This is a genomic window from Sphingorhabdus sp. EL138 (genome assembly GCF_945882965.1).
In the GTDB taxonomy this organism is placed as follows: Bacteria; Pseudomonadota; Alphaproteobacteria; order Sphingomonadales; family Sphingomonadaceae; genus Sphingorhabdus_B.
The window spans coordinates 1-55,538 of the sequence record NZ_CAMCWY010000012.1; the positions used below are offsets into that span (position 1 = coordinate 1).

At 56.3% G+C, this 55,538-nt stretch carries 61 protein-coding genes and 1 rRNA gene (1 of these 62 running past the window's edge); 30 read left to right on the forward strand and 32 right to left on the reverse strand.

Annotated features, from left to right (window positions below; genetic code table 11):
- Both Q0N43_RS06640 and Q0N43_RS06645 read right to left on the reverse strand, forming a co-directional pair.
- Nucleotides 1–403, reverse strand: a 16S ribosomal RNA gene (locus Q0N43_RS06640); the annotation flags it as partial.
- Between the two features lie 635 nt (nt 404–1,038).
- On the reverse strand, nt 1,039–1,968 hold the full coding sequence (locus tag Q0N43_RS06645) for a 2OG-Fe(II) oxygenase family protein (RefSeq protein ID WP_295444286.1): 930 nt from the start codon (nt 1,966–1,968) through the stop codon (nt 1,039–1,041).
- Nucleotides 1,969–2,021: 53 nt separating this feature from the next.
- On the opposite strand from Q0N43_RS06645, the gene Q0N43_RS06650 reads away from it, so the two are divergent.
- From Q0N43_RS06650 to Q0N43_RS06660, 3 genes are all read left to right on the forward strand, one after another.
- Nucleotides 2,022–2,435, forward strand: coding sequence for an EVE domain-containing protein (locus Q0N43_RS06650; RefSeq protein WP_295444289.1), 414 nt, complete (start codon nt 2,022–2,024; stop codon nt 2,433–2,435).
- Nucleotides 2,402–3,292, forward strand: a complete 891-nt coding sequence (locus Q0N43_RS06655) for a hypothetical protein (RefSeq protein ID WP_295444292.1) — start codon at nt 2,402–2,404, stop codon at nt 3,290–3,292. The genes Q0N43_RS06650 and Q0N43_RS06655 overlap by 34 nt, the downstream gene beginning before the upstream one ends.
- 99 nt (nt 3,293–3,391) lie before the next feature.
- On the forward strand, nt 3,392–3,574 hold the full coding sequence (locus Q0N43_RS06660; protein ID WP_295444295.1) for a CsbD family protein: 183 nt from the start codon (nt 3,392–3,394) through the stop codon (nt 3,572–3,574).
- Nucleotides 3,575–3,635: 61 nt separating this feature from the next.
- Here Q0N43_RS06660 and Q0N43_RS06665 read toward each other — a convergent pair whose 3' ends face one another.
- The 9 genes from Q0N43_RS06665 to Q0N43_RS06705 all read right to left on the reverse strand — a co-directional run bounded on the left by Q0N43_RS06665 (nt 3,636) and on the right by Q0N43_RS06705 (nt 10,227).
- Entirely contained in the window at nt 3,636–4,322 is a 687-nt protein-coding gene (locus tag Q0N43_RS06665) for a glutathione S-transferase family protein (RefSeq protein ID WP_295444297.1), read from the reverse strand.
- A gap of 51 nt (nt 4,323–4,373) precedes the next feature.
- On the reverse strand, nt 4,374–5,531 hold the full coding sequence (locus Q0N43_RS06670; protein ID WP_295444300.1) for a serine hydrolase domain-containing protein: 1,158 nt from the start codon (nt 5,529–5,531) through the stop codon (nt 4,374–4,376).
- Between the two features lie 71 nt (nt 5,532–5,602).
- Nucleotides 5,603–6,244, reverse strand: coding sequence for a 3-oxoacid CoA-transferase subunit B (locus tag Q0N43_RS06675; RefSeq protein WP_295444303.1), 642 nt, complete (start codon nt 6,242–6,244; stop codon nt 5,603–5,605).
- Nucleotides 6,241–6,567, reverse strand: coding sequence for a DUF5076 domain-containing protein (locus Q0N43_RS06680; protein ID WP_295444306.1), 327 nt, complete (start codon nt 6,565–6,567; stop codon nt 6,241–6,243). The genes Q0N43_RS06675 and Q0N43_RS06680 overlap by 4 nt, the downstream gene beginning before the upstream one ends.
- Entirely contained in the window at nt 6,567–7,277 is a 711-nt protein-coding gene (locus Q0N43_RS06685) for a CoA transferase subunit A (RefSeq protein ID WP_295444309.1), read from the reverse strand. Before Q0N43_RS06685 ends, Q0N43_RS06680 begins: the two co-directional genes overlap by 1 nt.
- Nucleotides 7,278–7,318: 41 nt before the next feature.
- Entirely contained in the window at nt 7,319–7,978 is a 660-nt protein-coding gene (locus tag Q0N43_RS06690) for an HAD-IA family hydrolase (RefSeq protein ID WP_295444311.1), read from the reverse strand.
- Between the two features lie 8 nt (nt 7,979–7,986).
- Entirely contained in the window at nt 7,987–8,682 is a 696-nt protein-coding gene (locus tag Q0N43_RS06695; protein WP_295444313.1) for a VIT family protein, read from the reverse strand.
- A gap of 16 nt (nt 8,683–8,698) precedes the next feature.
- Nucleotides 8,699–9,619 (reverse strand): SMP-30/gluconolactonase/LRE family protein, encoded by a 921-nt coding sequence (locus tag Q0N43_RS06700; protein ID WP_295444316.1) that lies wholly within the window; start codon nt 9,617–9,619, stop codon nt 8,699–8,701.
- 50 nt (nt 9,620–9,669) lie between these two features.
- Nucleotides 9,670–10,227 (reverse strand): GNAT family N-acetyltransferase, encoded by a 558-nt coding sequence (locus Q0N43_RS06705; protein WP_295444319.1) that lies wholly within the window; start codon nt 10,225–10,227, stop codon nt 9,670–9,672.
- Between the two features lie 142 nt (nt 10,228–10,369).
- On the opposite strand from Q0N43_RS06705, the gene Q0N43_RS06710 reads away from it, so the two are divergent.
- The 4 genes from Q0N43_RS06710 (at nt 10,370) to Q0N43_RS06725 (ending at nt 14,378) form a co-directional block, all read left to right on the forward strand.
- Complete coding sequence (locus Q0N43_RS06710) at nt 10,370–11,164, forward strand: universal stress protein (RefSeq protein WP_295444321.1); 795 nt, start codon at nt 10,370–10,372, stop codon at nt 11,162–11,164.
- Nucleotides 11,165–11,235: 71 nt separating this feature from the next.
- Nucleotides 11,236–12,558 (forward strand): amino acid permease, encoded by a 1,323-nt coding sequence (locus Q0N43_RS06715; RefSeq protein ID WP_295444323.1) that lies wholly within the window; start codon nt 11,236–11,238, stop codon nt 12,556–12,558.
- A gap of 39 nt (nt 12,559–12,597) precedes the next feature.
- A complete protein-coding gene (locus Q0N43_RS06720; protein WP_295444325.1) occupies nt 12,598–14,025 on the forward strand; it encodes an NAD-dependent succinate-semialdehyde dehydrogenase in 1,428 nt (475 codons plus the stop codon).
- Nucleotides 14,025–14,378, forward strand: coding sequence for a YbaN family protein (locus Q0N43_RS06725; protein WP_295444537.1), 354 nt, complete (start codon nt 14,025–14,027; stop codon nt 14,376–14,378). The genes Q0N43_RS06720 and Q0N43_RS06725 overlap by 1 nt, the downstream gene beginning before the upstream one ends.
- Before the next feature lie 9 nt (nt 14,379–14,387).
- Here Q0N43_RS06725 and Q0N43_RS06730 read toward each other — a convergent pair whose 3' ends face one another.
- Nucleotides 14,388–14,903 carry a sterol desaturase family protein gene (locus Q0N43_RS06730; protein WP_295444328.1) on the reverse strand — a complete coding sequence of 172 codons (516 nt, stop codon included), beginning with the start codon at nt 14,901–14,903 and terminating at the stop codon, nt 14,388–14,390.
- 94 nt (nt 14,904–14,997) lie between these two features.
- Here Q0N43_RS06730 and leuC point away from each other — a divergent pair, with 94 nt between their 5' ends.
- The 7 genes from leuC to grxD all read left to right on the forward strand — a co-directional run bounded on the left by leuC (nt 14,998) and on the right by grxD (nt 19,324).
- Nucleotides 14,998–16,428 carry a 3-isopropylmalate dehydratase large subunit gene (gene leuC, locus Q0N43_RS06735; RefSeq protein ID WP_295444539.1) on the forward strand — a complete coding sequence of 477 codons (1,431 nt, stop codon included), beginning with the start codon at nt 14,998–15,000 and terminating at the stop codon, nt 16,426–16,428.
- Nucleotides 16,429–16,540: 112 nt separating this feature from the next.
- The gene (locus Q0N43_RS06740) at nt 16,541–16,747 is read left to right on the forward strand and encodes an isopropylmalate isomerase (protein WP_295444330.1); all 207 of its coding nucleotides are present in this window, start codon (nt 16,541–16,543) and stop codon (nt 16,745–16,747) included.
- A 4-nt stretch (nt 16,748–16,751) separates the two neighbouring features.
- Nucleotides 16,752–17,345: a 3-isopropylmalate dehydratase small subunit gene (gene leuD / locus Q0N43_RS06745; RefSeq protein WP_295444333.1), complete on the forward strand. Its 594-nt coding sequence runs from the start codon at nt 16,752–16,754 to the stop codon at nt 17,343–17,345.
- 9 nt (nt 17,346–17,354) lie between these two features.
- Nucleotides 17,355–18,350 (forward strand): NADPH:quinone oxidoreductase family protein, encoded by a 996-nt coding sequence (locus Q0N43_RS06750; protein WP_295444336.1) that lies wholly within the window; start codon nt 17,355–17,357, stop codon nt 18,348–18,350.
- A gap of 68 nt (nt 18,351–18,418) precedes the next feature.
- Nucleotides 18,419–18,742, forward strand: a complete 324-nt coding sequence (locus Q0N43_RS06755; RefSeq protein WP_295444338.1) for a DUF1476 domain-containing protein — start codon at nt 18,419–18,421, stop codon at nt 18,740–18,742.
- On the forward strand, nt 18,742–18,978 hold the full coding sequence (locus Q0N43_RS06760; RefSeq protein WP_295444341.1) for a BolA family protein: 237 nt from the start codon (nt 18,742–18,744) through the stop codon (nt 18,976–18,978). Before Q0N43_RS06755 ends, Q0N43_RS06760 begins: the two co-directional genes overlap by 1 nt.
- A gap of 19 nt (nt 18,979–18,997) precedes the next feature.
- Nucleotides 18,998–19,324 carry a Grx4 family monothiol glutaredoxin gene (gene grxD, locus Q0N43_RS06765; protein ID WP_295444344.1) on the forward strand — a complete coding sequence of 109 codons (327 nt, stop codon included), beginning with the start codon at nt 18,998–19,000 and terminating at the stop codon, nt 19,322–19,324.
- 49 nt (nt 19,325–19,373) lie between these two features.
- Here grxD and Q0N43_RS06770 read toward each other — a convergent pair whose 3' ends face one another.
- Nucleotides 19,374–20,621 (reverse strand): MFS transporter, encoded by a 1,248-nt coding sequence (locus Q0N43_RS06770; RefSeq protein WP_295444347.1) that lies wholly within the window; start codon nt 20,619–20,621, stop codon nt 19,374–19,376.
- A gap of 95 nt (nt 20,622–20,716) precedes the next feature.
- Between Q0N43_RS06770 and Q0N43_RS06775 the strand changes: the two genes are divergently transcribed.
- From Q0N43_RS06775 to Q0N43_RS06820, 10 genes are all read left to right on the forward strand, one after another.
- Nucleotides 20,717–21,790 (forward strand): putative sulfate exporter family transporter, encoded by a 1,074-nt coding sequence (locus tag Q0N43_RS06775; protein ID WP_295444350.1) that lies wholly within the window; start codon nt 20,717–20,719, stop codon nt 21,788–21,790.
- Nucleotides 21,787–23,289 (forward strand): glycerol-3-phosphate dehydrogenase, encoded by a 1,503-nt coding sequence (locus Q0N43_RS06780; protein WP_295444353.1) that lies wholly within the window; start codon nt 21,787–21,789, stop codon nt 23,287–23,289. The genes Q0N43_RS06775 and Q0N43_RS06780 overlap by 4 nt, the downstream gene beginning before the upstream one ends.
- 166 nt (nt 23,290–23,455) lie before the next feature.
- Nucleotides 23,456–23,869, forward strand: a complete 414-nt coding sequence (locus tag Q0N43_RS06785; protein WP_295444356.1) for an SUF system Fe-S cluster assembly regulator — start codon at nt 23,456–23,458, stop codon at nt 23,867–23,869.
- Nucleotides 23,866–25,347: a Fe-S cluster assembly protein SufB gene (gene sufB, locus Q0N43_RS06790; RefSeq protein WP_295444359.1), complete on the forward strand. Its 1,482-nt coding sequence runs from the start codon at nt 23,866–23,868 to the stop codon at nt 25,345–25,347. The genes Q0N43_RS06785 and sufB overlap by 4 nt, the downstream gene beginning before the upstream one ends.
- A gap of 50 nt (nt 25,348–25,397) precedes the next feature.
- Nucleotides 25,398–26,237, forward strand: coding sequence for a Fe-S cluster assembly ATPase SufC (sufC, locus tag Q0N43_RS06795; RefSeq protein WP_295444361.1), 840 nt, complete (start codon nt 25,398–25,400; stop codon nt 26,235–26,237).
- The gene (locus tag Q0N43_RS06800) at nt 26,234–26,773 is read left to right on the forward strand and encodes a GNAT family N-acetyltransferase (protein WP_295444364.1); all 540 of its coding nucleotides are present in this window, start codon (nt 26,234–26,236) and stop codon (nt 26,771–26,773) included. The genes sufC and Q0N43_RS06800 overlap by 4 nt, the downstream gene beginning before the upstream one ends.
- The gene (locus Q0N43_RS06805) at nt 26,773–27,504 is read left to right on the forward strand and encodes a SufD family Fe-S cluster assembly protein (protein WP_295444366.1); all 732 of its coding nucleotides are present in this window, start codon (nt 26,773–26,775) and stop codon (nt 27,502–27,504) included. The genes Q0N43_RS06800 and Q0N43_RS06805 overlap by 1 nt, the downstream gene beginning before the upstream one ends.
- Before the next feature lie 5 nt (nt 27,505–27,509).
- Nucleotides 27,510–28,727 (forward strand): cysteine desulfurase, encoded by a 1,218-nt coding sequence (locus Q0N43_RS06810; RefSeq protein WP_295444541.1) that lies wholly within the window; start codon nt 27,510–27,512, stop codon nt 28,725–28,727.
- On the forward strand, nt 28,724–29,179 hold the full coding sequence (locus Q0N43_RS06815) for an SUF system Fe-S cluster assembly protein (protein ID WP_295444369.1): 456 nt from the start codon (nt 28,724–28,726) through the stop codon (nt 29,177–29,179). Before Q0N43_RS06810 ends, Q0N43_RS06815 begins: the two co-directional genes overlap by 4 nt.
- Nucleotides 29,176–29,532 (forward strand): iron-sulfur cluster assembly accessory protein, encoded by a 357-nt coding sequence (locus Q0N43_RS06820; protein WP_295444372.1) that lies wholly within the window; start codon nt 29,176–29,178, stop codon nt 29,530–29,532. Before Q0N43_RS06815 ends, Q0N43_RS06820 begins: the two co-directional genes overlap by 4 nt.
- Here the strand turns inward: Q0N43_RS06820 and Q0N43_RS06825 are convergent.
- Nucleotides 29,529–31,922 carry a S8 family peptidase gene (locus tag Q0N43_RS06825; RefSeq protein WP_295444375.1) on the reverse strand — a complete coding sequence of 798 codons (2,394 nt, stop codon included), beginning with the start codon at nt 31,920–31,922 and terminating at the stop codon, nt 29,529–29,531. The genes Q0N43_RS06820 and Q0N43_RS06825 overlap by 4 nt on opposite strands.
- Nucleotides 31,923–32,026: 104 nt before the next feature.
- Between Q0N43_RS06825 and Q0N43_RS06830 the strand changes: the two genes are divergently transcribed.
- The 4 genes from Q0N43_RS06830 to Q0N43_RS06845 all read left to right on the forward strand — a co-directional run bounded on the left by Q0N43_RS06830 (nt 32,027) and on the right by Q0N43_RS06845 (nt 35,030).
- On the forward strand, nt 32,027–32,701 hold the full coding sequence (locus Q0N43_RS06830; protein ID WP_295444378.1) for a pyrimidine 5'-nucleotidase: 675 nt from the start codon (nt 32,027–32,029) through the stop codon (nt 32,699–32,701).
- Entirely contained in the window at nt 32,698–33,537 is an 840-nt protein-coding gene (dapD, locus tag Q0N43_RS06835) for a 2,3,4,5-tetrahydropyridine-2,6-dicarboxylate N-succinyltransferase (RefSeq protein WP_295444381.1), read from the forward strand. Before Q0N43_RS06830 ends, dapD begins: the two co-directional genes overlap by 4 nt.
- Before the next feature lie 235 nt (nt 33,538–33,772).
- Nucleotides 33,773–33,967, forward strand: coding sequence for a DUF465 domain-containing protein (locus Q0N43_RS06840; RefSeq protein WP_295444383.1), 195 nt, complete (start codon nt 33,773–33,775; stop codon nt 33,965–33,967).
- Nucleotides 33,968–34,040: 73 nt separating this feature from the next.
- A complete protein-coding gene (locus Q0N43_RS06845) occupies nt 34,041–35,030 on the forward strand; it encodes a TerC family protein (RefSeq protein WP_295444386.1) in 990 nt (329 codons plus the stop codon).
- Here the strand turns inward: Q0N43_RS06845 and Q0N43_RS06850 are convergent, their stop codons facing one another.
- From Q0N43_RS06850 to Q0N43_RS06870, 5 genes are read right to left on the reverse strand one after another with little or no spacing between them, the layout of a single operon-like run.
- Nucleotides 35,031–35,351, reverse strand: a complete 321-nt coding sequence (locus Q0N43_RS06850) for an HNH endonuclease (protein ID WP_295444389.1) — start codon at nt 35,349–35,351, stop codon at nt 35,031–35,033. It abuts the gene before it with no gap.
- A gap of 34 nt (nt 35,352–35,385) precedes the next feature.
- A complete protein-coding gene (locus tag Q0N43_RS06855) occupies nt 35,386–36,720 on the reverse strand; it encodes an amidohydrolase (RefSeq protein ID WP_295444392.1) in 1,335 nt (444 codons plus the stop codon).
- A gap of 49 nt (nt 36,721–36,769) precedes the next feature.
- Nucleotides 36,770–37,072 (reverse strand): hypothetical protein, encoded by a 303-nt coding sequence (locus Q0N43_RS06860; RefSeq protein WP_295444395.1) that lies wholly within the window; start codon nt 37,070–37,072, stop codon nt 36,770–36,772.
- Nucleotides 37,018–37,689 carry a serine hydrolase domain-containing protein gene (locus Q0N43_RS06865; protein WP_295444398.1) on the reverse strand — a complete coding sequence of 224 codons (672 nt, stop codon included), beginning with the start codon at nt 37,687–37,689 and terminating at the stop codon, nt 37,018–37,020. Before Q0N43_RS06865 ends, Q0N43_RS06860 begins: the two co-directional genes overlap by 55 nt.
- Complete coding sequence (locus Q0N43_RS06870; RefSeq protein ID WP_295444401.1) at nt 37,686–38,243, reverse strand: DUF3617 domain-containing protein; 558 nt, start codon at nt 38,241–38,243, stop codon at nt 37,686–37,688. Before Q0N43_RS06870 ends, Q0N43_RS06865 begins: the two co-directional genes overlap by 4 nt.
- 393 nt (nt 38,244–38,636) lie before the next feature.
- Here Q0N43_RS06870 and uvrB point away from each other — a divergent pair, with 393 nt between their 5' ends.
- Nucleotides 38,637–40,823, forward strand: coding sequence for an excinuclease ABC subunit UvrB (uvrB, locus tag Q0N43_RS06875; RefSeq protein ID WP_295444405.1), 2,187 nt, complete (start codon nt 38,637–38,639; stop codon nt 40,821–40,823).
- Nucleotides 40,824–40,826: 3 nt separating this feature from the next.
- Here the strand turns inward: uvrB and Q0N43_RS06880 are convergent, their stop codons facing one another.
- From Q0N43_RS06880 to Q0N43_RS06900, 5 genes are all read right to left on the reverse strand, one after another.
- A complete protein-coding gene (locus Q0N43_RS06880) occupies nt 40,827–41,525 on the reverse strand; it encodes a sulfite exporter TauE/SafE family protein (RefSeq protein WP_295444408.1) in 699 nt (232 codons plus the stop codon).
- A 53-nt stretch (nt 41,526–41,578) separates the two neighbouring features.
- Nucleotides 41,579–41,995: a DUF305 domain-containing protein gene (locus tag Q0N43_RS06885; protein WP_295444412.1), complete on the reverse strand. Its 417-nt coding sequence runs from the start codon at nt 41,993–41,995 to the stop codon at nt 41,579–41,581.
- 10 nt (nt 41,996–42,005) lie between these two features.
- Complete coding sequence (thrS, locus tag Q0N43_RS06890) at nt 42,006–44,015, reverse strand: threonine--tRNA ligase (protein WP_295444415.1); 2,010 nt, start codon at nt 44,013–44,015, stop codon at nt 42,006–42,008.
- A 114-nt stretch (nt 44,016–44,129) separates the two neighbouring features.
- The gene (locus tag Q0N43_RS06895; RefSeq protein WP_295444418.1) at nt 44,130–44,555 is read right to left on the reverse strand and encodes a hypothetical protein; all 426 of its coding nucleotides are present in this window, start codon (nt 44,553–44,555) and stop codon (nt 44,130–44,132) included.
- 57 nt (nt 44,556–44,612) lie between these two features.
- Nucleotides 44,613–46,106, reverse strand: a complete 1,494-nt coding sequence (locus Q0N43_RS06900; RefSeq protein WP_295444420.1) for a hypothetical protein — start codon at nt 46,104–46,106, stop codon at nt 44,613–44,615.
- A gap of 75 nt (nt 46,107–46,181) precedes the next feature.
- Here Q0N43_RS06900 and Q0N43_RS06905 point away from each other — a divergent pair, with 75 nt between their 5' ends.
- Complete coding sequence (locus Q0N43_RS06905; protein ID WP_295444422.1) at nt 46,182–47,375, forward strand: CoA transferase; 1,194 nt, start codon at nt 46,182–46,184, stop codon at nt 47,373–47,375.
- 28 nt (nt 47,376–47,403) lie between these two features.
- Here Q0N43_RS06905 and Q0N43_RS06910 read toward each other — a convergent pair whose 3' ends face one another.
- From Q0N43_RS06910 to Q0N43_RS06945, 8 genes are all read right to left on the reverse strand, one after another.
- The gene (locus tag Q0N43_RS06910) at nt 47,404–48,042 is read right to left on the reverse strand and encodes a TetR family transcriptional regulator (protein ID WP_295444425.1); all 639 of its coding nucleotides are present in this window, start codon (nt 48,040–48,042) and stop codon (nt 47,404–47,406) included.
- A 26-nt stretch (nt 48,043–48,068) separates the two neighbouring features.
- Nucleotides 48,069–48,941 carry a crotonase/enoyl-CoA hydratase family protein gene (locus Q0N43_RS06915; RefSeq protein ID WP_295444428.1) on the reverse strand — a complete coding sequence of 291 codons (873 nt, stop codon included), beginning with the start codon at nt 48,939–48,941 and terminating at the stop codon, nt 48,069–48,071.
- A gap of 4 nt (nt 48,942–48,945) precedes the next feature.
- The gene (locus Q0N43_RS06920; protein WP_295444431.1) at nt 48,946–49,728 is read right to left on the reverse strand and encodes an SDR family NAD(P)-dependent oxidoreductase; all 783 of its coding nucleotides are present in this window, start codon (nt 49,726–49,728) and stop codon (nt 48,946–48,948) included.
- A 131-nt stretch (nt 49,729–49,859) separates the two neighbouring features.
- The gene (locus Q0N43_RS06925; protein ID WP_295444434.1) at nt 49,860–51,029 is read right to left on the reverse strand and encodes an acetyl-CoA C-acetyltransferase; all 1,170 of its coding nucleotides are present in this window, start codon (nt 51,027–51,029) and stop codon (nt 49,860–49,862) included.
- Between the two features lie 214 nt (nt 51,030–51,243).
- The gene (locus Q0N43_RS06930; RefSeq protein ID WP_295444437.1) at nt 51,244–52,665 is read right to left on the reverse strand and encodes an aldehyde dehydrogenase family protein; all 1,422 of its coding nucleotides are present in this window, start codon (nt 52,663–52,665) and stop codon (nt 51,244–51,246) included.
- 35 nt (nt 52,666–52,700) lie between these two features.
- Nucleotides 52,701–54,236 carry an acyl-CoA synthetase gene (locus Q0N43_RS06935; protein WP_295444440.1) on the reverse strand — a complete coding sequence of 512 codons (1,536 nt, stop codon included), beginning with the start codon at nt 54,234–54,236 and terminating at the stop codon, nt 52,701–52,703.
- A gap of 1 nt (nt 54,237) precedes the next feature.
- On the reverse strand, nt 54,238–54,996 hold the full coding sequence (locus tag Q0N43_RS06940) for a crotonase/enoyl-CoA hydratase family protein (RefSeq protein WP_295444442.1): 759 nt from the start codon (nt 54,994–54,996) through the stop codon (nt 54,238–54,240).
- A 122-nt stretch (nt 54,997–55,118) separates the two neighbouring features.
- On the reverse strand, nt 55,119–55,538 hold the 3' portion of the coding sequence (locus Q0N43_RS06945; RefSeq protein WP_295444445.1) for an acyl-CoA dehydrogenase family protein. Its footprint extends 792 nt past the window's final position; the window shows 420 of its 1,212 coding nt (coding positions 793–1,212); its start codon lies beyond the right edge, outside the window — the gene reads right to left on this strand; the stop codon is at nt 55,119–55,121.

A 55,538-nucleotide genomic window follows, 5' to 3' on the forward strand; every position in this document is an offset into this window, starting at 1 on the left:
AGCTTTACAACCCTAAGGCCTTCATCACTCACGCGGCATTGCTGGATCAGGCTTTCGCCCATTGTCCAATATTCCCCACTGCTGCCTCCCGTAGGAGTCTGGGCCGTGTCTCAGTCCCAGTGTGGCTGATCATCCTCTCAGACCAGCTAAAGATCGTCGCCTTGGTAAGCTTTTACCTCACCAACAAGCTAATCTTACGCGGGCTCATCCTTAGGCGATAAATCTTTGGTCTTTCGACATCATACGGTATTAGCACAAATTTCTCTGAGTTATTCCGTACCTAAGGGCAGATTCCCACGCGTTACGCACCCGTGCGCCACTAGACCCGAAGGTCTCGTTCGACTTGCATGTGTTAAGCATGCCGCCAGCGTTCGTTCTGAGCCAGGATCAAACTCTCAAGTTTGATTCAAAAACCAGACTGGCACGGATAAATCCGCAAACCAGCAAGGCTCGAACTTTCAGGCGTTGTTCCTGCACAAATTACTATACATGGTGTATAGGACATTATGTGCGAACAGCTAATTTTTAACCAAGCACCCGGGGCCTAAAAACCCCCGGACCTGGCGCCGTCGCCCACATGTCCCTTCATCTAAATATCACAATGTCAAAGAGCCGAACTGGTTTTACACAGTTACCACCGACAAAAAAGCGGACACCTATGGTTCCCTGATATTGCTACCAGAGGAGTAGGTGACCCGTATGTTGGCGACCGAACCGCGGAAACGCTTGCTTCCCGTCCGGTGAGAGGGCCTCTAAAGTGACTTCAGGATTCGGTCAACCGCCATTTGCAATTTTATTACAAAAAAAATGCACTATTGTCGTAAATTGACGGTTTTCTGGGGTTTTTAGCCAATCGGGCGGCTTGCGATATCGTAGCGTGGTGTAAGGAATATGCCCATGGAATGTTCCACATCCGGCTAATAATGGCTGTTTTCAGCTAGTTTGTGCGGTCGAGTCTCGGCCAATCCAATATTTGAGATAAGAATCGCTCCATCAACCCAAATCTCTAAAGTAAGGCTGGGTTCTCCAGCCCCCATATTATGCCTTTAGCAAGCCAATCTCTATCAACCGTTCACGCAGATAGTCATCGGCCAGAATCGGGTCGGGGTAACGATTGGGGTTTTGCGCGCTTACACATTGCGGCAAGGTCGCAATTGGAAAGTCCGACCGCAAATGCAAGAAGAAGGGCATTGAGTAGCGGCTAAACCGCGACCGCGCGCCTGTCGGGTTCGCCACACGGTGCGTCGTCGATGGCAGCATATGGTTGGTCAACCGCTGCAACATATCGCCTACATTGACCGCCAAGCCCCCTGGCGGCGGGGAGACGTCCATCCAGCTGCCATCGGGGCGAAAAATCTGCAGACCTGCCTCCTCTGCCCCCAGCAGCAGGGTGATGAGGTTAATGTCCTCATGCGCGCCTGCCCGGATGCAGCCTTCGGCATCGCCAGCTATGGGGGGATAATGCAATAGGCGTAAAATAGAGTTCCCGTCCGCTATCGCTGGATCAAACCAGTTCGCGGGTAAATCAAGATAGCGGGCAATCGAAGACAAGATCCGCGCGCCGACCTTATCCATCTCTGCAAAGAGCAGTTGAAATGTCTCCTTAAACTCAGGGACGTCCGGCCAGATGTTGGGCAGCATTGATCCGGCAAGCGGGCTGTCCGGTGCAACGTCGCGACCGACATGCCAAAATTCCTTCAGGTCATGAAAGTCCGCGCCCTTGGCAATTTCGGTTTTGAACGGTGTGTAACCGCGCTGGCCAGCGATGGCGGCGTCAAAACCCGCTCGCTTTTGCGATTCAGCTTGTTCGAACAACGCCTTCGTCAGCGCCCAAGCCTTTGCAACCAATGCGGGATCAAGGCCATGATCCACCACGGTTGCAAAACCATATGTTTGAAACGAGCTACCAAGCTGTTGTCCAAGGGCATCGGCATCGCCGATGAGTGAAATTACGGGCATAACTGTCATGGACAGCGCAATACTGCCTGCCTTAAAGGCTTGCCAGCGAAAAGGAGTGACAGGTGGTAAAACAATTTTGGCTAATGAAGTCGGAACCCGACGTTTACAGCTATGACGATCTGGTGGCTGAGGGCGAAGGTACATGGGACGGCGTGCGCAATTATAGCGCCGCGAATAACTTACGTACGATGAAGGTCGGCGATGAAGCCTTTTTCTACCACAGCAATATCGGGCTTGAGATTGTTGCCATCATCACGATCAGCCACGCGCATTTCATTGACCCCACCGATGAAAAGGCGCGCTTTGTTGCGGTGAAGGTCAAACCGTCGCGCAAATTGAAGCAACCGGTCACGTTGAAAGCTATTAAAGCGAACCCCAGCCTGGCCGAGATGGAAATGCTTCGGCAGTCACGGCTATCGGTTGCGCCGGTTCGTGCGACCGAATGGAAAGAGATATTGCAGATGGCTGGCGAATGAGCGCGCTTCGAATCGCAATATTGAGCCCAACGCCAGAATATGAAGAAAACTGGTCCCATATAAAGGCAGACTATACCCAGCTGCTCGGCGACAGTGCCAGTTTCATTGATTGGACCAAGGCGGACGACTTTAGCGGCTTTGACCTTGTCACGCCCCTGCTCGCTTGGGGCTATCCGCGTGACTGCCCGCGTTGGTTTGCTTTGCTTGACCGGTTGGAGGCGAAAAAGATCCGGGTGAGCAATCCGGTCAGCATATTGAGATGGAACAGCGATAAGGCCTATCTGGCCGAATTAGACGCGGCCGGCATTCCTTCCGTCCCAACAATATGTAGCGCCCTACTCGACAGGGTCGCACTTGAAGAAGCGCGGAAAACCTTCAACGTCGAAACCTTAATCGTCAAGCCCCCCATATCGGGCGGAGCAGACGGAACTTTCCGATTGGAACGCGACGATGCGGTGCCGGATTCGGTCGCTGGCCAGCGCATGATGATCCAACCTTATCTGCCCAACATTACCGAAGAGGGCGAATATTCGCTCTTTTATTTCGCAGGTGTCCTCAGCCATTCCATCCTCAAACGTCCCGCCAAAGGCGACTTTCGCGTTCAGGAACAATATGGTGGTCAAGAAGAGGCCGTCACTGCGCCTGAAGGCGCGCTGACACTGGCGCAGCGCGCATTTACGGCCACGGCTAAGATAACCAAGACCCAAACATTGGCCTATGCGCGTGTCGATATATTGCGCGATGGTGACGGCGTTTTCCGCCTGATGGAACTGGAACTTATAGAGCCATCTTTGTTCCTGCGCTTTGCGCCCGATGCAGGCGCGGCTTTTGCCAAAGCGTTAGTTACGGGGGTTTAACCGCTGCATCAGCCGGAACCAACGGCCACCCGCGTGGTTCCCTTGTCGTACCCGCCCGCAGTTCCCGCGAGGCCGGATAACACCGAAAGGACGTGCTTTATGGGCGAGTTAACAGACAAGGCAAAGGGTCTCGGCAACGAAATCATAGGAAACATCAAGCAAGCTGCGGGTAAGGCATCGGGCAATGAGCGCCTGCAAGCCGAAGGTATGGCGCAAGAACTAAAAGGCGAAGGCCAGAATTTTAGGGGCAAAGTAAAGGGCGTGATCGGCGACAAAGTCTAAGTCCCGTTCATTCCCAAGAAAGGGCCGCCCGCAAGGCGGCCTTTTTCATGTCCGGCCTGCTTCAGACCTGACGATAATCGGCGGTTATCACGCCGCAATCGCGCAGCTCCGCCTCATGGCCCGCTTCGCGCCAGCTCTCCGTCAAGGCGTCTTTTTCCCACGCCAGCATCGGTGCGAGGCCAAGCATATGGTCTGCCCATTCTTTGCCCGCATGGCCCACATCCAATCCATATGTGCGCACCCGAAATGCCACAGGCGCGAAAAAGGCATCCACCGCAGTAAAGTGGCGCCCGGCTAGAAATGGGCCGCCAAAACTGTCGAGCCCTTGCCCCCATAATTCGGTCAGGCGCGCCACGTCGCGCTTCAACGCGGCAGACATGGGCTTGGGCTGAACGCGCACCCCGACATTCATTGTGCAATCGTTTCGCAAAGCGGAAAAGCTGCCATGCATTTCCGCAACCGCGCATTGCGCCCACGCCCGAGCAGCCGGATCCGTAGGCCAGACGCCTTCGTGCAGATCGGCCAGATATACTGTGATGCCAAGCGAATCCCACACCGTCCGCGCGCCGTCCAGAAGCACGGGCACTTGGCCAGTCGGTGAAAATGCGCGGAATGCATCATAATTGCTTGCCGCAGCAAAGGGCTCGATGCGGTCGTCAAACGGGATGCCAAGCACCGTCATCAGCACCCAAGGCCGCAAGCTCCAGCTTGAATAATTACGATTCGCGGTAATCAGCGTGTAGCCCATGTCAGTCGCCCTCTCAGATTCCGAAGCAAAGCCAAGCGCTTACTGATTCTGTTAGTCCAGTTCCAACCAGCGCGAGTCTATCCGTTTATGGTAACTGTCAAACACGGCAAATGGAATGCGGAAGGGTGTGCCCCAATTACTGTTCCACATGGCGACAACACCAACATGAGCGGCTGGATCAAAAATCATGGTTGCGCGGTAGCCGTCAACGGCGCCGGAGTGTCCCACAAGCATATTGCCGTCATATTTGAAGCTGCGCCAGCCAAGGCCATAACGCGCCTCAGAATTAGCCTGCCGCAATGCGCCGCCATAAATCCGCGCCGTATTAACACGCGGCGATTGCGCAATCCGCAGCGTCGATTGGGGCAGCACATCGGGGCGATCGCCCATTGTCGCCTGCATCCAACGGGCAAAATCGACTATATTACTTTCAACACCCGCAGCCGCCGGGACCCGCCAATAGGTATCTTTCACGGGACGGACGATGCGGCCATTATGCGGGCGCGCCCAATCTTTCGCATTGGTGAGGCCAGCCATGCCGAAATTGGCGCTGTTCATACCCAAGGGCAGAAAGAAGCGCTCGCTCACCGCGGCGGGGTAAGACCGCTTAGCTGCCTGCTCCAATATCTCGGTCACAGCGTCAAAGGCCACATTCTGATATGTGTGGCACGAACCCGGCTGACACTGCAACGGGGCGCTGGCCAGACTGGCACGCAGCGCACGTGGATCCTCGCCATCCTCCAACCGTTCGTCATAGGCGTTTTTGGTGAGGCCGGTTTGCTGGGAAAGCAATTGCGCGACGCTCAAACGTGATTCTGCCCCGTCGGGCAAGCGCAACGTCGTATGATGACGCGATACTGGCCGATCCAAGTCAAGGAGGCCTTCGTTCGAAAGTGTCGCGGCCATGGTCCCCGCGACGGTCTTGGACACCGAAGCCCATCGGAAAACCGTTGCGAGTGTCACCGGCACGTTGGTATCCCGGTCAATCACGCCATATGTGCGGACAAAACGCAGTTCGCCATCTTCGACAATAGCAATGGCAAGCCCCGCCATTTCCGATCTTTGGGCCATGGCCGCAAATTGTTGATCTAGTTGGGCATAATGAATTCGGCCGCGCCATTCGTCCGGCTGGTCCGGCAAATTCGTCTGCGGTTTAATAAATTTACGCAATATTGACGCGACCTGATTATCATCAGGTGCGGAGCGCATGGCATACAAGCCAGTCAGTCCCAACACTATAACCGCAATCAAGGCTGATAAAGTCCGCCACATGTTACGGGTCAGATCGCAACCTCAAAATGCGCCGTTGTCTTTGCCCGCACATCGTCAACACTGACGCCGGGCGCGACCTCAATCAACGTGAACGCCGATGCTTTGTCAGCCCGCTGAAACACGGCGAGATCGGTTATGATCATATCAACGACGTTTTTGCCCGTCAGCGGTAACGTGCACGCCGGAATGAATTTGGGCGATCCGTCCTTGGCATTATGCTCCATCACCACGATGATCTTCTTGACGCCAGCAACTAGGTCCATCGCCCCGCCCATGCCCTTGATCATCTTTCCAGGAATCATCCAATTGGCGATGTCACCATTTTCTGCCACTTCCATCGCACCTAAGACGGTCAAATCAATATGCCCGCCACGGATCATCGCAAAGCTGGCCGCGCTGTCAAAATAGGCGGTCTGCGCAAGCTCGCTAATCGTCTGCTTACCTGCGTTAATCAGGTCGGCGTCTTCTTCGCCAGCAATGGGAAACGGCCCGATACCCAACATGCCATTTTCCGATTGTAGGGTCACTTCGACGCCGAGCGGAATATGGTTTGCGACCAAAGTCGGAATGCCAATGCCAAGGTTCACATAATTTCCGTCGCGCAGTTCTTTCGCCGCGCGGGCGGCCATATCATCACGGGCCCAGCTCAATGTATCAATCCATCTTCATCGGTGGTTGGGTGCTCGGTTGGCAAATCGGTCGGGTTGGCACGCTCTGCGTCTACACCCTCCCAAATCCGCGCCAACGCTTCGGCCTCGGATATTCCATTGGCACGCGCCCAGGTTTTGGCGCCGTGGCGAATACAATCCACCAAAGCGATGCCATAACCCGTTGGATCGCCGCCAACTGGAACAGGGTTGATAAAGCAGGTAACTGGCCGACCCTCCTTGGTCCAAACGCGCAAGAACTCGCGGCTGTCCCCAAGCATATCGGAATAAGGCACAAGGTCGATAGGAACGGGCTTGTCCGCCATCACGCATCCTCCCTTTCGCGCACAGTACGGAATTCAATTTTTTTGTCATAAGGTGCACCAATGATCATACGCTGCACATATACGCCGGGCAAATGGATGCAGTCGGGGTCAAGGCTGCCGACTGGCACCAATTCTTCGACCTCAACCACACAAATCTTGCCACAGGTCGCGGCGGGCAGATTGAAATTGCGCGCGGTTTTGCGAAAAACTAGGTTACCGCTTTCATCTGCCTTCCAAGCTTTGATGATCGATAGGTCGGCAAATATGCCTCGTTCGAGGATATATTCCTCGCCGCCAAAATCTTTCACTTCCTTGCCATCAGCGACCAAAGTGCCAACACCCGTTTTAGTGTAAAAGCCCGGAATGCCAGCACCACCAGCGCGCATGCGTTCGGCCAAAGTGCCTTGCGGGCAGAATTCTACTTCCAACTCACCCGCCAGATATTGCCGCTCAAATTCTTTATTCTCGCCAACATAAGACGAAATCATTTTCTTGACTTGCTTGGTGCGCAGCAGCTTGCCGATGCCTTCATTATCAATGCCGGCATTGTTCGACACGAAGGTCAAGCCAGTGACCCCGCTGTCGCGCACGGCGTCCAACAAGCGTTCGGGAAGCCCGCAAAGACCAAAGCCGCCGCTTGCAATCAATATGTCGTTTTTCAATACGCCTTCGAGCGCCGATTTTGCATCGGGAAAAAGTTTTTTCGCCATGAAATGCTCCAAATAATGGACGAGACGGAACTGTCCTGCGCCTAGACCCCAAGTGGCGTGAAGGTCAACGCCAATAGCGCGCCTAAATCCTGCAAAGCCTGATCACCGCTTGTGACTTTAATTGCGGCCATCCCCATAGCGGCAGCCGGTTTGCAGTTGATGCCAAGGTCATCCAGGTAAATGCATTGTGAAGGCTGGACCGCCAAGGCCGCACACATCATGGCATAAATGCGCGGGTCTGGTTTGCGCACCCCTGCCTTGCTCGATTCAATGATATGGTCGAACCGTTCCATGACCGCAGAGATCGCCGCTGCTTTCTCATCACTCCCGGCCATGCCAGCGCCTTTGCCAGACGGCACATTGTTGGTGATGCACCCAAGCGCAAAGCCCTTGGTCTTCAACACATCCAGTGCGGCCACCATATCCGGGCGGATGTCACCCGATAGGCAGGCAATCACCGACGCGCCATCAAGCTTATGCCCCAAGACCAACGCTTCGGCGGCGAACAGCGCGTCAAATTCCGCTGCGTTGCATTCTGCCCGTTCAAACTTCGCCCAGGCATTATTGTCTGGATTGATGGAATTCACGCGCCGTACAAAATCCTGGGGCAGGCCCCTTTCCGCTTCCATGCGGTTAAAGGCCTCAAAAGGTGACGAGATGATCACGCCGCCGAAATCAAAAATTACAGTATTAAATGTCATGTGATGCCTCAGGCGATTGTCGTGCCGAACAGCGAACCAATCGCTGCAGTCGCTGCCATTGCAATTGCGCCCCAAAAGGTCACTCGAAAAATAGCTTTGCCCATCGGCGCGCCGCCCGCTTTCGCGCCGACGCCGCCCAGAATGGCAAGGAACAAAAGCGCCGCAATCGAGACACTCCAGCTCAGATAGGAGGCAGGCGACAATGGCACCATCGCCAAGGGCAGCGCCGCGCCGATCGCGAAGGCACAAGCCGATGCCATCGCCGCCTGCACGGGTCGCGCAGCGGCATGCGTCGCCATGCCAAGCTCATCGCGCAAATGCGTCGCCAGCGCGTCATGCGCGGTCAGCTTGTCCACAACTTGTTCGGCCAGCGCCCGGTCAAGCCCGCGCGCTTCATAAATGCCGACCAGCTCTTCGCGTTCCTTTTCTGGGATAGTGGCGAGCTCTTCTGTCTCGCGGGCCCGATCGGCATTTTCGGTATCGGACTGTGAACTGACCGACACATATTCACCCGCAGCCATCGACATCGCTCCAGCCACGAGGCCAGCAATCCCGGTCATCAATACTGTCACAGGCGGAGCTTGCGCCGCCGCCACGCCAACAATCGGGCTCGCCGTCGACACAACGCCGTCATTCGCGCCAAGGACCGACGCCCGCAACCAGCCAATGCGGTCAATGAGATGCGCTTCCTTGTGCCGAGGCATGTACCGGTTTCCAGTGCTAATGTTGCAGCTTAAGCCCCGGCCGCGCCCATCGGGTTTTAACCAGACGCCCGCTGCCCGACAGGCATATGTAGGCGTCCATCATATCATCGCCGCCAAAAGCAATGTTGGTTGTAAAAATATCATCGGTGCCGACAAATTCGACCAGATCGCCTGTCGGTGAAATGACACTGATCCCGCATTCGCCGATGGTCGCAACGCAAATATTGCCATTTGCTTCCATGCCAAGGCTGTCAAAGAATTTATATCCTGCCGGGCGGTAAACTGGAATACCCGGACCGCCGGGGCCAGCATCGCCAGCGACCTTGCCGGGCGCGGTGATGTTGAACTTCATCAAGCGGCAGGTGTAGGTTTCGGCGGCGTAGAGCGTGCTGCCATCAGGGGACAAGCCAACGCCATTAGGGTTGTTTGAAGGGAAGATGACTTCTTCCAAATGGCTGCCGTCGGCCTTGGCATAGAAAATACCGACGACATCATGACTGCGCTTGGCATAGTCGACCTTGCCATGATCGGTGAACCAGAACCCGCCATGCGCGTCGAACACGATGTCATTCGGCCCACGCAAGCTGCACCCGTAGTCGCCCGATTTATACAATATTTCGACCTCGCCAGTTTCGATATCGATGCGTTCAATGCGGCCGCCTGAATAATCGTTCGCGATGCCATGCGGCGCAAGAAAGCCATCGGCCTCGATATATTCGAACCCGCCATTGTTGCAGCAATAGAGCTTACCATCCGGCCCCATCGCCAGGCCATTTGGCCCACCACCGGGCTTGGCGATAACGGATTTGCTGCCATCGGGGTGTATGCGCGTGATTTGTCCTTGCGCGATCTCCACCAAGATGACGCTGCCGTCGGGCATAACTACGGGTCCTTCGGGGAAGCGAAGCCCATCGGCGACCAATTCAAACTCAGCCATATATTCTCTCTCCTTTACACACGACTATCGCGCATTCATCCTCTAATCGATTAGGCAGGCTCTCGCGCTGGCGCTGATCGGTCTCCTGCACCAAGCTCGGCTTGCATATAGACCGTGGCAAGCCAGCGCCCGAATTTACGTCCAACGTTGCGCATACGTCCGGCATGCGTGAACCCCAGCTTCCTGTGCAAAGCAACCGAGGCGGGTTCGCCGCCGCCAATGACGGCAATCATCTGACGGAAGCCGCAATCGCTTGCTTGCGCCATTAAAGCGCGCATCAATTGCACGCCCACGCCCTGCCCCACAAAAGCTGAATCGACATAGATCGAATCTTCGCAGGTGTAGCCATAAGCCGGTCGGTCCCGAAACGCGGTCACAGAGGCATAGCCCATGATCGTTTCGGCACGCTCCGCCACGATGAACGGCCATCCCTTGGACAATATATCGCGGATCTTCTGTTCCGTCTGCGCGCATGTGCGCGGCTCTGTATCAAAGCTGGCAGTGCTGTTGCGCACATAATGCGCATAGATGCGCGCAATAGCTTCGGAATCCGCCGCGCGCGCAGACCGCACCGCCACTTCCGTCAAAGCTTGCCCCGCATCACTCATGCCCCTTGGCTGACATAATCTTTTCTGCATTGAAAGTTTTTTAACATGTTTGATGCACATCAATGCATTTGCCGCGTTTAGAATGAGGATAAGTCCTGTGAGACCGGCGCATCACTTCCGGCCGTTCAGTAAGGAAATGGCAATGAAATCTATCATGGTACATGCTGGCGGGGATACCGCCTTTGAAAGCCGATTGCAGGCGGGGCTTGAACTTGCACGGCGTTTCGACGGGCATATGTCGCTCATATTGCCTCGGCCGACGCAAGATTATGTCGCGTTCGACATGTTCGGCGGCGCGCATTTCGTCGCCGAGGCCTTTGAAGCAGCGGAAAAAGAGCGCGAAAAGCTATGCATGCGAATCGATGCGCGGTTGAAGGCTGAGGATGTACCATGGGACTGGCAAATGTTTGATGGCACTACGTCGGACGCACTGATCAACGCTGGGCGATTGGCGGATGTCCTGGTCATGTCGCTGGATACGGCGGGCACTGCTCGCGCTTGGATTAGCGATGTGGTGACGGCATCGCGCACCCCGGTTCTGGCGTTCCCTGCGAAAGCCGCGCCGCTGTCCTTCGACCGGGCCATGGTGGCATATGATGGCGGTTTTGAAGCCGCCAATGCAGTGCGTGCAGCCTTGCCATTGCTGCAAGCTGCATCAGTTGTCCGCATATCGGAGATCGGAATAGTGCCGGAGCAATTCCCCGTCACCGACGCGGCGACCTATTTGTCGCGCCACGGCATCAATGCCGAAATCGCAGTTGCCGCAAAAGGCGATCAGAGCGTTGAGGAAAGGCTTTTGGCAGAGGCGTATGCATGGGCACCCCACTTCCTCGTGATGGGTGCTTATGGTCACGGACGGTGGCGTGAGACCTTGTTTGGCGGAGTGACGCGGTTCATGCTTGGCGCGCTTGGCATCCCGGTATTGCTCGCCCATTAGGCCGGGGCCCAAACAAAGCTTGGCTTTTGCCCCCGTTCCATGCCAGCGTGCACGAAACAAGAGGGACTTCAGTGAAGCACGATGTAGCCGCAACAGCACGACCCATGGGGTTCTGGATGGCGCTCGCTTTGGTCATGGGCAGCATGATCGGGTCGGGCGTATTCCTGTTGCCCGCAAGCCTTGCGCCCTTGGGGTGGAATTCCGTCATTGGCTGGGTGATTACCGTGTCCGGCGCGCTTTGCGTAGCGGCGGTTTTTGGCGCGCTCAGTAAAGCATTGCCTAAGGCTGGCGGGCCTTATGCTTATACAAAGGCCGCTTTTGGCGATGGTGCGGGCTTTGCAGTTGCCTGGGCGTATTGGATTTCGATGTGGGTCGGTAATGCCGCCATAGCAACAGCGGCGGTCAGCTATCTTAGCCAGCTATTCCCCGTCGTTGGCACCCACGGCGTGTCCGCCGCCGTTACCATATCCATCGTATGGGCTTTCACGCTAATCAACATTCGCGGCACCAAATTGGCAGGACAAGTTCAGGTCGTCTGGACGATTGCCAAGTTGCTGCCGCTTATCGCGGTTATTGGCCTTGCCGCTTATGTGTTAGCGGTTCAAGGCACCGGCGTTGTCCGCAGCTTCGAACTGGCAGATATTTCGACAGCAAGCATTTCGACGGCTACTATTTTGACCCTCTGGGCAATGCTTGGTCTTGAATTGGCGACAGTACCCGCAGACAAAGTGCAAGACCCTGAACGCACCATCAACCGCGCGACCTTATTCGGAACCGCTGGCGCCGGCGGGATATATATTTTGGTCTGCTCAGCCGTCGTCCTGATGTTGCCTGTGGCAATCACCAGCGCGTCTGCGGCGCCATTTGCCGATTTTGTGAGCGTCTATGCTGGCACCAACGCTGGCACCGCTATCGCTGCCATTGGCGCAATCAGCGCGCTTGGTGCATTGAACGGGTGGATCATGTGTCAGGCAGAATTACCTGCCGCTTTAGCGCGCGATGGCTTATTTCCAGCGTTCATGGGCAAGGCGACCACCAATGGCACGCCGCGCAACGCGCATCTGTTCTCCACCAGCCTGTTGACGCTCGTCATCCTGATGAACAGCAGCCGAACGATGGCATCGATGTTTGAATTTCTCATATTGCTGACCACGGCGATCGTGCTGGTCATGTATTTCGGTTGCGCAGCGGCCGCGTTCCGGCTCATCCAGACGGGCATATTGAAGGTAGGCGCAGGGTTTAAAGTCATCCTGTTGCTGGCCGCCATATATTCCTGCTGGACGATATATGGCGCAGGCACCGAAGCATTGCTCTGGAGCATTGCCTTATTGCTCGCGGGTTTTCCGGTTTTCTGGCTATTGCGGCTTGCAAGGGGTTCCAAAGCTGTCACCTGACGCCTACATCCAAAGCACAATAATTTTGCAGGAAAACCGATGAGCTATTCCACTGATTTGGGCCTATATATTGACGGTAGCTGGCGCACAGGCGAAGGCCGCGACACGCATTCGGTCATCAATCCGGCTACGGGCCAGACGCTGGCCGAATTACCGTTGGCGACGACTGCTGACCTTGATGAGGCACTTGCCGCCACGGCAAAGGGCTTTGCGCATTGGCGAAGCGTGGACGTGAACGCCCGCGCGGCCATATTGCATAAGGTCGCTGACCATATTCGCGAACGTGCAGAACCAATCGCGGTCATGCTCACGACCGAACAGGGCAAGCCGCTGGCCGAAGCGCGCGCTGAGGTGCTGTCCTGTGCCGCGCAATTCGACTATTTCGCAGAGGAAGCCAAACGCAGCTACGGACGCGTGCTTGTGCGACCAACAGGGCAGCGGGCGTTGGTCTTGAAACAACCCGTAGGGCCAGTGGCCGCATTTTCACCATGGAACTTCCCGGTGAACCTGATGTGCAAGAAAATGGCGGCTGCGTTAGCCGCAGGATGCTCAATCATCGCCAAGCCGCCCGAAGAAACACCCGCAAGCACCAGTGCAATCATGCAATGTGTCATCGACGGCGGCGTGCCGGGTAATGTTGCGCAATTGGTCTATGGCGTACCCGACATGGTCAGCCGCCATTTGATTGCTTCCCCTATCATCCGCAAGGTCAGCTTCACTGGGTCAGTGCCCGTCGGCAAACATCTGCTCAAGCTTGCGGCAGATGGCGTGAAACGGACCACCATGGAACTGGGCGGCCATGCGCCAGTGCTCATTTTCGACGATTGCGACCTTGAAAAGGCTATCACCTTGTCCGCCACGACCAAGTTCCGGAACGCTGGCCAAGTGTGCATTTCGCCCACACGTTTTTATGTTCAAGAGGGCGTCTATGAACGCTTCGTAGCTGGCTTTGCCGCGCATACGAAAAAGGTTCTCGTCGGCAATGGCCTCGATGCTGGAACCGTCATGGGGCCATTGGCCAATGGGCGGCGGCCATCGGCAATCGCGGCCTTAGTCGAGGATGCGACGTCAAAGGGTGCAAAGCTGCTGACCGGCGGATCACGGGGCAACCAAGGCTTTTTCTTCGCGCCGACCGTGTTGTCCGACGTGCCGATGTCGGCAAAGGTCATGGATGACGAACCCTTTGGCCCCGTGGCATTAATGCGGCCATTCAAGACCTTTGACGAAGCGGTAGAACAGGCAAATCGCCTGCCCTTCGGCCTTGCCGCTTATGCGTTCACCGAAAATGCACGCCAGGCCAACCTCGTCGCCGACGCGCTGGATACAGGGATGGTTGGCCTCAACAGCTTCGTGATCTCAATGCCTGACGCGCCCTTTGGCGGCGTGAAAGAATCAGGCTTTGGCAGCGAGGGCGGTCCCGAAGGACTTGATAGCTATTATGTGACAAAAGCAGTGCACCAATATTGATAAAGCAGCAGCTTTATCTGTGCGCTGGCTTGTTGGCCGTTGCCGTCGGCACGGTGGGCATTGTCCTGCCTTTGCTGCCGACAGTGCCGTTTATGATCTTGGCGGCATTCTTTTTCGCGCGCAGTAGCCCAGCGCTTGAGGCGCGGCTGTTGCACCACCCTAAATTTGGACCTCATCTTGTGGCGTGGCGGGAAAAGGGCGCCATTAGCCGGCGCGGAAAATGGTCAGCGACCATCGCATTTGGTATCAGTATCGCCATCGGCTTTGCGGCTTTGGCGTTGCCATGGTCGCTTGTGCCCGTGGGAACGGCCGTGCTTTGCCTTGGTTGGATTTGGCTTAAGCCAGAGGCTTAGGGTCAGGACCTAAATGGCGGCGTCGCGTATAATCGCCGTCCCGGCCGCGCGCTGTTTTTTCAGATCAGCTTTCAACTTGGCCGGGTCGCGCGCCAAGACGAAACCAAAGCTCACTCCGCCTTCCTTACCGATGGTGGCATGGTGCAGCTTATGCGCCTGCACCAAGCGTTTCGCATAGCCACTGCGCGGAACATATTTGAAATAGCGTTGATGCACGAGGCCATCGTGGACGACCGTGTAAATGATGCCGTAAAACATGACGCCAAGGCCGATCCATGTCGCAGGTTCCCACGCGTCGTTGCCAAGCACTAAAGGGCTGCCGAGTGCAAACAGCGACACGCTGGTGACTGCGCCGACAATGCCATACAGATCATTTTTTTCCAGCGCATGGTCATGCGGTTCATGATGGTCACGGTGCCAACCCCAACCCCAGCCGTGCATGATATATTTATGGCTGGACCAGGCCACCCATTCCATGACGAAAACGGTAGTAAGCACGATAAGGATGATGCTGAAAATGCTCATGGCAACCCTAATAGACGCAAAGTTTTCATTTTTGAAGTGCAAGCTGCGCGGCCTCACTTGATTTCGCTGCAATCGCTTCTATGGCATTTTTATGATGTCCACACCGCAAACCTTATATGAAAAAATCTGGAATGCCCATGTCGTGGAGCAACGCGACGACGGGACTTGCCTGATCTTTATCGACCGCCATTTGGTGCACGAAGTCACTAGCCCGCAGGCCTTTGAAGGCTTGCGCGTTGCCGGACGCCGTGTGCGGCGGCCAGACCTGACTTTGGCAGTGCCGGATCACAATCTGCCGACAACGGCGCGCTTGGACGCCAATGGCAACAGTATCCCGATTGCTGACCCCGAAAGCGCGCAGCAATTGGAAGCACTGGAACGTAACGCGCCGGAATTCGGTATCGCTTATATCAACGCCACCGATGTTAAGCAGGGCATCGTCCACGTCGTCGGTCCGGAACAAGGTTTTTCCTTGCCCGGAGTGACACTTGTCTGCGGCGATAGCCATACTGCCTGTCATGGCGGTTTGGGGGCTTTGGCCTTTGGCATTGGCACGTCAGAGGTTGAGCATGTATTGGCCACCCAAACGCTGCAGCTCAGCCAGTCCAAGTCGATGGAAGTCCGCGTTGAGGGCGAACTTGGCCCCGGCGTCTCGGCAAAGGACGTTGTTTTGCATATTACCGGCGTGCTGGGTGCGTCGGGCGGGACCGGCCATGTCATTGAATATACAGGCGCCGTCATTCGCGCGCTGAGCATTGAGGGCCGCTTGACCATTTCGAATATGGCAATCGAACATGGCGCGCGCGCTGGTTTGGTCGCGCCTGACGATGTAACTTTTGCCTATCTCAAGGGTCGCCCGATGGCCCCCAAGGGCGACGATTGGGACGCGGCTGTGACCTATTGGCGTTCACTCGCCACCGATGCAGGCGCAACCTATGACAAGGTCGTAACCATCAACGCCGCCGACATCGCGCCAAGCGTTACTTGGGGCACAAGCCCAGAGGACGTGTTGCCAATCACGGGCATCGTTCCCAATCCGTCGAGCTTTGCCGATCCATCCAAGCAAGCAGCGGCCAAAAAATCGCTGGAATATATGGGACTGACCCCCGGCACGCTGATGACCGACATTTCGGTGGAAAATATCTTCATCGGCAGTTGCACCAACAGCCGCATTGAAGATTTGCGCGCGGCTGCTGCCGTGCTTAAGGGCCGCAAAAAGGCGGATAACATCAAATGGGCAATCGTCGTGCCCGGCAGCGGCCTTGTGAAGCAAATGGCAGAAGCCGAAGGGCTTGACCGAATATTCATGGACGCGGGCCTCGAATGGCGTGAGCCGGGTTGTTCGGCCTGCTTGGGCATGAACCCCGACAAGGTGCCTGCCGGAGAGCGTTGTGCATCCACCAGCAACCGCAATTTTGTCGGACGGCAGGGTCCCGGCGCGCGCACGCATTTGGTCAGCCCGGCTATGGCGGCTGCGGCTGCCGTCACAGGCAAGCTTACCGATGTGCGCACGTTGATGGCCTGACATATAACGCCGCTATTTGCAGTTGCGGGTTCAACCTTGCGCAAAGATAAGCTATTCTCTTTACTTGCGACAGAAGCCAAAGCTAAGGTTTAGCCCATCAAGGACGAGACATATGACCGATAAAAAATCCGATGGCGACGACAAATGGTCGACCACAGCAAAAGTTGGCGCAGCCGTAGGCTCCGCTGCGTTGGTGGCCGCATTATTATATGCAGGACGACGCAGCATGACTCAGAAAAAGGGCAAGCTTGAACCCATGTCCCCGGACCCCGAAGTCCCGCCAATCAGCCAAAATCACTCAGAAACGGAAACGGACTAAACGCATGCAGCCTATCAGCAGCGTTAAGGGTAAGGCCTATCCGCTTGGGCTGAAAAATGTCGACACCGACATTATCATTCCGGCAGTATGGCTGAAAACCATAAGCCGGTCCGGGCTTGGCAAGGGCGCGTTTCAAACGCTGCGCGGCGTGGCGGGCAATGTATTTGATGATCCGGCATATGCAGGCGCGCCTATATTAATCGCCGGTGACAATTTCGGTTGCGGGTCAAGCCGCGAACATGCGGCTTGGGCTATGGCTGATCTGGGTATCTCGGCGGTCATTGCGCCCAGCTTCTCCGACATATTTTCCGGCAATGCCTTCAAAAACGGCCTACTGGCCATCGTCCTGCCGCAGGACGCCATTGATCGCCTCATGGAAGTGGCAAAAACGGATGATATCCACATCGATCTCGAAACCCAGACCGTAACGACGCCGTTTCAAGACCGCTTTGCATTTGAAATTGACCCCTTTCGCAAACATTGCCTCATAAACGGAGTCGATGAAATCGGCCTTACGCTCAAAAGCAGCGACGCCATTTCGGCCTATGAAAACAAGATATCGGCAAGCCAGCCCTGGCTGTCGCCCAACCAAGCCTAGGAGAGAGACATGCGCGCTTTATTATCCACCGCCAGCGGCGGCCCCGAAACGCTCGTTATGGGCGAATTGCCTGCGCCAGCTGCTGGCCCCGGCCAAGTCGTCGTTGCGGTAAAGGCATGTTCGATCAACTTCCCCGACACGTTGATGATTGTCGACCTGTATCAGTTCAAACCAGAACGCCCCTTTGCGCCTGGCGGCGAAATCGCTGGTATTGTCGAAGCGATTGGCGATGGCGTCAGCGGATTTGCCATTGGCGACCGCGTGATCGGCCTGTGCGGCAATGGCGGGCTGACCGAAAAGGTCGCGGTCGCAGCGTTCAACTGCTTCAAAATGCCGGACGCCATGTCGTTTGACGATGGTGCTTCGTTGCTGATGACCTATGGCACGTCGATTCATGCGCTTAAGGATCGCGGGCATATGAAGGCGGGTGATAATGTCTTAGTCCTTGGCGGGGCTGGCGGTATCGGCATTTCGGCAATTGAGTTGGCAAAGGCCTATGGCGGCCGCGTGGTTGCAGGTGTTTCCAGCGAAGCGAAGGCGGAGATCGCGCGTGAGGCTGGCGCCGATGAAGTTGTGGTTTACCCCCATCAGCCGTTCGATAAGGACCAATCCAAGGCCGTGGCCGAAATGTTCAAGGCCGCAGCCGTCCGCGATGGCTTCAACATCATTTATGACACTGTCGGCGGAGATTATAGCGAGCCTGCGGTGCGCGCCATTGCATGGGAAGGAAAATTTCTGGTCGTTGGCTTCCCCGCCGGCATCGCCAAGCTACCGTTGAACCTGACATTGCTGAAAAGCTGCGACGTTTGCGGCGTCTTTTGGGGTGCCTTTGCCGCGCGCACGCCACAAAAGAACCACGCCAACATTTCGGAATTGTTCGATCTCTATGCCGCGGGCAAAATCAAGCCACGTATTTCGGAGACATTCGCCTTGGCCGATGCCGGGACCGCGATCGCCCGACTCGGTGACCGCGCGGCGGTGGGGAAGCTGGTGGTGCACATTTGAGGTGCATCAGCCTTGTTGATTGAAGGCAAAGCCATTATCTTGGGCAGGCAACAGATAGGAACTGCAACATGACAAGTTTCGACAACCGCGAGACCGCTTTTGAAAACAAGTTTGCGCATGACGCAGAGATGCAGTTCAAAATAGCTGCCCGCCGAAACAAGCTGCTTGGGCAGTGGGCCGCCGAAAAAATGGGTCTTACGTCAGAAGAAACCACCGCTTACGCTACTTCCGTGGTGCAAGCGGACTTTGAAGAAGCGGGCGACGAAGATGTCGTGCGCAAGCTGCTGGGTGATTTGACGTCGGCAGGTGTTGAAGTCGACGATGCCATGATCCGCCGCGCGCTGGAAGACAAGATGGTCGAAGCGCGCCGCCAGTTTATCGAGGCCGCATAATGGCAATGCAGGCCGACGAAATTGAAGGCATGATTAAGGCCGCTTTGCCTGATGCATTGGTCGAAATTACCGACCTTGCAGGTGACGGCAACCATTATGCCGCGCGCGTAGTGAGCGACAGCTTTCGCGGGCTACCCCGCGTCAAACAGCATAAGGCGGTTTATGACGCGCTGGGCGGACGAATGGGCGGCGTTTTGCATGCCTTGCAGCTTACGACAGCCATTCCTCAGAATTAGAATTTTTGGAGTATTATTCATGAGCGTTCACGACCGGATCGAAGAGATCGTCAAAGGCAATAATGTTGTTCTGTTTATGAAGGGCAGCCCCCTGTTTCCGCAATGTGGGTTTTCGAGCAAGGCGATAGCCATTCTGGACCATCTCAACGTCGCTTATGAAAGCGTCGATGTGCTGCAAGACATGGAAATCCGCGCCGCTATTAAGGATTATAGCGATTGGCCAACAATCCCGCAGCTTTACGTTAAGGGCGAGTTTCTGGGCGGTTCCGACATTATGATGGAAATGTACGACGCTGGCGAATTACAGGAATTGGTTGAGACCGAAGGTTTGGCAAAGCCAGCATAAGCTATCGACTTCTTGTGGCGCTCCAGGGCGTCACAAGAAGGGTTTTGCTCTATGCGGCCGATACGGCGCTTGCCTCGGCGCGCTGAATGGTCGGCAGCAACCAATGTAACCAAGCCAGAGCGAGCATGTAGGACGCCGCAGCAAAGATAAACACCGGCGTGAAACCCAACCCCGCCGCCAAGACGGCGCCTGTCACCAGCTGGATCAAGGCGCCACCCATATTGCCCATGAATGCGCCAAAGGCGGTAACGCGCCCAACCTTGCCGCGCGGCACGACGTCGGTGATGATCGAGAATATCGACAATGAAAAACCCTGATGCCCCGCCATCACCACGCCCATCATGATCGCCACGGGCCAGAATGAGTCCAGCGTAAGAACGAAGGGCAAGGGTACGACAATCGCAGCCGACCCAAACATGATCGTCTTGCGCACGCGGTTGACGCTCCATCCCGCCTCCAAAAGCCGTGTTGATAAACAGCCTGCGAACAATGCGCCTGCCCCCGACCCGAAAAAGGCAATCGCCAGAGGAATCGCCAACTCGCTTGTCGTCAGGTCAAATTCCTTGCGATAAAAATCCGGCAGCCAGAAATTGATCAGCCACCAAGTGGCATCGGACAACGCTTTGGCAATCACGATTGCCCATGTACGCCGTTCCATCAATATCGGGCCATAAGGCGCGCCATCATCGGCAAAGTCACGATTGGCGTCTTCGGCCTTATCGTCAAACCTTACGCCCCGCGCAAACCACAGCCACAGCGCCAGCGTTATGAAACCGCCGACCCCACCGAAGATGAGCGCGCCGCGCCATCCCCAGATAGCGGCGATCACGGGGATGAAAAACGGCATGGTGATTGTGCCAAGCCCTGCAATCGCAGTACTTACGCCAAACGCGAACGAGCGCTTGTCGGGTGCGAAAAGCGTGGCGACCGTTTTGATCGTCAGCGGCGTCTGAACGGCCTCCGTCGCGCCAAGGCCAATGCGCGCCGCCACGACTTGCCAGCCAGAAATTGCCCAGCCATGCGCCATTGCCGCAAGGCTCCACGTGGTTACGCCAACTATCATTGAACGCAGCACGCCAATTCTATCAACGAGCCACCCAGTGAACAAGAAAGACAGCGCTGCTGCAACCTGCGTTACAAAGGCGAGATTGGCAAAATCGGTATCACTCCAACCAAGGTCAGCCGCAATGTCCGGCTTCAGGATCGCGATGACTGGCCGGTCCATGGCATTGAAAATGCCGGCGACACACAGCAGCCCAAACAGGGTCCAGCGCAGCGTCGGCGTGATTTGCTTCATGTCGCTTCACCCCACTGCATCATTGTCTCCGCTTGGCCGATAGCGCATCCCGCTTTATGCTGGGACTCCTTACGGACTTGCCTATAGAAGGCAATATGACACCGCAAGACATAAACGCGAATTACATCGCTGACCTCTATGGCGAAACCTACCTCGCAGAGGAGAATCCTCCGCGCGGCAAACGGTTGTTGATCAGCGCCCTGTTTCCGGGACTTGCGGTCGTCGGTATTGCCTCTGTCGCCGCAACTTGGTTTTCCGAACATTATGGCATGCCCGTCATCTTGGCGGGTTTGTTACTTGGCCTTGCCCTCAATTTTGTGTCAGCCGAACAAAAGGTGCATCCCGGGCTTGATTTCTGCGGCACGTCCTGCTTGCGCTGGGGCATTGTTTTGTTGGGCACACAAGTCACCGCGATGCAAATTGGCGGACTTGGTGCGCTCGCATTTTTGGGGCTGATTGGCATCATGTCTTTGGTCATGGGCGCTGGACTTTTAGGCGCGCGGCTTGGCGGGCAAGGCCGCTATGCCGGCTGGTTAGCTGGTGGTGCGACCGCCATTTGCGGCGCGTCCGCAGCCTTGGCGATTTACGCGGTCATTGGGCGCGAGCGCCTCAACCAGTCGCAGTTTACGCTCATTCTCGTTGGCGTGACCTTGGCAAGCGCGGTCGCCATGTCGTTCTACCCACTCATTGCCGCGCAGCTCAATTTCACCGACAAGCAAGCTGGCTTCTTAATGGGCGCTGCGGTACATGACGTCGCGCAATCCTTGGGTGGCGGCTATAGCTTCTCGCAATCGGCAGGAGAGACGGCGACTATCGTGAAGCTATCCCGCGTCGCGCTTCTCGCACCCGCTGTGGCGCTTGTCGGGCTTGCCATCGGATCTAGCGATGGACGCTCCAAAAGTCTGGCTTCCAAACTCAAATTGCCTTGGTTCATCATCGCCTTCTTTGTTGCTGTTGCCGTAAATTCCATTATTGACGCGCCGGGCTGGGTTGCGGAATATGGCTTGATTGCTTCCAAGGCGATGTTGTTGTTTGCGGTGACGGCCACCGCGATGCGATCACGGCTTGATCTGTTGCTTACTCAAGGGTGGAGGGCGTTGCTGCCCGTGATGCTGGCGACCGTTACCGCCTTTGTCACCGCGGCTGCATTTGCATGGGCGTTTTTATGAAGCAGATTATCTATGATTTGGCCGTTATCGGCGGCGGCATTAATGGCGCGGGCATCGCACGTGACGCCGCTGGCAGGGGCGCGAAAGTCGTGCTGCTTGAACGTGGGGATTTGGCGCGGGGCACGTCTTCTGCGTCGACGAAGCTCATTCATGGCGGGCTGCGCTATCTTGAGCATTATGAATTTGCTTTGGTCCGCGAATCCTTAATTGAACGCGAGCGGCTTTGGGCGATTGCGCCGCATATCATCTGGCCGCTGCGCTTCATTTTGCCGCATCAAAAAGGGATTCGTCCAGCGTGGCTCGTGCGGCTTGGCTTGTTTTTGTACGACCATATTGGCGGCCGGAAATTGCTGCCAGCAACCCGGACGGTAAATTTGAAAAACGAGCCTGCCGGCAAACCGCTTAAGCCCGAATTTGTGAGGGCGTTTGAATATTCAGACTGCTGGGTCGATGACGCACGCTTGGTCGTTTTGAACGCCATGGATGCCGCCAAGCATGGCGCAGACATTCGCACCCGGTCCGAAGTCACGCATCTCGAACGTCGCGATGGATTGTGGCATATACACGTTGCAGGGCAAGAACCCCTCCGTGCCCGCGCGGTTGCCAATGCAGCGGGGCCAGCGGTGCTGGACTTGCTCGCACGGACAAATGGGCATGACCGGCCATCAGGTGGCACGATCCGCTTGGTGAGAGGATCGCACATCGTGGTCCGCAAGATGTTCGACACGCCGCAGGCATATTTCTGTCAAAACCCCGACGGCCGCATATTCTTCGCCATTCCATATGAGGATGACTTCACCCTCATCGGGACGACTGATGCCGATCATACAGGTTCGCTTGATGATATTCACGCGACCGCAGAAGAGATTGATTATATCTGCGCGTCGGCTGCGGTTTATTTCAAGCAAGCCATAACGCCTGCCAACGTGCTGTACAGCTTTGCAGGCGTCCGGCCTTTGGTCGATGATGGCTCAGGCAAACCTGAAACAGCATCGCGCGGATATCATTTCGAACTGGATGTCGATGCAGACGAAACGGCACCTATCCTCTCGGTCTTTGGCGGCAAGATAACTACCTATCGGCATCTGGCCGAAAGTGCGGTCGAGCGGCTTTCGAAGCACGTGGCGGTGCTGAAAAGCGAAAGCTGGACATTGCGAAAGTCCTTGCCAGGCGGAGATTTTCCAATTGATGGTGCCGATCGCCTCGCTTCGGATATTCAGCGGGAGCATGCCTATTTGCCCGCCGCACTCGTGCACCGCTGGGTGCGCAGCTACGGAACAAAGACTCGTGCTTTTTTATCAAACGCCAGCGCACTTGCCGATTTGGGCACGGCCTTTGGACATAGCCTCTATGCGGTTGAGGCGGACTATCTCGTCGATCACGAATGGGCGCAGTCCGCCGAGGATATATTGTGGCGGCGCAGTAAGCTGGGTTTGCGTTTCAATACCGAAGAGGCCCAGAAGTTAGAGGATTATGTCGTCAGCCGCCGATGCAACTAGGAATAACTAAGCGATATTCGACCCGCTGCGCCGGGGCGCTTGATATCCCTGCTCAAAACGGCATTGGCCATTTCTGCAATATGGTATCCTTTCTGGCTTGATTTTCACAGTCAAAAGGACCATCTCCCCCCAATCGGAGCAAATTTATCTGATTAGGGTGCGCAACATGCGTTTGTCGAATATGGCCGATTATGCAGTGGTGATGATGAGCGCAGCTTCGCGCCATTGCGGCTCTGCGCGCGTGTCGGCGACCGACCTTGCTGCAGAAACCGGCTTGGCCTTGCCGACAGCACAAAAGCTGGTGAGCATATTGACAAAGGCGGGCCTGTTGCGGTCGGCCCGTGGCACGGGCGGCGGCATCACACTTGCCCGTCCCGCAGCGGCGATCACCCTTGCCGACATCATTGAAGCTGTCGAAGGCCCAATTGCGCTGACCATATGTTGCGATTCGCACAAGCACGCGATGGGCCAGCATTGCGCCAAGGAAGGCAGGTGCAACGTCCAGGCGCACTGGCCAGTGGTCAATAACGCAGTGCGCGGTGCCTTAGCACAAATCAATTTGGCGGGATTAACGCGATGAACGATGACATGGACTTCAAGGATAAGGCCGCGTGGGATGCCGCAGATCGCGTCGCGGATTATGAACATGGCTGGTCGTCGGACATCGAAACCGACTTCGCGCCCAAGGGCCTGACCGAGGATACCGTCCGTTTTATCTCCGCCAAAAAAAATGAGCCCGAATGGATGCTCGAATGGCGGTTAAAGGCGTTTGCGAGCTGGAAAACGATGACGCCGCCCGATTGGGCCAAGCTCAACGTGCCGCCAATCGATTATCAGGACGCATATTATTATGCCGAGCCAAAGGCCAAACCAAAGCTTGGTTCGCTGGATGAGGTCGACCCCGAAATTCTGCGGATTTATGAAAAGCTGGGTATTCCGATAGCAGAGCAAGAAGTGCTGGCCGGCGTCGAAGGCGCGCGCCGGGTCGCGGTAGACGCCGTTTTCGACAGCGTGTCCGTCGCCACCACGTTCCGCGCCGAGTTGGAACGTGCCGGCGTTATCTTCCGCAGCATATCGGAGGCGATTAAGGAATATCCGGAGCTGGTGAAGAAATGGCTCGGCAAGATTGTGCCGATGCGCGACAATTATTTTGCGACGCTTAACTGCGCTGTCTTCTCCGACGGGACATTCGTCTACATCCCCGAAGGCGTGCGTTGCCCGATGGAGCTCAGCACCTATTTCCGGATTAACGCCGAAAATACCGGCCAGTTTGAACGCACGTTGATTATCGCCGATAAGGGCAGCTATGTCAGCTATCTCGAAGGCTGCACCGCGCCGATGCGCGACGAAAACCAATTGCACGCCGCTGTTGTTGAGCTTGTTGTGCTCGACGATGCCGAAATCAAATATTCGACTGTGCAAAACTGGTATCCCGGCGATGCCGAGGGCAAGGGCGGCATCTATAATTTCGTCACCAAGCGGGCTTTGTGCCAAGGCCGCAACAGCAAAGTTTCATGGACTCAGGTCGAAACCGGCAGTGCCGTTACTTGGAAATATCCAAGCTGCGTTTTGAACGGCGAGAATTCAGTGGGCGAATTTTACTCGGTCGCGGTGACCAACAATTACCAACAGGCCGACACCGGCACCAAGATGATCCACAATGGCAAGGGGTCGCGCTCGACCATCGTGTCAAAGGGCATCAGCGCGGGGCATAGCAACAACACCTATCGCGGACTTGTCCGCGTCGCGCCAAATGCCGAAGGCGTGCGCAACTTCACCCAGTGTGATTCGCTGCTGCTTGGGTCTTTGAGCGGCGCACACACCGTGCCCTATATCGAAGTGCGCAACCCAAGCGCGCAGATTGAACATGAGGCGACGACGTCTAAGATCAGCGATGACCAAATGTTTTACGCCCAAGCCCGCGGCCTGAACGCCGAAGAGGCCGTCGCGCTGATCGTCAACGGCTTTGCCAAGGAAGTGTTGCAGCAACTGCCGATGGAATTCGCAGTTGAAGCGCAGAAGTTGCTGGGTATTTCGCTTGAGGGGAGTGTGGGATGAGCCCGTTATCACGCGACGTCCGCACAAAGTTTTTACGGAAATAATTGATCATGCTCCAAATAACTAACCTCCACGCCAATGTTGGCGACCAGCCTATCCTCAAGGGCCTCACGCTGTCGCTCGGTGCAGGTGAGATCCATGCGATTATGGGACCCAATGGCGCGGGAAAATCGACGCTGGGTTATGTGCTGTCTGGTCGGCCCGGCTATGAAGTGACCGAGGGTGAGGTGTGGTTCACACCGCATGTGTTCCCCGGCGAAGGCCGGGGTCCAGAACCTAAAACAGAAGACTCATCAGCCGCGTTGGACCCCGGCCTTCGCCGGGGAACACAAGGGCCAATAAACCTCCTCGACCTCGAACCGCATGAACGCGCGGCGGCTGGATTGTTTTTGGGCTTTCAATATCCTGTCGAAATCCCTGGCGTATCAAACGTCCAGTTTCTGCGTGAGGCATTGAACGCGCAGCGCAAGAACCGAGGTGAAGCGCCTTTATCGGGCGCCGAATTCTTGAAGGTTGCGCGTGAACAGGCGGGCGCGCTGGGCATGGATATGGATATGCTCAAACGCCCGGTAAATGTAGGCTTTTCGGGCGGCGAGAAGAAGCGCAACGAGATGGTGCAAATGGGCATCATTAACCCCGCGCTCGCGATCCTTGATGAAACCGACAGCGGTCTCGATATCGACGCATTGCGCATAGTCGGCGACGGCATCAACCGCATCATGCGCAAGCCCGACAAGGCCGTGTTGCTGATCACGCACTATCAACGGCTTCTTGATTATGTGAAGCCCGACTTCGTCCACGTCCTTGCCGATGGCCGCATCACGCGGAGCGGCGGACCTGAACTCGCGCTTGAGCTGGAGCGTGAGGGATATCGGGAGCTCGCCGCTTGACCATTATCGTCCGCCTTGTCGCGCCCGAAGATGCGCCTGCGCTCGCCGAACTGCTCAATGCAATTATCGCGCGCGGCGGTACGACTGCGCTGGAAGACGCATTTTCGTCCGAACAGCTTGCCGAAACATATCTCAACGGTCCGAATGTGCTCGTCTGCCTTGTTGCGGTCGAGACAGATTCCGCACGGATAGAAGGTTTCCAGACGCTGGGCCGCTACCCAAATCTTCCCGATAATATTGGCGATATTGGAACATTCGCAAGAGTTGATGGCACACAACGTGGTGTCGGCTCCGCTCTTTTTGCTGAAATGGCTGCGCAAGCCCGCGCGCTGGGTTTGTCAGCAATCAATGCCACAATCCGTTCCGACAATATCGGTGGACTGACCTTTTATGGGAAGCAAGGATTTGTCGATTTTGGCGTGACACACGGCGTTCCATTGAAAGACGGCAAATTGGTCGACCGCGTACACAAACGCTTCGCCCTGTCCATTGAGGGCAACCAAAACGACAAAACGCAAGTAGAGGTCTTTGCGTGATGGGCACGGCAACGCTCCCAACTCGCGGCGATGAGGCTTGGCGGTATAGCGATATTGATGCGCTGGCCCGGGCTTGGCCGTTGCCAGCGGCAGAGTGCGTTGTTGTGCCTGCAGATGGCCATTTTGCGCGGACGATTTTTCAGAACAGCGGCTCTGTTCACACACTAGACATCGCCATTGGCACGGGTGCGACCGCCGCGATCCATATCCTCAACATCGGCGGCGAATATGGCCGCGTGGAGTTGAACGTCACTTTGCATGAAGGCGCAGATTTCAAGCTTGGCGCAGTGCAAATTGGCGGTGGCAACCAGAATCTCGAGATCATTACAACCGTCACCCATGCCGAACCCAGCGCAACATCATCCCAGATCGTGCGCTCGGTCCTCGCTGGCACGGCAACTGGAACCTATTTGGGCAAGGTCGCCGTTGCGCGCGATGCCCAACTGACTGACAGCGTGCAGTCGGTGAAGGCCATGTTGCTCGACCGCAGCGCGACCGCCAATGCAAAGCCCGAACTCGAAATCTACGCCGACGATGTCAAATGTGCGCATGGTTGTGCCATTGGTGAGTTGGACCCGATGGGGCTTTTCTATTTGCAAGCCCGCGGCATTGCGCCGGCGGATGCAAAGAAGTTGATGTTGCAGGCATTTGTCGCCGGCGTGTTTGAAGGTGCGGCAGATGAAGAAATGCTAACTGAGGCGGCGCTGAAGAAATTAGGGGATTTGGTGTGAGTGCGATTAACGCCATATCGCCCCTTGTGCAGGCTGGGAACATCCGCGACCAATTCCCCGGCCTTGCTAACAACTGGCATTATCTCGACACAGCCGCGACAGCCCAAAAACCGCAGGTCGTGCTCGACGCGATGATGCGTGCGGGCGGCGTGGATTATGCCACCGTCCATCGCGGCGTCTATGCGCGGTCGGCGAATATGACCGTTGCGTTTGAGGCAGCACGAGCCCGTGTGGCGCGCTTCATGGGCGCGGCTTCGTCCGATGAAATTGTTTTCGTACGCGGTGCGACCGAGGGCATCAACCTCGTCGTGCAAAGCTGGGGAACGGCGAACCTGGCGGCGAGCGACCGCATCATGCTCAGCCAATTGGAGCATCACAGCAACATCGTTCCGTGGCAAATGCTTGCCGAGAAGGTTGGGGCGCATATCGATGTCTGTCCGTTGACCGAGGACGGCCAAATCGACCTTGACTGGTTGGAGTCGCATTTAACGCCCGCACATAAATTAGTAGCGGTTTCGCATGTGTCGAACGTGCTTGGCTCGGTGCTTGACGCCCGCCGGGCCGCGAACGCCGCGCATGCCGTCGGCGCAAAGCTGATGCTCGACGGCTGTCAGGCCGCACCGCGCATGCATCTGGACATGGCGGCGTTGGATTGCGATTTCTATGTCATGTCGGGGCACAAGTTATATGGCCCAACCGGACTTGGCGTGTTGTGGGCAAAGGCCGAAACGCTGAATGCGATGCCCCCTTATCAGGGCGGCGGCGCGATGATTGACCGGGTGACGTTTGAAAAGACGACCTACGCCCCTGCGCCTTCGCGGTTTGAGGCGGGAACGCCGATGATCATTGAGGTGATTGGCCTGCACGCCGCCATCGACTTCATCGACAGCTTTGGCCCAGAAGCCATTTTCGCGCATGAAAGCGCGTTGGCTGCACAGACGCGCGATGCCTTGCGCGCGATCAACGCAATCACTTTATATGGCCCTGAACAATCTGCGGGGATTGTCTCTTTTTCAATGGAGGGCGTGCATCCGCATGACATCGGGACAATATTGGATGAAGAAAATGTCGCCATTCGCGCTGGCCACCATTGTGCGCAGCCGTTGATGGACCATTTAGGCGTGCCCGCCACCGCGCGGGCGAGTTTTGGTATTTATAATGACAAAGATGATGTCGCGGCGTTGGTGCGCGGCCTTGCACGGGTGAAGAGGATTTTTGGATGAACGAGAACATCCGCATACAAGAAGTTGACAGCGTAGAGAAACCCCCAAAAGCGCGGGTCGAAAGCGCAACTGATACGTCCGAGCGCAAGAAGGACTATCTTGACGGCTTCCTTGCGCAAAAGCCCCCTGCGCCTGCGCAAAGCGAGCCTGATGGCGATTTGTACGAGGCGGTGATTGCGGCGCTCAAGGAAATTTATGACCCCGAAATTCCGGTGAACATTTACGACCTTGGCCTGATTTATAATGTCGAGATCAATGATGGCCATGCTGTCGTTTCGATGACACTGACGACGCCGAATTGCCCGGTTGCAGAATCGATGCCTGGCGAAGTTGAGCTGCGCGTGGGCGCGGTGCCCGGCATCGGCGACGCCGAAGTGAACCTAGTTTGGGAGCCCGCATGGAGCCCAGCCAATATGACTGATGAAGCCCGTTTGGAGCTTGGAATGTTATGACTGATATAAAAACACGCGCACGCCCTGCGGCAGTTATGCTCACAGCCGCATCCGAAGCGCGCATTGCCGAACTGATGTCCAAAGCACCCGAAGGGGCAATTGGCGTGAAGCTGTCCACCCCGCGCCGTGGCTGTTCCGGGCTTGCTTATTCGGTCGATTATGTGATGCAAGCCGTCGCGTTCGACGAAAAGATCGAAACATCGGGCGGCGTGCTGTATATCGACGGCGGCTCCGTGCTGTATCTCGTTGGTTCAATCATGGATTGGGTCGAGGATGAATTCGCCGCAGGCTTTGTGTTTACCAACCCCAATGCGACGGGAAGTTGCGGCTGCGGCGAAAGCTTCACCGTTTAAAAGTCAAATTGCAGCCGCAAGGCAATGCCGACATCATCAGGCGCATTTTCAAAATGCCCCAGTTCCTGCCGCCAGAACAGATTTGACGAGAAATGGCCGCCATATATCGGCACGCCCCATATAAGCTCGCTGGCAATCTCCTGCCCCTTTGGTGCCAGCGCAATCTGGCGGACCGCAAATGTCGTCCCAAGCGTCGCATAATCATACGCCACAGGTAGATACAGCGCCAACCCGCCATGTGTGACGCGCAAGGGCTGCGCGATGCGCAACGCAATGCGGTCACCGCGCGTCAACACATGAGCGCCCGACAGGTCCAGCGAAAAGGCATTGCTTTGCAGCGCGCTTCGCGCCGTTAGTGCTGCGCCAGCATTGGCGGTGGTCCAACCGTGCCGCCAGCTTGCGCCAAGCGACCATGCGCCAATCAGTGGGACATCACCCCTGCCGTCGACAAACAAGCTGCGCGCGCCATTTTGGCCAATGAAGTTGGCGAACCGAGCGCCAAGTACGGTTTCGTCTTCGCGCATCCAATTTGCACCAACGGCGAATTTAGCAGGGCCAATCTGACGGTCGAGCGACACACCGACAGAGGAATAGGGGTAACGGTTGTTTGGGTTGGTCAAAAACGCCGCGCCACGGCGTTCGAACACACGTGCCTGGCCTGCCTCAACGCTTCCTGTCAGGCCAAAGCGCCCAAGTTGATGGCGCAAGGCAAACGACTGACCCGGTGCACGTTCGAACCCGCCGTCCATCTGCGCATCGGTGGCGGTTAGAAATGCAGCCCCCGAGCTGCCCTGCAATGCCGCGACTTGGCCAGCAGCGGTTTGGTGGATGCTAAGGCTAAACCGGGTGTCGCGTGCAATGGCGGCGCTGACGCGGCCCGCCAAAATACGCGCTTGATTCTGCTGCCCATATGACAGAAGCAATTGCGAAAGGCGCGCGCCTCCAGCGTCGCTGGCGCTGATGGAAAAGGCGAGTTCGGTTGTTCCGCGCGATAAGCTGACGGATCGGCTCTGATCAGCCAAAGCAGGCGTGAGCTGAAGGCGAGGCGCGCTTAGGGTAATACCTTCGGCGACATTGATGTCATACGCACGGCCATAGCTGTCCAACACCACCGCATTTGCGGACATGGGGGACAAGGCGGCATCACCCATGGCCGCAGATGTTGTCCCGCTATTTCCGTTCAACGCAACGGCGGTGTTTGTGCCGGCCAGCGACGTTGTTCCCGCTGGCGCAAAGGCGCGTCCAATATCCAATATGCCGCGCCCGTAAAGCGCGTCAGTGCCGGGTTCTCCGGCGTCACGCGCCGATGTCAGCAGCAGGTTCACAATCTGTGCCCCGGTTAAGTTGGGAAAGGCTTGCGCCAACAAAGCTGCGGCACCAGCGATCTGTGGCGCTGAATAAGACGTGCCATTGAACACCCGCACAGAGGTCCCATCATTCGCAACTAAGCGGTAAATAGTGTCGTTGCGATATTCGCAGCAAATGCCTTGGCCTAAAGCCGACAACACCGCGTTCTGCGCAACCCCTGCCTTGTTGCTGAATTTTGTTATGATATTACTGTCATCAACAGCAGTGGCAATGATGACAAGCCCGTTGCCATTGGCCAATAAGGATTGTGCAAAGGGGCTTGGGCTATTCGGGTCAAATGCGGGATCTAATTCATCGCCCTCATTTCCTGCTGATACGACCACCACAACGCCAGCTGATGTTGCACGACCTATCGCAGTGCGCAGCGCGCTACTCGCGCCGCCCGCGCCACCGAGCGAAATGTTAATGACGCGCGCGTTGTTGACCACCGCGCGGTCAACACCGGCGGTAATTGCAGAATCGAAGAACGAACACCCAGCTTCATCCACACTCTGGGCCGTCGGGGCGCAGCTTCCCGCTTGATCGGCACGCAACGCCAATATTGTGGCGTCAAACGCCATGCCGTGGACGTCGCGATCATCTTTGGCGGCAGCCAAAACGCGCGAAACGCTTGTGCCGTGACCATCTTCGTCGCCAAGCGGCCGATCCGCGCCCGTTACATCCCCCGATTGTGCATGGATCCGACCCGCAAACTCATGGCTATTTGGATCAATCCCTGAATCAATTATACCAACGGTGACACCGCGACCACTGGCACCCGCTTGATAGGCCGTGATCGCCCGGTGAAAATTCGGGCCATCTGAGCGGAGATATTCCGCAGTCGCGAAACTTATCGTTGGCGGAGGAGGCGGAGGTGGCGGCGGCGCAGGCGGTGTTGCTGGAGGCGCTGGTGGCACGCCCGCTGTCGGGGGAGGCGGCGCGGGCGTCGAACCTACCCCGCCTCCGCCGCAAGCAGACAGCGCGAGTACGAAAATGACGGAGCTGCCGATCGCAATTTTACGACCAATGCGTGGTTGATGCATAAAAATACCACTTTCAGCGATTGAATTTCTGCTTAAGCCCGATTCGCTTTCGCTAATCTTAACGTCGCCGTTGAGTAAAGATGTGTTTCTGGCTAGGTGACTACATGCATTTACATTTCAGTAACATCGACAATTGGATTTTTGATCTAGACCTGACCCTTTATGGGCCAGATGCGAATATTATGGCGCAAGTTCGGGACCGAATCGCGCTATATGTTGAACGGTTTTTCAACATCGATTCCGACGCTGCGCACCAAATTCGTCACGCTTATTGGAAGAAATATGGAACCACGCTGGGTGGATTGATGACCGAACATGCGGTCGACCCGCATGGCTATCTTGATTTCGTCCATGATGTTGACATGACCCTATTGCAGCCTGCCGCCGATTTGCGCGGCCAGATCGAAGCTTTACCGGGGCGCAAGTTGATTTTCACGAACGCAGATGCACCTTATGCGCAGCGGGTTCTGACCGCGCGCGGCCTTGATGGCGTGTTTGAGGATATATTCGACATTCACCGGATGCAGCATCTGCCAAAGCCTGCATCTGCGAGTTATGACAGGCTGTGTACAGAGCTACATATCGATCCGACCCGAGCCCTTTTTGTCGAGGATTCGGCCCATAATCTTGGTCCGGCCAAGGCCTTGGGCATGACAACTATTTGGGTGAACCACGACATCGAAGCTGATAGCAGCGGTGCAGAAGCATTTATTGATCATGAGATTGCCGACGTAAGCGCATGGCTTTCCTCACTCCACGCCATTGAAAGAACGATATGACTGACCAACTTGCCACGATCATTGATGCTGCATGGGACGCACGCGACAGCATTTCCAGCGCTACCAAAGGCGAAGTGCGCGACGCGGTGCAGACCGCCTTAGCTGGCCTAGATGACGGGTCGCTCCGCGTGGCTGAGAAGCTGTCGGGCAGTTGGCAGGTCCACCAGTATTTGAAAAAAGCCGTGCTTTTGTCGTTCCGCCTGAATGACAATGTTTTGGTGGATGGTGGCGCGTCCGGTGCGCCTGCGTATGACAAGGTGCCTTCGAAATTCGGCGGTTGGGACGCCGACCGTTTCCGCAATGCTGGTTTCCGCGTCGTGCCCGGGGCCGTCGCCCGACATGGCAGCTATGTCGGCAAAAACGTCATCCTGATGCCTAGCTTTGTCAACATTGGCGCGCGCGTCGATGATGGGACGATGGTCGATACATGGGCCACCGTCGGCAGTTGCGCGCAAATCGGCAAGAATGTGCATTTGTCCGGTGGCGTTGGCATTGGCGGCGTTTTGGAACCACTTCAGGCTGGGCCAGTGATCATCGAAGACAATTGCTTCATTGGTGCGCGGTCGGAGGTTGTCGAAGGCGTGATCGTCGAAGAAGGTGCCGTACTGTCCATGGGCGTGTTCATCAGTTCAACTAGCAAGATTATCGATCGTACGACTGGCGAGATATTTGTTGGCCGGGTCCCCGCTTACTCGGTCGTGGTGCCAGGATCGATCCCCGGCAAGGCTCTGCCCGATGGCAGCCCCGGACCCAATTTGTCCTGTGCCGTCATCGTCAAACGCGTCGATGCGCAGACCCGTGCAAAGACCGCAATCAACGACCTGTTGAGGGATTAACTCGACGAGGCGAGTTTCTTGGGTAGCAATCGTCTTGCAATTCGGACTGAATCGCCGCATAGTGTTTTGGCGGACCGGGCCCCTCTGGCGCTTCGCTTCTTCGGAAGGAACGTGATGTCGGCCGCATCGGATGTTTCCGGTGCTGTGGTCAGGCGGTCTTCAAACCCCCCGAAATACGCTTAGCCATGCCCGGAACATCCGATTGAACTTAAACTATGTTCAAAGAGGATGCGCTATGACTTTTTCGTCATTTCGATTGATGCAATATCACCAGAAGATTGACCGCGAATTGCGCGCCGAAATCAACCGGCGTTGGCCAGATATTTTTCGCGTTCAAAGGCTGAAACGGCTTAAACTGGCAATCAAGGATCGTCTTGAAGGCCACGCCAAGGCATCGTTGCGGCGGCCATTGCGTCTTAATAAAATCTAAAATTTGAAACTTAGCCACCACGCGAATTTTCGTCCGCATGGTGCATGGCATTACGTAAAACAGGGAATATTTCATGGAATTTTTGACAATGGACTGGTTGGGGACACCCGTCTGGTTTTGGCTCGCTTTTCTCGGTCTTGTCGTCGCGTTGACAGCCTTTGACCTCGGCATCTTGCACAAGGAGGACAAGGAAATGGGCATCGCCGAAAGCCTGAGGCTGTCCGTTTTCTATATCAGTATCGCGATGCTCTTCGGCCTATGGGTCTGGTTCCAAAAGGGCGCCGAGATGGGCATGCAATATTACACCGGCTTTTTCATCGAAAAGGCGCTGTCGATTGATAATGTCTTTGTCATCAGCCTGATTTTCACCTTCTTCGCAATTCCACGCAAGTACCAGTACCGGGCATTGCTATGGGGCATTATCGCCGTCATCGTCTTGCGCGGCCTGATGATTGCCGCTGGCGCAGCCATTGTGCAGGAATATTATTGGACGCTGTATATCTTCGCGGCCTTCCTCATTGGAACTGGTATCAAGATGCTGTTTTCTGGCGATCAGGAAATGGACGTCGCTAACAATCCGGTGGTCAAATATATCTCAACGCATATGCGCGTGACCAAAGAGCTTCATAATGAGAAGTTCTTTGTAAACGTGCCCGACGACAAGACCGGCAAGATGGTGCGTGCAGCCACTCCCTTGTTCTTGGCGCTGGTGGTCATCAACCTTGCCGACTTGGTGTTTGCAGTCGACTCGGTTCCAGCAATCTTTGCGATCACGACCGATACCTTTATAGTCTACACGTCGAACATCATGGCGATCTTGGGCCTGCGTGCATTGTATTTTGCGTTGGCAGCTATGGTCCATCGCTTTCACTATCTCAAATATGCGCTGGCGCTTGTTTTGGTCTTCATTGGTTCAAAGATCTTCGTGTCTGACTTCCTCATGGGCGGCAGCAAGTTCCCACCTGTCTTAAGCCTTGTCGTCACCTTCGCGCTTATCCTCGGCGGCATTCTGTTTTCCCTCTGGAAGACCAAAGATGACGGCCAATCACAGGTGCAGATTTGATTAACGCCGGTCTTTGGTCGGTGCGTTAAAGTCGGGCGGTTTGTTGGCTATCCAGTCGACAAACCGCCCGATTTCGTCATGCGCCAATAAAGCGTCGACAGTGGCGAAGCGCTTTTCAAGATCGCTGTTGGTGAAATTGGCATGGATGGTCCGGTGGCAGATCGGGTGCACCGGTTGCCGCTCTTTCCCGCCCCGGCTTTTCGGCACGGGATGATGCCATTCGGTCACATCACCCATTGGGCGCGCGCAGAGCCAGCAGCTTAATTCTGGCTCCGCCGAAACTTCGTCCGCTTCGTAATGATCGCGAATTTTGCGCGCCATAATGGCTTTCCCTATACTCTGCTTGGCCAGCCGATCAGTTTTTGCTTGGCCCAAGCAAATTGAGCACCGCAGCGGTCGTTGCCTCAATCCCCAGCCGTACAGATGGTTCCGGATCAATTTTGAACAAAGGTGAATGGTGGCCAGCCACTGGCGATCCGCCATTCTTTGCTGCCGCGATCCATTCAGGCTTCGTCCCGCCAACCGCGAAATAATAGCCCGGAATGCCATGTTTCTGATCCACGAAGAAAGCGAAGTCTTCCGCGCCCATTGTCGTCTGACGGAATGGTGTCACCACATCCTTACCCAAGGCATCGGCAATAGCCCCGTTCAAGCGGCGGGCAAGCGCGCCATCATTTACCGTGACCGGCGTACTTTCCGTCACTGTAACAATCGGCAACCTGTCTGCGGGCAAGCCATGTGCCGCGCCAATGCCCTTGGCGACGCGTTCAACGGACGCAATGAGCTGGTCGCGCACCGCCTGACTGTTGGAACGCACCGTTACCTGCAAGTCTGCATATTCGGAGATGATGTTATGCTTTGTTCCGGCATGGAAAGCGCCAACGGTAATCACGCCGGGGGCCAATGGTCCCTTTTCGCGGCTGATGATCGATTGAAGACCGACAACGATCTGCGAGGCAATATAGACCGGGTCGCGGCCCAAATGGGGCGCTGCGCCATGGGTAGCAATGCCGGGGACGCGAATATCAACGCTGTCCGCCGACGAATATTGAATACCTTCTGATGCCGAGATTTTACCGACCTCAAGCTCTGCAGCGACATGGAAGGCCAATGCATAATCCGGCTTTGGAAAACGGGTATAGAGCCCGTCTTCTATCATCGCCTTTGCGCCACCGACGCGTTCTTCGGCAGGCTGGACGATGAACAATACGGTCCCCTTCCAACGATCTTTCATCCTCGCCAACTGGCGCGCTGTGCCCACCAATGCGGTGATATGCACATCATGCCCGCAGGCATGCATTACAGGCATTTCAAGGCCATCGACCCCGACCTGTTTCACTGTGGACGCATTGGCAAGACCGGAGCGTTCTTGCACAGGCAAGCCATCCATGTCCGCGCGTACCAGAACGACTGGCCCATCACCGTTTTTCAACATGCCAACGACGCCGGTGCCGCCGACTTTCTCAGTGACAACCATGCCGGGTACGGCGCGCAGTTCCTGCGCCATACGCGCACCCGTCTTAAATTCGCGGAATGACAATTCGGGGTTGCGATGGAAATGGTCCCACAGGCTCGCCAGCGAATTGTCATAATCCGCCTTAATCGAGTCTGCGTAATCTGGCTGCGCGGCTGCTGGCGTTACGACCAACGCGCTGGCCAACAATGCGCCCAAAATAGCTCTCTTAATCATCTTACTTTCCCCTGTTATCCCAGTTTTTCGTTATCTGTCGTCCACGCTATCATGGGCACCGATCAAAGCAATGCCCAACGGTGGAAAATTCATCGACCATAGTTACGTAACGATAAAAGCCCTTGCGTTCTGCAGGGTTGATCCAAAAGCCAGCACGCAGCGAATACGCCTCCCCCACATGGCCGAACCAGCGATGGCCGGCCTTGTCGGTCAACCAATGCACGCCAAGACCATAAGCCATGAAATAGCCTTTATCATCATCGCCATTTTTGCCGTCAAAGGTCCAGACAGGACCAATCATCTGCGCAAAGCTTTTAGGCGACAATAAAGGTGCGCCATCGCGCAACAGCAATTGACCGATTTTTGCCAGATCGCCCGCCGAAATACGTAAGCCGCCCTGCGGGCTGAACGCCGACCCGTTGCCCCCTCCATCACCGCCGCAATCAACGGCGAATTGATATTGGCGTAAGAAAAATACGTGCCCGGTACATGGTCCAGTTCCCATGCCTTTGGGTCGACAAGCACGGCCTCAAGACTGCCATCAAGCGGCACAATATAATCCACAGAGTCACGCAAACCGCTTTGATGCGATAACAACGCGCGCAAGGTAATCGGTGTATCCGGAAAGGCCGGATTGCGCACCCGCCAACCCAGATAGTCATTCACGTCGCGGTCGAGATCAAGCTTGCCTTGCTCCAGGAGTCGCATCACGCCAATGGCGAGGACCAGTTTTGAAATAGACGCGACCCGCGCCGGATCATCTATGGTCACGGCCCGCCCCGCAATGCCGGCATCGCCTTCGACTATCGTGGGGTTGATGCTGTCCGATGTGAAATCGACTTTAACCACTGCAGGCCGGATATTGGCTTGGCCAGACAGCGTTTCCGCCCAGCCGGTCGTTGCGCATCCCGAAGCCATCACTGCCGCAAACGTTGCGCAGACCAACCTTAAGCGGCGCAGATGCATCATGACGCGGGGCAGGCACCCATATATTTGCCCCTTGCCTGGCCCTGCATGGTGACTTTTCCGACCATAGGCAGGCGGACATTTAATGTGCTGTCATAATTGAATTCAGTTTCGCCCATGACGCCGGCAAGTTCCATGTCCACGCTGCCCATGCTATCCATGGCGCAAGACAATTTCATGCGCACATTTTGTCCGGAAACATCAAATGCCCTGTAAATGCATTTTTCAGCGCCATCGCCGCCAAAGAAATCCGCACCAGGCTTTTTCGCGTCGGCATCGGTCAAGCAACTTTGGCTGGAGGCGCTTTTCGCCAGTTCGTCCATGATCTGCTGCTTTTCTGCTTTACCCAGCGTCGGAACATCGATGTCCGCAAAAATGAAATTGGTTTCCCAAAGCCCGGCCTTCATCGGAATGAACGCATCATAGTCCATTTCGGCCGCGCGCTCTTGGCTGTCGATGATGCCGTTGCCGTCTTTATCCGCGCTGTTGTCGGCGCAAGATGCCAACACCAGCAGGGCCATTGCGGGCAACACCGCCTGTGTCATAACCATTTTCATGCGGGGCAGTCTCCGACGCGTTTTCCTTCGATCTTGCCGGTCATCTTGACTGCGCTCATCAGGAAGAATTTATGCATTAAACTACCCTCTCGTCTATCCCTATCAGATTAGTGTCGCCGACTGCTTGAAAAGGCAACAGCGATTAAAAATGCCGTTGAAAAGTCATACTAGGTCACAGGTTCATACATATCGCCTAAAACGTTCGCTTTCGCCGCGAATACCGCCAAGATAAACCTCCGTTGCGTCTGTATTGATCGCACCGCCATTACGTTCCTTATTCCTGGCGAAAGATAAAACAAATATCTGCCGTATAGGAAAGTAAATTTGGGGCGTCGGGCCGCATTCCTGGGCACGCCTCTTGCCCTTGCTGCGTGCAAAGCACATATAGCGAACATGTCAGAGCTCATCATCCGCCGTGGGCTGGAAGAACCGGATACGGTTGGCACCTTCACCCCGCACCGCCCGGAACGCCCGTCCAAGTTGGAGGGGGGCAGGCCGTTTAGGATCGTGTCGGATTATGCGCCGGCAGGAGACCAGCCGACCGCCATTCGCGAACTTGTTGATACGGCACTGACGGGGGAAAAGAATCAGGTTCTATTGGGCGTCACCGGATCGGGTAAGACCTATACCGTAGCGCAAGTCATTGAAAAATTGCAGCGTCCGGCGCTTATCCTTGCGCCAAACAAGATATTGGCGGCGCAGCTTTATGGCGAATTTAAAAGCTTCTTCCCCGACAATGCGGTGGAATATTTCGTCTCTTATTATGACTATTATCAGCCTGAGGCCTATGTGCCGCGTAGCGACACCTATATCGAAAAGGAATCGAGCGTAAACGAGGCGATTGACCGGATGCGCCATTCGGCGACTCGGTCTTTGCTGGAACGCGACGACGTGATCATTGTCGCATCGGTGTCGTGCATTTACGGCATCGGCTCTGTCGAAACATATTCTGCGATGATTTTCGACCTGAAAAAAGGCGAAAGCGTGGATCAGCGTGAATTGATCCGCAAGCTTGTTGCGCTTCAATATAAGCGCAACGACATGGCCTTTGCCCGTGGTAATTTCCGCGTGCGCGGCGACAATCTCGAAATATTCCCATCGCATTATGAAGATACCGCGTGGCGCGTCAGTTTCTTTGGCGACGAGATTGAGGAAATTTCCGAATTCGACCCGCTGACGGGCCATACCGGCGCGAAGTTGAACAGCGTGCGCGTCTACGCCAACAGCCATTATGTCACCCCCGGTCCAACGATGAAGCAGGCCAGCGAAGCGATCCGCTTTGAGCTGACTGAGCGGTTGAAGGAGCTTGTTTCCGAAGGCAAATTGCTTGAGGCGCAGCGGTTAGAGGAGCGGACCAATTTCGATCTTGAGATGATTGCCGCGACGGGGTCTTGCGCTGGCATCGAAAATTATTCGCGCTTTCTAACCGGCCGCTTGCCGGGTGAGCCGCCACCGACCTTGTTTGAATATCTGCCCGACAATGCGCTTTTGTTCGTTGACGAAAGCCACCAGACGGTTCCGCAAATCGGCGCAATGGCCAAGGGCGACCATCGGCGCAAGCTGACATTGGCCGAATATGGTTTCCGCCTGCCGTCTTGCATCGACAACCGCCCACTGCGTTTCAACGAATGGGACATTATGCGCCCGCAAACCGTGTGCGTTTCGGCAACGCCGGGCGGGTGGGAAATGGAGCAATCTGGCGGCGTATTTGCCGAACAGATCATTCGTCCAACTGGACTTATTGACCCACCGGTCGAGATCAAACCCGTCGAAGACCAAGTGCAGGATTGCATAAACGAATGCCGCAAAACGGCAGAGGCGGGCTTCCGCACGTTGGTCACCACACTGACCAAGCGGATGGCGGAGGACCTGACCGAGTTCATGCATGAGGCCGGGCTGCGCGTGCGATATATGCACAGCGACGTTGAGACTTTGGAGCGCATTGAACTGATCCGTGATCTGCGGCGCGGCGTCTATGACGTGCTGGTGGGCATCAACTTGCTGCGGGAAGGTCTCGATATTCCCGAATGCGCGCTAGTCGCGATATTGGATGCCGACAAAGAAGGTTTCCTGCGCAGCGAAACATCATTAATCCAGACCATCGGCCGCGCGGCGCGCAATGTCGAAGGCCGCGTCATTCTATATGCCGACCGTATGACCGGCAGCATGGAGCTCGCCATCCGCGAAACCGACCGCCGCCGTGAAAAGCAGCATGCGTACAATATCGAACATGGGATCACCCCAGCCACGATCAAGCGCGACATTCATGATATCGTTGCCGACACCGCCAGCCGCGATTCGATGCTTGTCGAGATAGACGCCGATGGTGCTAACAACCTCGTCGGGCATAATTTACGGGCCTATATTGATGATCTGGAAAAGAAGATGCGTACTGCTGCCGCCGATCTGGAGTTCGAAGAGGCTGGCCGCCTGCGCGACGAAATCCGGTCGCTGGAGGCAAGCGAACTTGGCCTGCCGCACCCGCAGCATGTTGCTGCCCCCAAGGGCCGCGCCACCGAAGGCCAGCCTGGCACACGCAAAATGCGTTATGGCAAAACGCAGCGCAAGTTCGGAAAATAAACCTTAACTTAATAACCGCAGGGCAGCTGAAAGCCCCGCAAGGCCAAGAACGCCAGCGACAAAACTGCGCCACAAGGTCGGCGGCACCCTGCCAAAGGATTTGGCGCCAAGCCAGTTGCCCGCAAGCACCGACGGGAACAGCAAAAGCGACAGCCACAATAAACGCGCGTTCGCAAGTCCAAGGAGAAAAGCGGATATCGTGCCCGCAATCGCGGTGGCGAAAAACACCAGCATCATGGATGCCCGCGCTTCCTTAGGCGGAATAGGCTGGCGCAGATAAAAGGGCACGACGGGCGGCCCCGGCATCGCGGCAAAACCGGTCAATATGCCTGAGGCGGTTCCCGTAAGCGCCGTCTCCTTTGGCCCGGGACGAACAGCGCCACGTTGCGGCAATAAAACAAGCACAAACGCCCCAATCGCGATCGCGGCGATCATCAACCGCGCAACATCTGGGCTGGTGTTCATCAACAGCCATATCCCTAGCGGCGTTGCCAACATTGCAAAAGCAGCAATCCTAAACGCACTTTGCCGGTGGGCGTCGGCGTAAATGACTTTAAAGCCAACAGGCCCAATCAGCACCTGAAGCAATATGGCGATAACCACCGCTTCACCCGGCTTAACAATCAACCCGAACAGGGGCACAAGAATGATTGCCATGCCAAAGCCCGTCAGCCCACGAATATATGCCGCACCCAAGGTCATTGCCGCCAATAGCAATAACTGCGCGGTCGCGATTCCAGTCAGGTCTTGAATGTTCAGTGTCCCATCGCGGCATGGTCAGCCGCGGTCAGCGGCTTTTCCGCAGCCGCGCCCTTTTTGTCGAGCCACGCCTGCATGTCCTTCATCTCGGCTTCTTGCGCCGCGATGACCTTTTGCGCAAGCGCGCGCACTTCGGGGTCCTTGCCATGCGCCAGCGCAACCTTCGCCATGTCAACCGCACCCATATGGTGGGGGATCATGCCCTGCATAAACGCAACATCGGCGTCGGCATTGATATTGCCCATACCGGAATGCATCTTGTCATTGGCCGCAGCATAGGCCTTTTGCGCGACATTGTAGCTGGCGTTCGGATCTGCTGTTGAACCTAGGGTTTCGGCGTTTTCGTCCGCCGCAGGTTGCTGGCAAGCTGCCAATAAAAATACGGCAGCAAGCGTCAATGACAGTGTTTTCATCGCTATCTCCTTAAAGATCGTCTTCACGCACATCGGGCGGCGTTGCCTCATGCTTAAGCATGGCAATCGCCTCTTCGAGCGTCATGATACGCTGGCCATCGGAACCAAGGCTACGGATTGCAACTTTGCCTTCCTCCGCCTCACGCATGCCGACCACCAACAAATGCGGCACCTTGGCAACGCTATGTTCGCGCACCTTATAGTTAATCTTCTCGTTACGTGTGTCCGCATCAACGCGAATACCTGCAGCTTTCAACTTCGCGGTCACATCATGCGCATAGCCATCGGCTTCCGACGTGATCGTTGCCACCACGGCTTGCACCGGCGCAAGCCAGACAGGAAAACGGCCAGCATAATGTTCAATCAAGATGCCGATGAAGCGTTCATAGCTGCCGAAAATCGCCCGGTGCAACATGACGGGGCGGTGGCGTGCGCCATCCTCACCAACATAGCTTGCGTCGAGACGCTCGGGCAGCACGCGGTCGGATTGAATCGTGCCAACCTGCCATGTGCGGCCAATCGCGTCGGTGAGGTGCCATTCCAGCTTTGGCGCGTAGAAGGCACCTTCGCCGGGCAGTTCTTCCCAACCAAATTCGGACGTAGCAAGGCCAGCGCGGACCACGGCATCGCGCAGTTCGTTTTCGGCCTTGTCCCAATCCGAATCCGAACCGAAGCGTTGTTCAGGACGCAGAGCGAGCTTGATCGAATAGGTAAAGCCAAATTCCTTATAGACCCGGTCGGCCAGCGCGCAGAACGCCTGCACCTCTTCGACAATCTGGTCTTCGCGGCAGAAGATATGCGCATCATCCTGCGTAAACTGACGCACGCGCATCAGGCCATGCAACGCACCGTGCGGCTCATTACGGTGGCAGCAGCCATTTTCGTAAAGGCGTAAGGGTAAGTCGCGATATGACTTGATACCTTGACGGAAAATGAGGACATGCGCGGGGCAGTTCATGGGCTTCAGCGCCATCCAGTCGGCATCGCCGGAAATCACGGGGCCTTCGTCACCGACATTAGGAACTTCATCCGGAATCACGAACATGTTGGCGCGATATTTGCCCCAATGCCCCGATTGCTCCCATTGCCGCGCGTCCATAACTTGCGGCGTTTTGACTTCCTTATAACCCGCGCCGTCAATCGCGCGGCGCATATAGGATTCAAGCTCGCGCCAGATCAAATAACCATTGGGATGCCAAAATACCGATCCATGCGCCTCTTGCTGCAAATGGAACAAGTCCATGTCTTGCCCAAGCCGACGGTGGTCGCGCTTGGCGGCTTCTTCCAACCGGACCAAATGCGCGTCCAGTTGTTTTTTGTTCAACCAGCCGGTGCCATAAATGCGGCTAAGCTGCGGGTTCTTCTGATCACCGCGCCAATAGGCCCCAGCAACCCGCGTCAGCTTGAACGCCGACGGATCCAACTTACCCGTCGACGCCAGATGCGGACCACGGCACATGTCCATCCAGTCATCGCCAGAATAATATACCGAAAGCTCTTCGCCTTCTGGCAATTCCGCCGCCCATTCCGCCTTGAAACTTTCGCCCGCATTCTGCCATGTCGCAATCAGCGCATCACGCGCCATGACTTCACGGCGCAGCGGCTTGTCCGCACGGATGATTGCACGCATTTGTTCTTCAATCGCGGGCAGATCATCCATTGTGAACGGCCCGCGCGAAGCAGGTGCCATGACGTCATAATAAAAACCGTCATCGGTCGATGGGCCAAAGGTGATTTGCGTACCGGGAAACAGCGCCTGCACCGCCTCTGCCAATATATGCGCAAAGTCGTGCCGGGCGAGTTCAAGCGCGTCTGCCTCATCACGGTTGGTTACCAACGCCAGTTCGGCATCCGCCTCAATCGGACGCATGATATCGCGCAATTCGCCATCGACGCGCGCTGCAATCGCTGCCTTGGCTAAACCCGGACCAATCGCGGCGGCAATGTCCGCAGGGGTAGTGCCACGCGCAACTTCACGGGCAGAGCCATCGGGAAGGGTGACACGGATCATCTCGGACATGGATTATCTTGCTTTCAAATGCGGTTAGAAGCGCTCCTTTGCCAGCCCAGAGGCGAAGTCGCAAGTGCGCAGCCATTGTCCCCGAACAAGAACCGCTGATCGCAGGAGGTGCAACTAGTCTGTGGTCTTCTCGCTACGATAAGGCACAAACGCACCAAGGCTGCATACGCCCCCGCTCATGCCGCTGGTCCGGTCCACCAAGCGGATGATGTCGCCTTTGCATTTCTGGCTACCAAACTGTTCCGACACGATGATGTCATTGTCACGCGCAAGTCCGCTGCAAGCCGAACGTAAGGTGTTTTGGTACACCAGCCGGCCCGATACGCGGTAGAGCAGGATGTTGTCGCTGACGCGGATAGTGTTGGTGGCGTTAAAGTCGCTGATGCAATTTACCGGCGCACCCGCCACCTTGCCGTTCAGTTCCTTCATCAACATTGCGCTCTGTTTCTCGGTCAGCGGCTTTGGCGTGCTGTCCACTTGTCCGCACGCAGCGGCCAGTGTCAAAGGAAAGGCAAAGAAAGCCAATTTGAGAATGTGCATCGAGTTTCTCCGGTTCCAACGGCTGTATAGCATAAGGTTCGAATGATGAACCGTAAATTATCCAATTAGTGCAGCAGTATGGCGTTTCTCGCCCGGGGTGACGTGAACGACAGCGTTGCCAAGGTCGGCATCCACCGGACAATCGATCACCGCCATCGCGCGCGCGCCGCCTTCGGTTTCCAGTAACACTGTCGCCGGACCAAAACCGTACTTCCCCGCCGGTCGCACAAAGCTGCGCACCCCCGCCTTGCCCTGGGGCGCGTCATCGAGCGCGCGCGGTGTTGGCGCATAGCCCTTTGCCACGTCGCCGGACCACGGAACGCTGGGCTGCGTTGCGGTGTAAATGCCAACCGCTTGCTTCGACATCACGCCGCCATTGGCCGTGACTAAAGCGGGCTTGGCCCCGTCACGGCGCAGCGCGTCGACCATCGCTGCGATATTATACACGCCATAGCCATTGCCCGGCCCACCGAAGAAGCTGAGCCCGCCGGTCAGCGTATAATCACCAAGCGAACGCGCGGCGTCATTCATGGTGTCGACCGCAGCGAACACCGCGCAGGGAAAACAGCTGTAAATGTCGACGGGCCCAAGGTCACTTGCCTGGAGTCCGGCCTGCGCAAGTGCCGCCGGAATTGCAAAATCAAGCGCAGCGGATCGGTGAATGACACCGCGCTCTGCCAATGGTGGTTCGGCGGCCTCTGCCGCGCCCGCCAGCCAAACCCATTTGTCTTGCGGCACACCCAGATCGCGCGCCCTGCCCGCGCTTGTCAGAATAATCGCGCCACCTAGATCAACTGCGTCCTGCGCGACATGCCAGCGGCGGTAGATGTCCGTCAGCGGGTAATTGGCATTGTCATCGCTGAGCATCGCTTCGGGTGAACGATTGCCCGGGAATTGCGCGTGAGTCCGCGTTTCGGCCTTTGAAGAGAATGCTGACCACAAAGCTGCCATTTCCCGCGCATACGCATCGGCGTTTATGCCCAACTCCATCCGCCGCGCATTTTCAATCAGGCTGTAGGCAAGCGGCATCGAAATAATACCATGGCGGATTTCGGTTCGGCTCAATATCGGGAAGCTGGACAGTCGGTTGTCGAATGGCGAGTCAGAAGGCAAGCTCCAGTCCAAAGTCACACCAGCCTTGCGCGCGCGCTTGGCAGTGCCCGTCGCTTCTGCCGCGACCAACACCGCCATTTCGCAAGTACCGCGCCTTATGTCGCCAGCCAGCTCATTCAACATTGCCTGCGGGCTTTGTCCGCCGACATCGGCATAGATCAGCCGCTTTACGCTGACACCGCCTGCTGCGCCAAAGGCCTCAGGCGCGTTATCGGGAGAGCCAGTGCCAAGGCTGACGCCGCTATCCTCGAATGTGCGGATGGCGGCAATAGTGTCAATTGCTGCGGCAACGGCTTGCGACTGCCCGGTATCGGCAAGTGCAACCTTGATGGCGGCTCCCGCCAGTTCGCGTGGGGCAGGCCATTCGCCAGGCACTGTCTTGCGGCTGGCCTCGCCCACGCCAATGATCACTGGCGCGCTCGCTTCAAAATTGCCCATGTTGCTCTCCCGATTATCTCTTAACTGCACGCTTAAATATGCTAGCAGGCTATGCAAGAGATAAGGAGAGCGCAGATGGCGAAATGGCCGAAATTGACATGGGATACAGAACCAACCGGGCCGTTGAAGGGCATCAAGGTCGTTGACATGGCCACGGTCGTGCTTGGGCCTTATGCGACGGTGCAATTGGCCGATCTGGGCGCCGAGGTTATCAAGATCGAAAATAGCGAGGGCAATACGCCGGGCGACATGATGCGCCATGGCGGCGATTCACCCACCAAGCAGCATGGGCCGATTTTCACCGCGCTGAACCGCAACAAAAAAGCCATCAACCTCAACATCAAAAAGCCTGAGGACAAAGCCGTGCTTGAGGCATTGTTGGAAGGGGCTGATGTGTTCATCCACAATGTCCGGATGGCCGGCGTCGAACGGCTTGGCTTTGGCTATGAGGCCGTAAAGGCGATCAACCCCAATATCATATATGTGCACTGTGCTGGCTTTGGCGCGGGCGGTGCCTATGGCGAGCGGCAGGCATATGACGACCTCATTCAAGCCGCTTCGGGTTTTGCCGCATTAAGCGAACAGCGCGATGGCGGACGGCCAACCTATTCCCCCAGCCTTGTCGCCGACAAGGTGGGCGGCCTGTTTGCCGCCAACGCCACGATGGCCGCATTGCTTGGGCGCGCGGGCGGACAAGGCGGGCAGTTTGTCCAAGTACCGATGTTCGAATGCTTCACCTGGTTCAACATGGTAGAAAATCTGTGGGGAGAAACCTTCGTCCCCGGCAATGGGCGCATGGGCTATACACGCTCGGTCAACCCGCGGCGGCGGCCTTATCCGACCAAGGAAAGCTTCATTGCCATCGTCCCTTATAATGACCGGCAATGGGCAACGTTTTTTGAACTGGGCGGGCGGCCCAATGTCTTCGACGACCCGCGTTTTTCAACCTATCAGGAGCGTACCAAGTACACCGGCGAATTATATGCGTTGATTGAGGAAGTCAGCGCGACGCGAACCACCGCCGAGTGGCTTGACCTGTTGGCGCAGCACGACATTCCGGCGATGAAATATAACCGCATGGCCGATGTGCTGGCCGATCCGCATTTGGCCGATGTCGGGTTTTTTGAAGAACGGGAGTCACCGGACATCGGCAAATATCGGTCGATGAAGCATCCCGTGCATTATGCCGGCACGCCCGTGTCCAATTACGCGCATCCGCCGATGCTGGACGCCGATGGGTATGAGATTAAGGCCGCATTGGGGTTGTAATTCCCTCTCTTAGTGGGAGAGGATAAACCTAAACCAACAACCCGCGCATGATGAGGTTAATGGTATGTTCGCGATAGGCGTCGCGCATATTCTCGTCGAAGTCGTCTTGATTGTAACAATGGCGCAGCACCAACCGTGATGAATAGAAACGGTCGGCTGCGCCTGTTACCGTGAAGTAAAAAAATTGCGGGTCGGTTTTGCGAAACTTACCCGCCTTTATGCCCTGCGCAATCAGCACTTCGTAGACGTTGGAAATCGGCTTGAGATAAAGTTCCGCAATGCGCGCCGCTTCGGCAGGGGCGCTGTCGCGGACCATGCGCATCAACAGGCGGTTGATGTAGGGAAAGGCGTGATAGGTATCGATCACTGCCCCAATATGGATACGCAATTTGTCGGCAGGCGGCATGTCTTTAGCCACCAAAGCGGAAAGCCTTTGCACGATATTGCCCATGTCGCGATCAAGCAACGCTAGCATCAGGCCGTTTTTATTGCCAAAATAATATTTGACCAGAGCGCTGTTCAGTCCAGCACGCAGCGACAATTCGGACAGCGACAGGTCAATCGTGTCACCTTCGCGCATGATCTGGCTGGCGGCCTCGATCAATTGATCGCGCGCAGTGCTGCCATCGGATGGACCGCTTGCCAGCTTTGGTCCTGTTGTCGCCATTGGTGCCTGCTCCCCTTTACATCAGGTTAGGTATACACAGGTTCGTCCCACCATGGGAAGAAGTCAGGCAAGTCTGACGAAACTTTGTCGGGGTAGACCGGACTGCGTTTCTCCAGAAAGCTGGCGATGCCCTCTTTTGCGTCGCCGGATCGCGATCGGCGGTAAATTGCCCGGCTGTCAATGGCATGCGCGGCCATCGGGTGGTCCGCCGCAGAGAGCCGCCATAACATGGCGCGCGTCAGGGCAATGGATACCGGCGCAGTATTATCCGCTATCTCCCGCGCCAGCGCCCGCGCCGCTTCCATCAATTCGGTCGGTGCATGGACAGAGCGAACGAGGCCGCCATTCAACGCCTCGACTGCATCGAACACCCGGCCCGTCATGCACCATTCCAACGCCTGTTGCATGCCAACCAAGCGCGGCAGGAACCAGCTAGAGGCCGCCTCTGGCACAATCCCCCGCCGCGCAAAGACAAAGCCGAAGCGCGCAGTGTCGCTCGCCAAACGGAAATCCATCGGCAATTGCATCGTTGCACCAATGCCCACCGCCGCGCCGTTGATTGCGCCGATAACAGGCTTTTTGCACTGGAATATCCGCAACGTTAGCCGACCGCCGGAATCGCGCACGCGTTCGTCCGAAAGCGATTCAACCTTCGATCGGCTGGCGAACACATCGCCGCCTGCGTCCGGTGTAAGGTCCGCACCCGCACAAAAGGCACGTTCACCTGCCCCCGTTAGTATGACCGCACGCACAGCATCATCAGCGTCCACCAAATCAAACGCCGCGCACATCTCGTGCATCATCACATTGGTGAAGGCATTCATCTTTTCGGGACGATGCATGGTTATGGTCGCAATGCCGTCAGCGAAAGCATATTGGATTTGGGTGAACTCGGTCATGCGATCAACGCGGCGCCATACGGATTGCGCCATCGACGCGCACGTCTTCGCCGTTGAAATACCCACATTCGATCATCGTCATCGCAACTTGCGCAAATTCATGCGGGTGGCCAAGCCGCTTGGGGAACGGTACGGATGCAGCAAGCGCGTCTTTGACGGCTTGCGGTGCACCATTCATCAATGGCGTGTTAAAAATGCCCGGCAGAATGGTGTTGATGCGGATGCCTTCGCTCATCAAATCGCGGGCGATGGGCAAGGTCATGCCGACAACGCCGCCCTTGGATGCGGAATAGGCCGCTTGCCCCATCTGGCCGTCTTCAGCCGCCACCGACGCGGTGTTGACCATCGCGCCACGTTCACCATCTTCCATCGGCTCCAGCGTCAACATGCCCGCTGCCGACTTTGCGATGCAGCGGAACGTGCCGACCAGGTTGATCTGAATGATGCGGTCAAAGGCGTCGAGCGGGAAATGCTTGATCGATCCGTCTTCCTTCGAACGGCTGGCGGTCTTAGCGGCGTTGCCGGTTCCAGCGCAGTTCACCAAGATACGTTCCTGACCATGCGCCGCGCGCGCCTTGGCAAAGCCAGCGTCAACGCTTTCGTCGCTGGTTACATTGACGTTGCAAAACACGCCGCCAATCTCTGCAGCCAGAGCTTCGCCCTTGTCGGCTTGCAAGTCGAAAATCGCGACCCGCACACCCTTTGCCGCGAGCGCCCTTGCGGTAGCTTCACCAAGGCCCGATGCGCCGCCAGTGACAACTGCTGCAACTGTTGAATCCAATTTCATTATATGCTCTCCGTTTCTAGTTCTGTCATGCTGAACTTGTTTCAGCATCCATCTCTCCGCCGAGACACTCGTTTGTGTGGTACGATGGACTCTGAAACAAGTTCAGGGTGACGCTTGTGGATGGTTGCGGACTAAACCCGCTCAATAATCGTGACGTTGGCTTGACCGCCGCCTTCGCACATCGTTTGCAGGCCATAGCGGCCGCCACTTGCCTCCAGCGCATTCAGTAATGTCGCCATCAACTTCGTTCCCGATGCACCCAGCGGATGGCCAAGTGCAATTGCGCCGCCATGAACGTTTATCTTCGAACGATCGCCGCCTATATGCTTGAGCCAGGCCAAAGGCACCGGTGCAAAGGCTTCATTTACCTCATACAAGTCAATGTCGGATATTTTCATGCCCGAACGCTGAAACGCGCGGTCGGTTGCGAACAATGGTTCTTCCAGCATGATGACCGGGTCACCCGCCGTCACGGTCAGGTTAACGATCCGCGCGCGCGGGGTCAGGCCATGTTCTTTCAACGCCTTTTCGGATACGATCAGAACCGCCGATGCGCCGTCGCAAATCTGGCTGGCGTTAGCGGCGGTAATGCTTCCGCCTTCCTGAAGCAATTTGACGCCGGACAGGCTTTCAAAGGTCGCGTCATAGCGGATGCCTTCGTCGCTATTGTGGATGATCTTGCCCTCTGGCGTATCGACTTCCATGCCGACGATTTCATTGACAAATGCACCGCTTTGCGAGGCCGCAATTGCCTTTTGATGCGATTCCAACGCGAACTGGTCGAGGTCTTCGCGGGTAAAGCCATATTTTTTGACCAGCATTTCAGCGCCCATGAACTGGCTGAACATGATGCCGGGATAGGCCTCTTCCAAACGCGGGCTTTTGTACGTGCCCATGCCTTCTTTTTTGAACAGCATGGATGTCGACCCCATTGGCACGCGCGTCATGCTTTCGATACCAGCGGCAAGCACAATGTCCTGCGTGCCTGACATGACGCCTTGGGCGGCGAACATCATCGACTGCTGTGATGATCCGCACTGACGGTCAATGCTAACCGAAGGGATGGAATTGGGAAGCCGCGACGCAAGCACGATGTTGCGACCCACGTCGCCCGCTTGCTCGCCACCCTGCATGACGCAACCCATTATGACGTCTTCGATCGCCGCAGGGTCGAAATCATTACGGTCGGCAATAGAATCAAGAACCGCAGCGCCCAAATCTACCGGATGCACACCGGCAAGCTTGCCGCCACGGCGGCCACCAGCGGTACGGACCGCATCCACAATATAGGCGTCTGCCATAGTCACTCTCCTGTTGTTTGAAATTTAATCAGACGATTAAACTTTGAAGGGGGAGAGTCAAGTTCGGATTGTTCTCCCCATCGACTTGCGATGGGGAGGTGGCGCACTGACGCAACGCGGAAGTGTGACGGAGGGGACTTTGGCGTTCACGGCCCCTCCACCACCCTTCGGGTGGTCCCCCTCCCCATCGCAAGTCGATGGAGAGGATTTGGGTTTAAGCCGCCTCGCGCGCTATCGTGATTACTTGCGGATAGGTGAACTCAAGCAAGCCTTCCTCGCCCAATTCCGCACCAAAGCCTGACTGTTTATGCCCGGCGAAGGGCGCGTTGGGGGCAAGATGCATGGACTCGTTAATCCAGACAGTTCCTGTCTCCAATTGCTCGGCGACTTCGACCGCAGCCTCTGGGTTGCTGGTCCAGATAGAGCCGGCCAGTCCATAATCCGACGCGTTGGCGCGGCTGATGACTTCATTGATCGTTGAAAATTTCATCAACGGCATCACGGGGCCAAATTGCTCCTCGGCCACAATTCGCGCATCTTCGGGCGGATTATCAAGCACGGTGACAGGCACAAAATAGCCGGGGATAGATGAGTCATGATCGCCGCCGGCGAGGAATTTATAGCCCTTGTCCTTTGCGTCCTGAATGAGTTCAAGCACGCGCTTATATTGCGGCTTGTTCTGAATGGGACCAATGGCAGTGCCCTGCTCAGCGCCATCGCCAACCTTGACCGCCTTTGCATAAGCCGCAATCGCGCCCGACAATTCGTCATAGATATCTTCGTGAATGTAGATGCGCTTGGCCGCGATGCAGACTTGGCCTGCATTGTAGAAGCTCGCCCAAAACAGCTTTTCAGCCACCTTGCCCACATCAGCATCGGGTAAAACAATCGCGGCGTCATTACCGCCCAATTCAAGCGTGATGCGCTTCAGGTCCTTCGATGCCGATTCCATCACGCGTTTGCCCGTGGCGGTCGAGCCAGTGAAGGTTATCTTGTCAATGTCCGGGTGCGCTGTCAGCAATGGTCCAAGCGCATCGCCGCCTGTGATGATGTTAAGCACGCCCGGCGGGAATATGCCTGCCACCAGTTCCGCCAAACGCAAGGTTGCCAGCGGCGTGAACGGCGATGGCTTTAGCACCATCGTGCAGCCCGACAATAACGCAGGCACAATCTTCTGGATTGCCATCAACACGGGGAAGTTCCACGGCACGATGCCGCCAACCACGCCAACGGGAACGCGGCGGGTGCGGCTGAGGCGCTTGTCGCTGTCTTCGGTAATTTTCTCTTCCAAATTCAACATCGGCAAAGCGCGGGTCATGCCAACGCAGCCAGCGATTTCGCTGCCCGCCTGCATATGCGGCTTGCCTTGCTCAGACGTGAGCAAGCGCATCAGCTCATCGCTGTTCGCCTTGATGACATCAGCCATTTTGGCGAACAAGGCGCGGCGTTCTTCGACGCTCGTTTTCTTCCAAGTCTGAAACGCAGCGCGCGCAGCTGCAACCGCCTTGTCGAGATCCGCCTGACCGCAATCGGGCACTTGGCCAATGACCTGTTCGGTCGCGGGGTTTACAACATCAATCCACTGGCCATTATCCACCAGTTCGCCGTTGATCAGATTTTTATATTTCGTGGTCATTGTCTATCTCCTGATGAGTCTGTGGCGTTATAGCCTTAAGTTTTTGGCTTGTCCTGCTTTGCCCAATATTCATCGCGCAGCAGGCGTTTGTATAATTTTCCGGTGTCATGGCGGGGAAGCTCTTCGCGAAAATCGATCCGGCGCGGGATTTTGACACCCGACAATTTTTCACGTGCGTAGGCGGCGAGTTCGGCGCGAAAATCATCGCCCGCGTCGGCCATATCAAGCGGCTGCACCACGGCAATAACCTCTTCCCCCATCTCGTCATGCGGACCTCCAATGACGGCGACGTCGCGCACGCGGGGATGCGTGACCAAGTGGTTTTCGATCTCTTGCGGATAGATGTTCACCCCGCCCGAAATGATCATGAAGCTTTTACGGTCGGTGAGGTATAAATACCCTTCCTCATCCAACCTGCCAACATCACCAAGCGTGGTCCAGCCGTGTTTATTGGTCGCGCCCTTGGTTTTTTCAGGATCATTATGGTAGCTGAACGATGCCGCGCTTTCGAAGAACACGGTGCCTTCTTGGCCAACGGGAACATCGTCGCCATTATCGTCGCAGATGTGCATTGTGGCGTTCAGCGCGCGACCCACTGATCCCTTGTGCGTTAGCCACTCCTCGCTGGAGATGAAGGTTATTCCCTGCCCCTCGGTCCCGGCATAATATTCCCGCAATACAGGGCCCCACCAGTCAATCATCGCCTCCTTAATGGGAATGGGACATGGCGCGGCGGCATGGACGGCTGTTTCCAAGCTGGAAACATCATATTTGGCGCGCACATCTTCGGGCAGCTTCAGCATACGGGCAAAATGCGTTGGCACCCATTGGCTGGCGGTTATTTTATATGTCTCAATGGCCGCGAGCGCCGCTTCGGGGTCGAACTTCTCCATCACCACCACCGTGCCGCCAAGCCTGTGTACCGCGGCACACCAGCGCAACGGCGCAGCATGGTAAAGCGGCGCTGGCGACAAATAGATGCTGTCACCCGAAAATTTGAACGCCATCGTGGCAAGGCCAGCAAGCACATTGGGTGCGGCAATATCGGCGTCTTCGGGCAGCGGAAAGCGAATGCCCTTCGGTTGTCCCGTCGTGCCGGAACTGTACAACATGTCGGTGCCAGCGCGCTCATCGGCGATGGGCGTGATGGGCATATCGGCAACCGCATCGGCGTAATTCTGCCATCCGGCATGTGCGCCGCCGAGGATGAAACGCGTCACCGGGCTTTCAATCTGACCCAGTGCTGCGCCAAGATAAGGCGAGGCAAACAGTGCCTTCGACCCGCTGTCCTTCAAGATATAATCGATTTCGGAGGCGGTCAGATGGCAACTAATGGCGACATAGATCAGCCCCGCGCGTTGCGCACCCCAAACAAGGTCGAAAAACTCGGCACGGTTTTCGAGGCAAATTGCCACCGTATCGCCATGCTGAAGCCCTAAACTGCGGAACAAATGCGCGCACCGGTTAGAACGCTCATCCAGTTGCTTGTATGATATGGTCTCACGCGAGCCCGCCATGATGACCGCTGGTTTGTCGGGGTTGGCTAAAGCGTGAACGACGGGGTGACCCATGTTATTCGCCCTGCCAGTTTGGTTTGCGTTTTTCGGCAAAGGCAAGTGCACCCTCACGTGAGTCCTTCGACATAAAAACAGGCGCGCAAATCTCGTTCTGTTTCTTCCACATCTCCGTGGAGTTCCAGTCAGGTCGCTCATTGATCACGCGCTTCGTCGCAATCAGTGCCAACGGACCATTCGCGGCTACCTTCAAAGCAAGCTCAAGCGCGGCGTCGATAGCGGCGCCATCGGTCACGCGATTGACAAAGCCCACCTCATACGCCCGCTGCGCCGAGATAAAATCACCCGTCAGCGCAAGTTCCATCGCCATACGTTTGCCGATAATCGATGGCAGCGTCAGCAAGCCTCCTGCGGCCGCGACAAGGCTGCGCTTGACCTCGGGGATACCAAGCTGCGCCTTGTCATTGGCCACCAAAAGGTCGCAAGCAATCGCGATTTCCATGCCGCCTGCAAGGGCATAGCCCTCCACTGCGCCAATTAACGGCTTGGCGGGTGGAGATTCGATAAAGCCTGCAAAACCCTTGCCCTTGATGCTCGGCAGCTCACCGCGCAGAAACGCCTTAAGGTCCATGCCAGAACAGAAAGTCCCGCCCGCGCCAGTGATGATGCCCGCGTTCAGGCTTTTGTCGCTATCCAGCTGCTCCATGGCCGCAGCAATACCTTGCGCGACCGCCTGGTTGACCGCGTTCTTCGCCTCGGGCCTGTTGATGGTGATGATCAGGACGCCATCTTGGGCTTGGGTTAGGACTTCGGACATTTACACTCTCCTAGAAAATAATAGTAGCCCTGAACTCCGTCGAAGGGCGCTTGTAAGGCAATGGCTGAGCCCGGCGGTGAAGCGCCCTTCGACAGGCTCAGGGCTTCGGTATTACATATCGCTCAACGCCCCTTGGGCAGGCCAAGCACATGTTCGCCGATGATATTCTTCTGTATCTGGCTCGTGCCTCCGCCAATTGTTGCGGAAAAGCTGTTCAAATAGGACCGATGCCAATAGCCGTCATCGACCGCGTTTTCATCGCCAACATAATAGCCAGCGCGCGTGCCCTGAAACTGCAACGAGAACTCAGTCAATTCCCGCACCAATTCGGTCCGCGCCAGCTTGTTCATCAACGCAAGCCCCATCGGGCGGTCACTGGTAAGCGGAGCCATGCGGCGGCGTTGGTTGTTCAGGTTCAGCGCCTGAATCTCAATCATATAATCGACCAGCCTGTCGCGCATGACGGGATCATCCAGCACTGGCCTACCACCGCGCTTGGCCGAACGCGCCATATCGACGACGCCCATTACGTCCATTTCCTT

Bases quoted from the DNA above. Each gene is read 5' to 3' on its own strand.
- Q0N43_RS06645 (WP_295444286.1), bottom strand. From the start codon at position 1,968: ATGACAGTTATGCCCGTAATTTCACTCATCGGCGATGCCGATGCCCTT.
- Q0N43_RS06655 (WP_295444292.1), top strand. From the start codon at position 2,402: ATGGAAAGAGATATTGCAGATGGCTGGCGAATGAGCGCGCTTCGAATC.
- Q0N43_RS06660 (WP_295444295.1), top strand. From the start codon at position 3,392: ATGGGCGAGTTAACAGACAAGGCAAAGGGTCTCGGCAACGAAATCATA.
- Q0N43_RS06665 (WP_295444297.1), bottom strand. From the start codon at position 4,322: ATGGGCTACACGCTGATTACCGCGAATCGTAATTATTCAAGCTGGAGC.
- Q0N43_RS06670 (WP_295444300.1), bottom strand. From the start codon at position 5,531: ATGCGCTCCGCACCTGATGATAATCAGGTCGCGTCAATATTGCGTAAA.
- Q0N43_RS06680 (WP_295444306.1), bottom strand. From the start codon at position 6,567: ATGGCGGACAAGCCCGTTCCTATCGACCTTGTGCCTTATTCCGATATG.
- Q0N43_RS06685 (WP_295444309.1), bottom strand. From the start codon at position 7,277: ATGGCGAAAAAACTTTTTCCCGATGCAAAATCGGCGCTCGAAGGCGTA.
- Q0N43_RS06690 (WP_295444311.1), bottom strand. From the start codon at position 7,978: ATGACATTTAATACTGTAATTTTTGATTTCGGCGGCGTGATCATCTCG.
- Q0N43_RS06695 (WP_295444313.1), bottom strand. From the start codon at position 8,682: ATGCCTCGGCACAAGGAAGCGCATCTCATTGACCGCATTGGCTGGTTG.
- Q0N43_RS06700 (WP_295444316.1), bottom strand. From the start codon at position 9,619: ATGGCTGAGTTTGAATTGGTCGCCGATGGGCTTCGCTTCCCCGAAGGA.
- Q0N43_RS06705 (WP_295444319.1), bottom strand. From the start codon at position 10,227: ATGAGTGATGCGGGGCAAGCTTTGACGGAAGTGGCGGTGCGGTCTGCG.
- Q0N43_RS06710 (WP_295444321.1), top strand. From the start codon at position 10,370: ATGAAATCTATCATGGTACATGCTGGCGGGGATACCGCCTTTGAAAGC.
- Q0N43_RS06720 (WP_295444325.1), top strand. From the start codon at position 12,598: ATGAGCTATTCCACTGATTTGGGCCTATATATTGACGGTAGCTGGCGC.
- Q0N43_RS06730 (WP_295444328.1), bottom strand. From the start codon at position 14,903: ATGAGCATTTTCAGCATCATCCTTATCGTGCTTACTACCGTTTTCGTC.
- leuC (WP_295444539.1), top strand. From the start codon at position 14,998: ATGTCCACACCGCAAACCTTATATGAAAAAATCTGGAATGCCCATGTC.
- Q0N43_RS06740 (WP_295444330.1), top strand. From the start codon at position 16,541: ATGACCGATAAAAAATCCGATGGCGACGACAAATGGTCGACCACAGCA.
- leuD (WP_295444333.1), top strand. From the start codon at position 16,752: ATGCAGCCTATCAGCAGCGTTAAGGGTAAGGCCTATCCGCTTGGGCTG.
- Q0N43_RS06750 (WP_295444336.1), top strand. From the start codon at position 17,355: ATGCGCGCTTTATTATCCACCGCCAGCGGCGGCCCCGAAACGCTCGTT.
- Q0N43_RS06755 (WP_295444338.1), top strand. From the start codon at position 18,419: ATGACAAGTTTCGACAACCGCGAGACCGCTTTTGAAAACAAGTTTGCG.
- Q0N43_RS06760 (WP_295444341.1), top strand. From the start codon at position 18,742: ATGGCAATGCAGGCCGACGAAATTGAAGGCATGATTAAGGCCGCTTTG.
- grxD (WP_295444344.1), top strand. From the start codon at position 18,998: ATGAGCGTTCACGACCGGATCGAAGAGATCGTCAAAGGCAATAATGTT.
- Q0N43_RS06770 (WP_295444347.1), bottom strand. From the start codon at position 20,621: ATGAAGCAAATCACGCCGACGCTGCGCTGGACCCTGTTTGGGCTGCTG.
- Q0N43_RS06775 (WP_295444350.1), top strand. From the start codon at position 20,717: ATGACACCGCAAGACATAAACGCGAATTACATCGCTGACCTCTATGGC.
- Q0N43_RS06780 (WP_295444353.1), top strand. From the start codon at position 21,787: ATGAAGCAGATTATCTATGATTTGGCCGTTATCGGCGGCGGCATTAAT.
- Q0N43_RS06785 (WP_295444356.1), top strand. From the start codon at position 23,456: ATGCGTTTGTCGAATATGGCCGATTATGCAGTGGTGATGATGAGCGCA.
- sufB (WP_295444359.1), top strand. From the start codon at position 23,866: ATGAACGATGACATGGACTTCAAGGATAAGGCCGCGTGGGATGCCGCA.
- sufC (WP_295444361.1), top strand. From the start codon at position 25,398: ATGCTCCAAATAACTAACCTCCACGCCAATGTTGGCGACCAGCCTATC.
- Q0N43_RS06805 (WP_295444366.1), top strand. From the start codon at position 26,773: ATGGGCACGGCAACGCTCCCAACTCGCGGCGATGAGGCTTGGCGGTAT.
- Q0N43_RS06815 (WP_295444369.1), top strand. From the start codon at position 28,724: ATGAACGAGAACATCCGCATACAAGAAGTTGACAGCGTAGAGAAACCC.
- Q0N43_RS06820 (WP_295444372.1), top strand. From the start codon at position 29,176: ATGACTGATATAAAAACACGCGCACGCCCTGCGGCAGTTATGCTCACA.
- Q0N43_RS06825 (WP_295444375.1), bottom strand. From the start codon at position 31,922: ATGCATCAACCACGCATTGGTCGTAAAATTGCGATCGGCAGCTCCGTC.
- Q0N43_RS06830 (WP_295444378.1), top strand. From the start codon at position 32,027: ATGCATTTACATTTCAGTAACATCGACAATTGGATTTTTGATCTAGAC.
- dapD (WP_295444381.1), top strand. From the start codon at position 32,698: ATGACTGACCAACTTGCCACGATCATTGATGCTGCATGGGACGCACGC.
- Q0N43_RS06840 (WP_295444383.1), top strand. From the start codon at position 33,773: ATGACTTTTTCGTCATTTCGATTGATGCAATATCACCAGAAGATTGAC.
- Q0N43_RS06845 (WP_295444386.1), top strand. From the start codon at position 34,041: ATGGAATTTTTGACAATGGACTGGTTGGGGACACCCGTCTGGTTTTGG.
- Q0N43_RS06850 (WP_295444389.1), bottom strand. From the start codon at position 35,351: ATGGCGCGCAAAATTCGCGATCATTACGAAGCGGACGAAGTTTCGGCG.
- Q0N43_RS06855 (WP_295444392.1), bottom strand. From the start codon at position 36,720: ATGATTAAGAGAGCTATTTTGGGCGCATTGTTGGCCAGCGCGTTGGTC.
- Q0N43_RS06865 (WP_295444398.1), bottom strand. From the start codon at position 37,689: ATGATGCATCTGCGCCGCTTAAGGTTGGTCTGCGCAACGTTTGCGGCA.
- Q0N43_RS06870 (WP_295444401.1), bottom strand. From the start codon at position 38,243: ATGAAAATGGTTATGACACAGGCGGTGTTGCCCGCAATGGCCCTGCTG.
- uvrB (WP_295444405.1), top strand. From the start codon at position 38,637: ATGTCAGAGCTCATCATCCGCCGTGGGCTGGAAGAACCGGATACGGTT.
- Q0N43_RS06880 (WP_295444408.1), bottom strand. From the start codon at position 41,525: ATGACCTTGGGTGCGGCATATATTCGTGGGCTGACGGGCTTTGGCATG.
- Q0N43_RS06885 (WP_295444412.1), bottom strand. From the start codon at position 41,995: ATGAAAACACTGTCATTGACGCTTGCTGCCGTATTTTTATTGGCAGCT.
- thrS (WP_295444415.1), bottom strand. From the start codon at position 44,015: ATGTCCGAGATGATCCGTGTCACCCTTCCCGATGGCTCTGCCCGTGAA.
- Q0N43_RS06895 (WP_295444418.1), bottom strand. From the start codon at position 44,555: ATGCACATTCTCAAATTGGCTTTCTTTGCCTTTCCTTTGACACTGGCC.
- Q0N43_RS06900 (WP_295444420.1), bottom strand. From the start codon at position 46,106: ATGGGCAATTTTGAAGCGAGCGCGCCAGTGATCATTGGCGTGGGCGAG.
- Q0N43_RS06905 (WP_295444422.1), top strand. From the start codon at position 46,182: ATGGCGAAATGGCCGAAATTGACATGGGATACAGAACCAACCGGGCCG.
- Q0N43_RS06910 (WP_295444425.1), bottom strand. From the start codon at position 48,042: ATGGCGACAACAGGACCAAAGCTGGCAAGCGGTCCATCCGATGGCAGC.
- Q0N43_RS06915 (WP_295444428.1), bottom strand. From the start codon at position 48,941: ATGACCGAGTTCACCCAAATCCAATATGCTTTCGCTGACGGCATTGCG.
- Q0N43_RS06920 (WP_295444431.1), bottom strand. From the start codon at position 49,728: ATGAAATTGGATTCAACAGTTGCAGCAGTTGTCACTGGCGGCGCATCG.
- Q0N43_RS06925 (WP_295444434.1), bottom strand. From the start codon at position 51,029: ATGGCAGACGCCTATATTGTGGATGCGGTCCGTACCGCTGGTGGCCGC.
- Q0N43_RS06930 (WP_295444437.1), bottom strand. From the start codon at position 52,665: ATGACCACGAAATATAAAAATCTGATCAACGGCGAACTGGTGGATAAT.
- Q0N43_RS06935 (WP_295444440.1), bottom strand. From the start codon at position 54,236: ATGGGTCACCCCGTCGTTCACGCTTTAGCCAACCCCGACAAACCAGCG.
- Q0N43_RS06940 (WP_295444442.1), bottom strand. From the start codon at position 54,996: ATGTCCGAAGTCCTAACCCAAGCCCAAGATGGCGTCCTGATCATCACC.